Below are 53,953 nucleotides of genomic sequence, written 5' to 3' on the forward strand. Positions count from 1 at the left end.
TATGGCGGCGTGACTCACAACCAATGGCCTCCGGCAAACCCGGGGCGGTTCAATGCAGGTCATCGCGAACAACGAGGGGCGCCGCTATCTGGCGGCGTCGCCTCTCGCCACGGTAAACGGGTCAGCTCAGCAGGCGGCATGGGCTACTGCGATATACGCGGCGCAAAACTATTCGAACATCCTCTCATCCCGGTACGATATGTCGAATCCGATCGCACAGGCGAACGTTTTCATTATGCGAGATAATTATAGCACCGTGCCATAGAACGGACTTTCCCCTCTCGAGATTTATGGTCCGTTCAACGCCCCCGGAAGTCCTAACCATTATATCAGGCCTTTTAAGGATCCTCCGTATGCCCATTGACCATTGGTATGTCATCGTGTGGTTTCAGCCGCTCCATCGGGATATGTTCAAGAAGGCCTTGTGCCGCTTTGCTTTGCACGCCCCGAAAACAGCGGAAGTGCAAACGGCGCGCCGTTCAGAATCTCTTTGGAAGGCGAGTATACCGATGCCACGATCACCGGTGGTTTCGGGGCGTGTCTTTGGACGCTTCCCGGCCGCCACCGGGTCAAGGTCACTTGGCTCGGCGGCGGCGTACTTGTCGATACGGTGGTGTTCGTCCCCAAACCACGCGGGCTAAAGCTGAACATCTGCATCGCCCTTCCAAAAAAACCGGGGCGAGGGCCGGTGCCGGTGGGGTGGGCGCTCCGCCGTGACGGGGAGAAATGCCTCGGCACATACATGGAGTGATCGCGACGTGGATGCAACGGTATCGCCGTCTGGCCTTGCCCGCGTTGCCGGTCGATCCCCTATCCTCGCTGCCGGCAACGGCGGCGAGGATCAGGGGGACCGCGCAGGCATTTGGCTCGCCACTCGCCTGCGTCGGGCTCGAACAGACCGTACAGGCACTGATCGAGGAACGCTGTCCGACCGGATCACGCGCAAGCCCTTCTATCGCCCGGCCCTGGAGCCTGCCTTGCTCGGGTGCTGGGATGCGATCGGCACGGCATCTTTCCTGGACGAAAACCTGCTGGATTTCGTGTCGGTGATCCGCGGCGCGGATGCCGAGATCAGGCAGAGCGAGGGTTGCGCCGGCGGGGACGGCGACAACGGCGTGCTGTTCGAAAAACCCGATGGGTGGACGGGATGAAGCGTCTGTATGCCGCTGGCCTGCCGCCGGTGACCGAGGCCGTTGCGGTCTACGCGCACACCGTTTTCGCGCACCCCTTTCGCGACGGCAACGGACGGCTGGCACGCGCGCTCATCTACGGGCCGCTTCGGCGGGGCGGATTGGTTTCAAGTCCGTGTCTCGGCCTTGGCCCGACGTTCGACCTTTGCCGCCGCCCGCTTGCCTTCGCGACGCTTGCGCTGTCGGAACGAGCCGATTGGCCGCGCTACGTGGCGGACGCTGGAGAAGATCCTGAGCCTGTGCGCCGCGCATGCTGATCAGGCCGTCGCAATTCGATCCTGCAACGAGGCGAGATTGCCGGGTTAGCAGCCTGAAGCGAGCCGGGCAGAGAAGCGCGGCAACCAGCTATGCCGCCACCTTCGCCCGGCTCGCCTTCTTCCGCTCGTGCGGATCCAGATACCGCTTGCGCAGCCGGATCGACTTGGGCGTCACCTCGACCATTTCGTCGTCGTCGACATAGGCGATCGCCTGTTCCAGCGTCATCCTCCGGGGCGGGGTCAGGCGGATGGCGTCGTCCTTGCCGCCCGACGCGCGGAAGTTGGTCAACTGCTTGGCCTTCATCGGATTGACCTCCAGGTCGTCCGGCTTGGCGTTCTCGCCCACGATCATGCCCTCGTACAGCGCTTCGCCATGCCCGACGAACAGGACGCCGCGCTCCTCGAGCGGACCGAGCGCATAGCTGTTCGCCTCGCCCGATCCGTTGGAAATCAGCACGCCGTTCTTGCGGCCCTCGATCCTGCCCTTGTGCGGGCCGTATTTCTCGAACAGCCGGTTCATGATGCCGGTGCCGCGCGTATCGGACAGGAATTCGCCGTGATAGCCGATCATCCCGCGGCTCGGCGCCGAGAAGGTGATGCGCGTCTTGCCGCCGCCCGAGGGGCGAAGGTCGGTCAGCTCGGCCTTGCGGATCGCCATCTTCTCGACGACCGTGCCCGAATGTTCGTCGTCGACGTCGATGATGACGGTCTCGTACGGCTCGGTCCTGTTGCCCTGATCGTCCTCGCCGAACAGCACGCGCGGGCGGCTGATGCCCAGTTCGAAGCCCTCGCGGCGCATCGTCTCGATCAAGACGCCGAGCTGGAGTTCGCCGCGCCCCGCGACCTCGTAGGAATCGCGGTCGGCGGCTTCGGTCACCTTGATCGCGACGTTCGATTCGGCCTCGCGGAACAGGCGGTCGCGGATCATCCGCGACGTCACCTTGCTGCCCTCGCGGCCCGCCATCGGCGAATCGTTGACGGCAAAGCGCATCGAGAGCGTCGGCGGGTCGATCGGCTGGGCGTGGAGCGGATCGGTGACGCTGGGATCGCAGATGGTGTTGGAGACGGTGGTGGTGGTCAGCCCCGCAATCGAGATGATGTCGCCGGCATTGGCTTCGTCGACGGCCACGCGCTCGAGCCCGCGGAAGGTCATGATCTTCGACGCGCGGCCGGTTTCGACCACCTTGCCGTCATTGTCGAGGCTGTGGATCGGCATGTTGGTCTTGACGCTGCCCGAAAACACCAGCCCGGTCAGGATCCGGCCGAGGAAATTGTCGCGGTCGAGCAGCGTCACCAGGAACTTGAACGGCCCGTCGGGGTCGGCCGAGGGCGGCGGCACATGCTCGACGATCTTCTCGAACAGCGGCGCCAGCGTGCCTTCGCGCACATTATGGTCGGCATTGGCATAGCCGTTGCGGCCCGAGGCGTAGAGCACGGGGAAATCGAGCTGCTCGTCGGTCGCCTCCAGGGTGACGAACAGGTCGAACACTTCGTCCAGCACGTCCTGGATGCGTTCGTCCGGACGGTCGATCTTGTTGACGACGACGATCGGGCGCAGGCCCAAAGCGAGCGCCTTGCCGGTGACGAACTTGGTCTGCGGCATTGCGCCTTCCGACGCATCGACCAGCAGGATCACGCCGTCGACCATCGACAGGATGCGCTCCACCTCGCCGCCGAAATCGGCGTGGCCGGGCGTGTCGACGATGTTGATCCGGATATGCTCGTTGCCGCCCGGGGGCGCCCACTCGACCGACGTGCATTTGGCCAGGATCGTGATTCCGCGCTCCTTTTCCAGGTCGTTGGAATCCATCGCGCGCTCTTCCACGCGCTGGTTGTCGCGAAACGTGCCCGACTGGCGGAACAGCTGGTCGACAAGGGTCGTCTTGCCGTGATCGACGTGGGCGATGATTGCCACGTTGCGGAGGCTCATGGAAATTCCCGGTATGCGTGAGTAAGGAGGGTCGGGCGCGCCAATAGCCGAAATGACGCAGTGCGGAAAGGGGTGGCTCGGTCGGCGGCCGCCGCTACGTGCGTGGGCGCGGGACGGCGGCAACAGCGCAGCGGCGCAATCCCTATGGCAGCCATGGTGTGTTATCTATATATGACGGTTGAAGATCGGCCGCGGGCACGGCACAAAGCGTTGCCCGCGACGGGATGCTGTTGGAGGACATGATGGCGACGACCGCCCCTGATACCGTTACCGTCCAGCCGCCGCTGGTACTTACGCCGCCCGATCCCGTGCCCGCGGTGATGCCGGCGGCGTCGGTCGGGCTGGTGCCGGTCGACGACGCCAAGAAGAGCGAATTGGTCAAGCGCGTCGACGGCTTCATCGACGACCTCGTGGCCCAGGACGTCGACAGCCCTGAATTCGGCAAGCGTGTCGATGCGATCACGGCGATGGGCCAGAAGGAGATACGCGAGGCCGCCGGCCAGTCGAATCGCTTCCTCGACCGCCCGGTGCGCGCGATGGACAAGGAAAGCGGCGTCGGCGCCGACCTGGTCGCATTGCGCCTGACGATCGAGAAGCTCGATCCCGGCAACAACGGCAAGTTCTTCACCTCGCGCGGACTGCTCGACAAGGTCTTCGGCACCAGGCTGACCGGCTATTTCGACCAGTATAAATCCTCGCAGAACCACATTTCGGCGATCCTGAAGAGCCTTGCCTCGGGCAAGGACGAACTCCTCATGGACAATGCGTCGATCGATACCGAACGCGCCAATCTGTGGACCGCGATGGGGCGGCTGGAACAGATGATCTTCCTCGCCAAGACGATGGACCAGCGGCTGGAGGACAAGGCGCACGACCTCGACGCGACCGATCCCGCCAAGGCCAAGGCGATCCGGGAGAGCGCGCTGTTCTACACCCGCCAGCGCGTCCAGGATCTGCTGACGCAGATGGCGGTGTCGGTACAGGGCTATCTGGCGCTCGATCTGGTCAAGAAGAACAACGTCGAGCTGGTAAAGGGGGTGGATCGCGCGTCGACCACCACCGTCTCGGCGCTGCGCACCGCGGTCACCGTGGCGCAGGCGCTGACCAACCAGAAGCTGGTGCTCGACCAGATCACCACGCTCAACACCACCACCGCCAACATCATCGATTCTACGGGCAAGCTCCTGAAGTCGCAGACCGCGCGGATCCACGAACAGGCGGCCGCTTCGACCATCCCGGTCGACATATTGCAGCGCGCTTTCCAGAACATCTACGATACGATGGATTCGATCGACGCGTTCAAGCTCAAGGCGCTCGATTCGATGAAGGTCACGGTGACCGCGCTGACCAGCGAAGTCGAGAAGTCGCGCGGCTATATCGCGCGCGCCGAGGGCCAGGCGCAGGCGCAGCTGGCGGGACCGGCGGCGACGTTCAACCTGGAATCGGTCGATGGCTAGTTCCGACGACACGCTGTCGCGCGCCGGGGACGTGTTGAACCGGATGTCCGACACGTATCGCGCCGGGCCGGGTCGCCGTGCGCGCGAACGTGACATCGGCCGCCGACTGACCCGCGCGGCGATCGCCGACGCGGCGATCGTGGCGATCGCGATCATCGTCGGGCTGGCGGTGGGGCCAATCGGCATATTCGGGTTCCTGGCGATGATCGTGACGATGATCGTCGCCACGATCGTCCTGCTGGCGATGCCGGCCACGCGCGCGCCGACGCCTGAACGGCTGCGCTCGGTCGAGCTGAAGGCGCTGCCCGCGCAGACCGGACGGTGGCTTGACGCGCAACGGCCGGCGCTGCCGGCACCGGCGATCACGCTGGTCGATCAGATCGGGCTGAAGCTCGACGCGCTGATACCGCAACTGGCGACGTTGCCCGAAAACACGCCGGCCGCCGACGAGATCCGCAAGCTGGTCGGCGAACAGCTGCCCGATTTCGTCAAGGGCTATGCGGCTGTCCCTGCCGCCCTGCGCGGGGTGCCCCGCAACGGCCGGACGCCCGATGCGCAACTGGTCGAGGGCCTGACCACGATCAGCCGCGAGATCGGCGAGATGTCGGCGCAATTGGCGACCGGCCAGCTTGACGCGCTGGAAACGAGGGGACGGTATCTGGAGATCAAATATCAGGGCGATGGGGTGTCCTGAAGTCTGTTTGAAAACGTACGGAGGGCACGTTTTGGCGGCACCGCACGAAACTCGCTCTTCCGCGAGTTTTCAAACGGACCCCGATCAGTCGCCGCGCGCCAGGATCAACACCCTTCAGCGCGGCTTGCCCAGCCCGGAAACCGCGCGATCGCGCAGTCGCTCGACCGCGGCGTGGTGGATGCCGGGCGCGCTCGCCAGCACGCCGAACGCTTCGGCGCGGGGGGTGTTGAACCGCAATTTCCTGCCCAGCGCGTCGGTCACGCGCGCACCGGCTTCCTCGGCGATCAGGACCGCGGCGGCGACATCCCATTCCTTGCCCCAGCGCAAGGTCGCGAGCAGGTCGGCCTGGCCGGCGGCGACCATGGCGATGCGCAGCGCGATCGAATTCGGCTTGGCGACCGCGACCAGATCGCGGTCGGCCTTTGGCAAGGCATCAACTGGGGTGCGTGCGCCGGCCAGCATCATACGGTCAACAACCGTAATGGCACGGCCGTTCAGCGTGGCACCCAGGCCGCGCGCCGCCACCCAGCTTTCGCCCCGCGCCGGCGCCTCCAGCACGCCGATAATCGGCCGGTCGTCCTCTACCAGCGCCACCGAGATCGCCCATCCGGGGCGGTCGCGCAGATAGTCCCGGGTGCCGTCGATCGGATCGACCACCCAGGTCCGGCGACAGGCGAGCCGGTCGGTAGTGTCGGCGGTTTCTTCCGATAGCCAGCCGGCGTCCGGATCGAGCGCGTACAACCGGTCGCGCAGCACCATGTCGACTTCCAGGTCGATTGCGCTGACCGGGTGTCCGGGAACCTTTTCCCAGCGCTCGAAGGGCTCGGACCACCGCCGCATCGCCAGCGCGCCCGCCTCGGCCGCAATCGCGGCGACGGCGGTGATCAGGTCAGCCGCCGGCAATGGTCATGCCGTCGACGCGGAGGGTCGGGACGTTGGTGGCATAACGGAATTCCAGATCGTTGGCGGCGGTGAGGCTGCGGAACATGTCCTTCAGGTTGCCGGCGATGGTGAATTCGGCGACCGGCCCGGCGATCTCGCCATTCTCGATCACGAAACCCGCCGCGCCGCGGCTATAGTCGCCGGTAAGGCCGTTGACCCCCTGGCCGATCAATTCGGTCACGAACACGCCGTGCGCGATGTCGGCGATCAACGCCGCCGGGCTGGCAGCGCCCGGAACCATATAGGCGTTGCTGGTTCCGACACCCGGCGCGCCGGGGCCGCCGCGCGTGGCGTGGCCGGTCGGTTCCAGCCCGAGCTGACGGGCCGAGGCGGAATCGAGCAGCCATGTCTCCAGCATGCCGTCGTCGACCAGCAGCACCGGCGACACCGCCCCGCCCTCGCCGTCGAACGGCCGCGAGCGCAATCCGTGGGGGCGATGCGGATCGTCCCGGATCGCGATGCCCGGGGCGAACACCCGCGTGCCCAGGCAATCCCGCAGGAAGCTGGTGCCGCGGGTGATCGCGGGTCCTGCGATCGCGCCGATCAGATGGCCGATCAGCGACGCGCCGACCCGGGGATCGAATACCACCGGCATCGGTCCCGACGCCAGTCGGCCGGGATCCAGCCGGGCGACCGCGCGCTCGCCGGCGCGACGGCCGATCGACTCCGCGCTTTCAAGGTGCGCGCGGTGACGCGCCGAATGGTGGGCGTAATCGCGCTCCATGCCGCCGCCGGTGCCCGCCAGCACGCTGGCCGACAAACCGTGGCTGGTCGTGGCATAAGCGCCGGCAAAGCCGTGGCTGGTGGCGAGCGCGATCACGCCGCGGGCGGCCGAGGCGCCGCCGCCTTCGCTGTTGGTGACGCCGGGGACCGCGCGCGCGGCATCCTCGACGGCGAGCGCCGCCTCCTTCAGCATTGCCGGCGACGGATCGGTGCGATCGGCCAGATCGAGATCGGGCGGGGCGCCGTGCATCAGCCGCGCTTCGGGAGCAAGGCCGGCCCAGGGATCCTCGGGCGCCTCGCGCGCCATCGCGACGGCGCGTTCGACCAGTTGATCCATCGCCGCCGACGACAGGTCGGACGTCGAGACCGACGCCGAGCGGTGTCCGACGAACACGCGCAGGCCGAGCTCCTCTTCTTCGGATCGGCCGACATCCTCCAGCGCGCCGAGCCGCACCGATACCTCGATGCTCGCCGCGGCATGAACGATGGCGTCGGCCGCGTCGGCCCCGGCAGCGCGGGCGCGGGAAACGATGTCGGCGGCGCGGTCGCGTGCGGTATCGGTTGTCAGCATCCGCGCGACTTAGGGCGCAGTTCCATAAAAGGGAAGGAACGGGTCACCCGCTCGTCTGCCCGACCACGAACCATGCCGCGAACACCAGCAATCCGGCGAGGCGGTTCGACCGGAAGCGGGCGAGCGCGCCGGCACCGTCGCCGGGGTCGAGCGTCGCCACTTGCCAGCCAAGATGCGCCGCGGCCGGCAGCAAGGATGCCAGCGCCAGCGGGTCGGGGCGGACCAGCCACAGGGAGGCGCTCCACAGCAGCACGGCGACGCCATAGAAGACGGCGACGCCCTGCCGCACCCGGGCGCCCAGCGCCAGCGCCGACGAACGCACGCCGACCAGCGCGTCGTCCTCGCGATCCTGCAGCGCATAGATCGTGTCATAGCCGATCACCCAGGCGATGGCGCCGGCATAGAGCAGCAGCCCGGGCGCGGTCAGCGCACCCGCCATCTCGCTCCACCCGACCAGCGCCCCCCAGGAAAAGACGATGCCCAGCCAGGCCTGCGGCCACCAGGTGATACGCTTCATGAACGGATAGGCGGCAACCGGGGCAATGCTCGCCACCGCGACGATCGCGGCATGGGCATGGAGCTGGATCAGCACCACGACGCCGACCAGGCACAGCACGCCCAGCCAGATCCAGGCGGCCCGCACCGACACCATGCCGCTGGCGATCGGACGGTGGCGGGTGCGTTCGACGCGCGCATCGATGTCGCGATCGACGATGTCGTTATACACGCAGCCGGCGCCGCGCATCGCCACGCTGCCCAGCGCGAACCAGGCGATCAGGTCCCAGCGATCGATGGCGCCACCCGCCAGCGCGATCGCCCAGGCGCCCGGCCAGAACAGCAATTGCCAGCCGATCGGCCGATCGAACCGCGCGAGCAGGGCGTATCCGCGAACACCGGGCGGCAGCGCGCCGGCCAGCCCGCGATGCTGGCTGTCGGGCACGATGTCGGGCGGTGGCGTCATCGCCAAGCCCTATCGCGCGACCGACTGCCGCGCCAGCGCCGCGCTTTGCCCCAACAAAGTCATGTTCTACAGGCACCCCGAACACGGGGGATTGTGGCTGGAGTTGGCATGAAGACGTTCCTGATCCCCCTGTCGTCGGTCGCGGCCCTGTGCCTTGCCGCCGGCGCATCGCTGCCGCCGACGACGGCGATGCGGGCCGTACCGGCGGCGGATCCCGCGACCGCGCCGGCGCCCTCGGCACCCGGTGGCTGGACGGGCGTGTGGCGCAACATGAAGAACACCATCCACATCCGCGCCACGCGGTGTGGCGTCGGGATGTGCGGCGTCGTCATCTGGGCCAGCGACAAGGTGAAGGCCGACGTCGCGGCGAGCGGGCGCACGATGATCGGCATGGAGCTGTTCCGCGACTTTCGCCGCGCGGACGGCAGCCGCTGGAAGGGCAAGGTGTTCGTCCCCGATATCGGCCGCACGCTGTCGGGCACGATCGAGGTTACCGACCCCGACAGCATCACCGCCTCGGGCTGCCTGATCCTCGGACTGGGCTGCAAGACGCAGCATTGGAAGCGCGTGTCCTGAATACCGTGATCGCGCGTTGACGGCGGATGGTCCATCTGTCGGTCGCCATCGCCCGCTTTGCCGAGGCGCTGTTCTGGAGCATTGCCCAGGCGGCGGGGCTCGCGCTGGTCGGCGGCCTCCTGGGGCTGGCGGCGTTGGTGATGGCGTGGCGATCGATCTGCCGCGTGCGATCGGGCGCTAGGCACCACGACTGACCGCGGCTAGGACAGCCGCGATGCCCGCCACTCCCGCCTGGCCGCCACGTTCGACACCGCGGCTGTTTGTCGATATCGAACTCGCGCCGGGGTCGATTACGATCAGCGGCGCCGCGGCAAAGTATCTAATCGCAGTAATGCGAACCAAACCCGCCGACCCGGTCAAGCTGTTCGACGATCGCACCGGCGAATGGCTGGGGGTCGCCGGCCCGGTCGGCCGGCGCGACCTGATCCTGGATATCACCGAGCGGTTGCGCCCGCGCGAGCCTGTGCCCGATCTGTGGCTGTGTGCTGCCCCGCTAAAGAAGGGGCGAATCGACTGGCTGGTCGAAAAGGCCTGCGAGCTAGGCGTCGCGCGGCTGGTGCCGGTGATGACGCGGCGCGCTGTGGTCGACCGCCTCAATCTCGGCAGGCTGCGCGCCCACATGATCGAGGCGGCTGAGCAATGCAATCGCACAGCGTTGACCGAGATCGCCGCGCCGGTGAAGCTTGACGCGATGCTCGGCGGCTGGCCCGCCCAGCGGGCGCTGTTCTTCGCCGACGAGGCGGGCGGCGCACCGGCGGGTGAGGCGATGAACACGCGGCACGGGCCGGCGGCGATCCTCATCGGGCCGGAAGGCGGTTTCGATGATGCCGAGCGCGCGGCGATCCGCGCCTTGCCTCAGGCGGTCGCCATCAATCTGGGCCCGCGCATCTTGCGCGCCGATACCGCGGCGGCGGCGGCGGTCGCGCTGTGGATGGCGGCGGCGGGCGACTGGGCCTAGCCTCCACAAATGCTGAACCGGGTGCTCAACTACTTGAAATGCAACCATCGCCTATGGTTAACCGTACCTGCTACCGATCCGAAAGAGGTTGGAGGACGTGGCGGTCAAGGAGCAGGATTGGAGCAGCTTGGGGCGAACCCAGGCACTGATCGAGCAGATCGTCGGCACCGGCTGGGGGCCGCCGGCGGCACTCAAGTCTCGCCCGAGCACCACCAGGAAAACAGCGGGCAGCGTACCCGCGCTGGTTGGATGTGCGTTGATGGCGGCCGGCCTGGTGGTCGGGGCCTTGCTGCGGCACGATGCGGTCCCGTCATCGGCTTCTGTTTCGCCGGTCGATAATCCGTTGATCGTGGCCCCGCCAATAGTTACGCCGCCGACCGCTAGACTGCCGGCGCCGGTTGCCGAGGCTATCCCATCGCCGGCGATCGTCCCCGACGTCGAGCCTGTCGTGCTCCCGCCAAGACCGCTGCCGGCCAAGCGGCGGACTCGCAACGGTGTCCGGCTGGCCGAAACCAGGCCGAGGATACAACCGGGCGCCGCGCCCGTTACGCGTCACCGCAGCGGCGGATCGTCGAGCTGGATCCTGGAGCCGCTGAGCGGTGCGGCGTTGCGTGCGGCACTGGTTGAGGACAAGCGTACCACCGAACGGCTCAACCGCGATGAGCTGGGCCGGCTGGACAAGAAACGGTGACGGCGTAAGCAGCTCCGGCAGGTAAGCCTGAAAACAAGCCTAGCGCGCCAAGCGGGGGGCGCCTAAGTCGCTCGTCATGACTACCAGGACCGTCTCCGACAGCAACGCGCGGGTGGTGGGGGGGCGTGACCAGCTGATTAGATATTTCGCGGGCGGGGAAAAACCGATTGAGCGGTGGCGGATCGGTACCGAGCACGAAAAGTTCGTTTATTCGGTCGGCGATCGCCACGCGCCGTCATGGGATGAGCCCGGCGGCATCCGCGATCTGCTGCTGGGGCTGACCGCTTATGGCTGGCAGCCGGTCGAGGAGAACGGCAAGGTGATCGCGCTGACCGGGCTGGACGGATCGGTCAGCCTGGAGCCCGCGGGTCAGTTCGAACTGTCGGGCGCCCCCCTCGAGAACCTGCACCTGACGTGCGCCGAGACCGGCCGGCATCTGGAGCAGGCCAAGGCGATCGGCGATCGCCTCGGCCTCGGCTTCCTGGGGCTGGGAATGTGGCCGGACAAGGCGCGCGACCAGCTGCCGGTCATGCCCAAGGGGCGCTATGCGATCATGCGGCGGCACATGCCGCGGGTCGGCGGCCTGGGGCTCGACATGATGCTCCGGACCTGCACCATCCAGGTCAACCTCGATTACAGTTCCGAGGCCGACATGGTGAAGAAGTTCCGCGTCGGGCTGGCGTTGCAGCCGCTGGCGACCGCCTTGTTCGCCAATTCGCCGTTTACCGAGGGCAAGCCCAACGGCATGCTGTCGTTCCGCAGCCATATCTGGTCGGACACCGATCCCCACCGCACCGGCATGCTGCCGTTCGTGTTCGAGGACGGCTTCGGGTATGACCGCTATGTCGATTATGCGCTCGATGTGCCGATGTACTTCGTCTACCGCGACGGTCGCTACATCGACGCCGCCGGCCTGAGCTTTCGCGATTTCCTGAAGGGCGACCTGTCCGTGCTGCCCGGTGAACTGCCGACGATGGAGGATTGGGCGGACCATCTGTCGACCGCCTTTCCGGAGGTGCGGTTGAAGACCTTCCTGGAGATGCGCGGTGCCGATGGCGGGCCGTGGAACCGGATTTGCGCGCTGCCGGCCTTGTGGGTCGGGCTGCTCTATGACCAGGGTGCGCTCGATGCGGCATGGGACCTGGTCAAGCGCTGGTCGATGGACGATCGCGAGGCGCTGCGCGACGCGGTGCCCCGGCTGGCGCTCGACGCGCCGCTGCCGGGCGGCGGCAAGTTGCGCGACATTGCGGGGGCGGTGCTCGACATCGCCCATGCCGGGCTGGCGGCGCGCGACCGCACGGATGCCGGCGGCGCCAACGAGACCGGCTATCTGGAGCCGCTGCGCGCGGTGGTGCGGACCGGCAAGGTGCCCGCCGAACTGCTGCTCGACCGCTATCATGGCGCCTGGGACGGCGACGTCGCCCCGGTCTATGACGAAATGAGCTTTTAGAGTCTGATCCACGTTCGTGGAAGCGGTACCGGCCCGCTCCCCCACCCGACCGCCCACAATGTATCCTGATTGGGCGGTCGGGTGGGGGAGCGGGCCGGCACCGACCCGATTCAGCTTTGCTGAATCACACGCTATACGGCGGTACGCTGGCCGCCCAGCCACCCGAAGAAGCGTGGAATCATGCCGTTGCGTGTCATCCAGTCGCTATAGGCGCGATAATCGGGATCGAGACCCAGATGGCGTTCCTCGGTGCGGGCGCGCCAATAATAGATGCCCGCGACCGCCGCCATCAGCACACAGGTGCGCAACGCGTCGACCAGGCTGCCGGTGGTCAGGAACGGGATGGTCTCCAGCAGCCAGAACAGGTTCTTCGACAGATAGGCCGGGTGCCGCGAGAAGCGGTACGGCCCATGGGTCAGGATGCCGCGATGCGTCAGGTTGGAAAAGCGCAGCCCGAACGCGATCGTGGCCCAGGCATAGATCGCGGTCAGCGCGACCAGCATCGCTCCCCAGGTCGCCAGCACCACATCGTGACCGGCAAACCAATGCGTCCAGTCGGCGGTGCCGGGATGATAGTCGAGCGGCCCGTTATTGCCCATCAGGACGAATGGCGGATAGCAGATCAGCGCCGCCATCCAGGCCGCCGCGAACGGATTGGCGGTGCGGATATGCGTGTCGAGCGGGCGCAGCGCGACGATGTAACCGGCAGTCGCGAAGGCGACGTCGATCATGAACATGAAGGTGATCAGCCAGTTGGCCAGCGCCACCGGATGGTACAATACCTGCGCCAGGTCGCCGCGGATGAAGTCGCGGAATCCGGGCGGCACGATCGACAGCATGAAGGCGGTGAAGAACATCTTCACCGCCCAGCTGCGCAGATGGTTCCAGATTGCCTCACGGTCGATGGTCTCGTCGAGCCCCATCAGCCAGGCGCCGAGCGACCAGCAGCCGTCGCGCGGCTCGACCAGCCGGCGATCGAGCCAGATCGTGTACGGGATGGAAGCGACGAACAGGAAAGGCGCAGCCCATTTGAAGCACCACATGGCGAACGGAAAGCCGCCATAATTCCAGTCCCAATAGAAGCGGCCGGTGGCATAGATGGCGGCGATCCCCGCCCAGGTCAGCCACAGGCCGGCAAGCTTGGTCAGGCTGAGGTCGATCGTTTCGCGCCAGGGCCGCGGATTGTCCCAGTCTATGCCGGTCGAGCGGTGACGGTGGACCTTGTCGACGAACACCGACCACAGCACCATCGGCAAGGCGCAGGCAACGACGTTGACCAGCGCGGCATAGGGTCCGTCCATGCCGAGCCACCGCGCCACCCCGACCCACGCCAGCAGTCCGGCCAGCCCCGCGACGCCGACGCCCATGGACACCGCCGATCGCGGTCGCGGCTCGGCCTTCGCGGCATTCCCCAGCGCAGCGTCGTGGAACATGGCGACGACTGCTAAGGGTTAATGGTAATCGTCGGGTTAAGCATCACGCGGGTTCCGACCTCCCCAGAGGCGCGCCCGTCTTGCGCCCGACTGACCAAGCCGCTACCCCGCGCGGCGGCCACGCGGGTATAGCACAATGGTAGTGCAGCAGCCTTCCAAGCTGAATATGCGGGTTCGATTCCCGCTACCCGCTCCACCCGCCACCGCGGTTTGGCAAAGCTGAATCGCGGCCGAGGCGGCTCGGCCGCACATTTAGGCTCGGCCGCACACTTATTCGTGGCTGCGGCCGAAATCGGGGGCGGGATCGTCCTGACCCTGTTCGACGATCGAGCGGCGGATCGCGCGGGTGCGGGTGAACAGGTCGTGCAGCTCGTCGCCCTTGCCCCAGCGGATCGCCCGCTGCAACGCGGACAGATCCTCAGAGAAACGTTGCAGCATATCCAGCACGGCGTCCTTGTTCGACAGGAACACGTCGCGCCACATCGTCGGGTCGCTGGCGGCGATGCGCGTGAAGTCGCGGAAACCGCCGGCCGAATATTTGATCACTTCCGACCGGGTGATCTCCTCCATGTCGGATGCGGTGCCGACGATCGTATAGGCGATCAGGTGGGGCAGGTGGCTGGTAATCGCCAGCACGCGATCGTGATGGTCGGGGGCCATCGTCTCGATCTGGGCGCCCAGCCGCCGCCAGAATTCGGCGACGCGCTGGACGGCCGCGCCGTCGGCGCCGTCGGGCGGGGTCAGGATGCACCAGCGTCCGCGGAACAGGCTGGCAAAGCCGGCTTCGGGCCCGCTGCGCTCGGTGCCGGCGACCGGATGCGCGGGAACGATCGTCGCGCCGGGCAATGCGGCCTGAAGCGCGGCGAGCACGCCGGCCTTTGAGGATCCGACGTCGCTGACCACCGCTTCTGCCGGCAAATCTTCGGCGATCGCGCGCGCCACCTGGTCCATCGCGCCGACCGGCACGCACAGGATCACCAGATCGGCATGGGTCACCGCCGCGCCCGGCGTGTCGCTGACGTCGTCGCACAGCCCGAGCGCCGTCGCCGTCGCGCGCACCTCGGCATCGGCATCATGCCCGGTCAGCCGTACCGTCGGCATCTGCCGCCGCGCCGCGCGCGCGATCGACGAGCCGATCAGTCCGAGACCGATGATGGTGACGCGCGAGAAAGGGAGCATCAGCCGGCCCGTTCGACCATCGCGCGCAACGCCGTCACGACGCCCCGCATCTCCTTTTCGGTGCCGATCGTGATGCGCAGGGCGTGGGGCAGGCCCTGGCCGGGCAGCCAGCGGACGATATAGCCTGCCTCCATCAGCCCCTTATACGCCGCCTCGGCGGTCAGCCTGCCGGCTCGGCCGGCTGCCTGTGGCCGCCGCTCGGGACCGGCCTCGAACAGCACCAGCACGAAATTGGCCTGGCTCGGCACCGCGCGCAGCCCGGCATTGCCCAGACTGGCGATCTCGCCGGCGAACCAGCGGCGCCACTCGGCATTGTGCGCGCGCATATGGTCGACGAAGCCGGTGTCCCCCAAGGCGGCGATCGACGCCGCCGTACCCGCTATGGTGATCGAAAAGGGCAGCCGGATACGGTGCATCGCCTCGATGATCGGCGCGGCGGCATAGCCCCAGCCGATCCGCTCCGCGGCCAGGCCATACATCTTTGAAAAGGTGCGGGTGACCAGCACATTGTCGGCGCGTTCGGCCAGCGCCATCCCGCCGTCATCGGCATCGCCAACGATATATTCGGCATAGGCATGGTCGAGCACCAGCAGGATGTCGGGGCGCAGCTCGGCATGCAGCCGTGCGATCTCTTCCCTGGTCGAATAGGTGCCGGTGGGGTTGTTGGGATTGGCGACATAGACGATCCGCGTGCGGTCGGTGACGCACGCCAGGATCGCGTCGACATCGGTCGCATAATCGGTATCGCGTGCGATCACCGGCACCGCGCCGACGCGCCGCGCGGCGATGTCGTACACCGAGAAACCGTAGCGGACATAGATCACCTCGTCGCCCGGCCCGGCGAACGCGCCCGCGGCGAGGTGGAGCACCTCGTCCGATCCGTTGCCATAGATGATCCGGGCGGGATCGAGGCCGTGCTTCGCCGCCAGTGCCTCGCGCAATTCGGCGGCGCCGGCGTCGGGATAGCGTTCCAGCCTTCCCGCCGCCTCGGCAAAGGCGGCTCGGGCGGCCGGGCTGGTGCCAAGCGGGTTCTCGTTGGACGACAGCTTTGCCACCGTGCGGCCGTCGTCGGTGGTCGACCGGCCGGGCACGTAGGGCGCGATGCCCATGATCCAAGGCTTGGGGAGCGGACGGGACATGGGCTGGGCCTATGCGCGGTTGGCTGTCGCCTTGGCAAGCGCGGCGCTATCGCGTTATTGATTGCATTGGACGGCGAGGGGGGAACATGAGGGGATCGACGGGCCTGTGGCATGCGCTGGAAACCGCGCGCGAGATCAACCTGGCCGAAGCCGGCGAGGCGTGCCCGGTCGCTGGCCGTGACGGCGAGACGCGGCGCGGCGTGCTCAAGGCGCTGGCCGCCGCCAGCGTGATCGCGGCGTTGCCGAGGCCGGCACGCGCCGCGCCGATCCGCGGACCGGTGGCGATCATCGGCGGGGGCATCGCCGGTCTGTCCGCGCTGTGGCAGCTGGCCCAAGCGGGGATCGACGCGCATCTCTATGAGGCGCGTCCGCGCACCGGCGGGCGGATGTTCACGCTGCACGACGGCGCCACGGCGGTCGAGATCGGCGGGCAGCTGGTCAATACCGACCATGCCGACATGCATGCCTTGACCAAGGCATTCGACGTCGCGCTGATCGACCGCAAGGCGGGCGACCATCGAACCGCCGTGCTGGGCGGCGGCGCGGAGATCCCCGAGGCGCGCCTGGTCGAGGGGCTGCGCGGGATCGCCGGGCAGATCGGCAGGGATGCCGACCGCCTCGACCAGGATTATGCCGGCGTGGCGCCGCTGCTCGACCGCCTGTCGTTCACCGGCTATCTCGATCGGCACGCCGGGCTGATGCCCGATCCGTGGGTGCGGCGCCTGATGGAGGCGACCGCGCGGACCGAATATGGCGTCGAGCCCGGCGAGGCATCGGCAATCGAGCTGATCTTCAACATGCCGACGGTGGACGGCACGCGGATCGACGTGCTGAGCAACAGCGACGAACGGTTCCTGATGGCCGGCGGCAGCAGTTCGCTGATCGCGGCAATGACCGCGCGGCTGCAACCGCATATCTCCACCGCCAAGGTCTGCACGCGGATCGATCCGCGCGGCGGCGGGGTGCGAATCGGGTTCGCCGACGGCAGCCATGTCGATGCCGGTGCGGTGATCGTCACCACGCCCGCGGCGGTGACCCGGCGGATCGCATTCGGCGGGCCGCTGCCCGCTTTGTGGCGGCGGTTCATCGCCGAGGTCACCCTCGGCAAGGTCGGCAAGATCAATGCCGAGATGACCGCGCGTCCCTGGGAGGCGACGTTCGGGCGGGGCGGTGAATTGTGGCAGACCGATGCCGCGCGGGGCACCGCCCTTGGCTGGGACAGCGGCATCCGGCCGTCGACGGGGGCGGGCAGCGTCTGGACCTGGTTCCTCGGCGGCGACGAGGTGGCGCGCGCCGATGCCGCCGACGCCCACGCGCTGGCGCTGAAGTTCGCGCGGGATGCGGAAGCCGCGGCGCCCGGCATGGCCGCGGCGACGGGCGCGCGGACCTGGCGCACGGCCTGGCATCGCGAGCGCCATACCGGGGGCGGCTATGTCAATTTCAGCCCCGGCCAGCTGACGCGTTTCGCGCCGCTGATCTGGACGCAGAACAAGGACGGCATGCTCGCCGAGCAGCCCGTATCGGCGGCGCCGATCTGGTTTGCCGGCGAGCATCTGTCCGATGCCTATCCGGGGTACATGAACGGTGGTGCACAGACCGGGCGCTGGGCGGCCGAGGCAGTGATTGCGGCGAGCAGCCTGAAGCGCGCGGCTTGAGTCCGGCAGCGGCCGCGCCTACTGGCCGCTCCATGTCCGACGACCAACGCTTCGGCCTGTCGCGCCATGCGACGTTGCCGGGGCCGCTCGCGCTCGACGGCGGCGTCACCCTGTCGCCGGTCGAGATCGCGTACGAGACCTACGGCACGCTGGCGGCGGATGGCGGCAATGCCGTGCTGGTATGCCACGCACTGACCGGCGACCAGCATGTCGCGAGCACCCATCCGCGCACCGGCAAGCCCGGCTGGTGGACGCGGATGGTCGGCGCGGGGCGGCCGATCGATCCCGCCCGCCATTTCATCGTTTGCGCCAATGTCCTGGGCAGCTGTCTCGGCTCGTCGGGGCCGGCAACGGTCAACCCGGCGACCGGGGCGCCCTGGTCGATGGCGTTCCCGGTCATCACCATCCGCGACATGGTGCGCGCTCAGGCGATGCTGCTCGACCATCTCGGCGTCGACCGGATCGTCGTGGTCGGCGGGTCGATGGGGGGGATGCAGGCGTTGAGCTGGCCCGCGACTTTCCCGGCGCGCGTGACCAAGGCGGTCGTGATCGCCGCGACCGCGCGCCACACCGCGCAGAACATCGCCTTCCATGAGGTCGGGCGCCAGGCGATCATGGCCGACCCCAAATGGCGCGGCGGAGACTATTACAGCTCGGGCGACCCACCGGCCGCCGGCCTGGCGGTGGCGCGGATGGCGGCGCACATCACGTACCTTTCCGAAGCCGGGCTGACCGACAAATTCGGCCGGCGCCTGCAGGCGCGCGAGGCCAAGTCGTTCGGCTTCGACGCCGACTTCCAGGTGGAGAGCTACCTGCGCCACCAGGGGCTGAGCTTCACCGACCGCTTCGACGCCAATTCCTATCTCTACATCACCCGCGCAATGGACTATTTCGACCTGGCCGAGGAGCATGGCGGACTGCTCGCCAATGCCTTCCGGGGCACGCCCACGCGATTTGCGCTGGTCAGCTTCGATACCGATTGGCTCTATCCCACCGCCGAATCGCGGATCATCGTCCACGCGCTCAACGCGGCCGGCGCCGCGGTCAGCTTCGTCGAGCTGTCGAGCCCGTATGGCCATGATGCCTTCCTGCTCGACGCCCCCCACCTTGACCGCGTCGTCGACGGCTTCCTGAGGGCGGCATGATCGACCTCGACGACGACAGGGCGCGGCTCGACGTGGCGCGGGTGCATTGCTGGCTCGCATCGAGCTATTGGTCTCCGGGGATCGAACGGACGACGGTGGAAAAGGCGATCGCCGGGTCGCATTGCCTTGGTGCCTATGACAGCTGCGAGCAGGTCGGGTTCGCGCGGATGATCACCGATCGTGCGACCTTTGCCTGGCTGGCCGACGTCTGGGTCGAGGACGGCATGCGCGGGCAGGGGCTGGGGCGGCGGATGGTCGGCTGGTTCGTCGAGCGGCCCGATTATCGCGACATTCGCCGGATGGCGCTGGTTACCGCCGATGCGCACGGCGTCTATGCCGCGCTCGGCTTCCACCCTTTGCTCCGCCCCGCCCGCTTCATGGAGCGGCTGGGACCGGGCATCGCCGAGATGCTGCGGGCAGCGCCCCGATGAGCCTGCGCGCCGACCTGGCAGTGATTGCGGCCAATGTCGCGACGGGCACGCGCGTCCTCGACATCGGCTGCGGCGACGGCGCGCTGATGGCGGCGCTGCGTGACGGGCGCGGGGTCGACGCGCGCGGGCTGGAGCTTGATGCCGACGGCGTTGCGCGGGCCGTCGCCCGCGGGCTGTCGGTGGTACAGGGCGACGCCGACACCGACCTTGCCGAATATCCCGACAAATCGTTCGACTATGCGATCCTCAGCCAGACGCTCCAGACCACGCGCGCGCCAGACATGGTGCTCGACCATCTGCTCCGGATCGGGCGGCGTGCCTTCGTTTCCTTCCCCAATTTCGCGCATTGGCGGGTGCGCATGTCACTGCTGTGGGGCGGGCGGATGCCGGTGACGCGGACCCTGCCGGTTGCATGGTATGCAACGCCCAACATCCACCATGTCACGATCGACGATTTCCGTGCCTTCGTCCGCGACCGCGGCATCACAGCGGAATGGGCATGGTTCCTGTCGGGCGACCAGCGCACCGGAGCGACGATGGCGAACCTGTTCGCCGAGCATGCGATATTCCTGTTGCGACGATAGACACCGCCGGAAATCCCGCCTGCGCAAAGCATGACGCGGCGCTTGCGGCCACGCAATGCCCCGCTTCGTCAGAACGGCACGTCGTCGTCCAGCTCGTCGGCGAATCCGCCGCCGCCAAAGCCGCCACCACCTTTGCCGCCGCCGCCCGAGCCACCGCCACTGCTGCGCGCGGCGCCGTGCGACCCGCCGCCGGCATCATCGCCGCCCGCATTCCAGTCGTCGCGCCCGCTCGACACGCCACCGCCGCCCGCGCCGCCCTGGGGGCCATCGAGCATCGTCAGCACGCTGTTGAACCCCTGCAGCACGATTTCCGTCGAATAACGCTCCTGGCCCTGCTGGTCCTGCCATTTCCGGGTCTGGAGCGCGCCCTCGATATAGACCTTGGACCCCTTGCGCAGATAGCGTTCGGCGACGCTGGCGAGGCCCTCGTTGAAGATCGCCACCGAATGCCATTCGGTGCGTTCCTTGCGCTCGCCGCTGTTCTTGTCCTTCCATGTATCGGACGTGGCGATGCGCAGGTTCACCACCTTGCCGCCATTCTGGAAACTGCGGCTTTCGGGATCGCGCCCCAGATTGCCGACGATGATGACCTTGTTGACGCTGCCCGCCATGACTTCCTCTAAAGACCCAATGCCCTTGCCAGCCAGTATGTAGCTCCGGCCGCGCCATATGCCAGCGCGAACAGATAGCCGACCATAAACGCGGGCCATTTCCAGCCGTTGGTCTCGCGCCGGGTGACGGCGATCGTCGAGATGCATTGCGGGGCGAACACGAACCACATCAGGAAGGCGAGCGCGGTCGGCAGACTCCAATTGCCGCGCAGCCGCTCGGTGATCGCCCGGCCGCCGGTCTCAGTGCCCGGATTGTCGACCGCATAGGTGGTCGCGATCGCCGCCACGGCCACCTCGCGTGCGGCCATCGCCGGGATGAGCGCGAGCGCGATGTCCCGGTTGAAGCCGATCGGGCGAAAGATCGGCTCGAGCACATTGTTGGCGATGCGGCCGGCAATCGAGTAATTGACCGGGGAGACCCCCGATCCGGCAGGCGGTTGCGGGAAGCTGAGCAGCGCCCACAACACGATCGTCGTCGTCGCGATGATCGTGCCGGCGCGCTTCAGGAAGATCTCGACCCGCGTCCACAGCCCGATCGCGATGTCGCGCCCATTGGGCATCTGGTATTTGGGCATTTCCATCAGGAAGCCGGAAGACGCGCCCTTGGTCACCGTCCGCCGCAGCACCAGCGCAACGACGAACGCGCCGACCACGCCCATCACGTACAGGCCGAGCATCACCAGCCCCTGCAGCCCGACCAGCGGCAGCACCCTGCGGTCTGGGATGAACGCGCCGATGATCAGCGTATAGACCGGCAGCCGCGCCGAACACGTCATCAGCGGCGCGATCAGGATCGTCGTCAGCCGGTCCTTCTCGTCGTCGATCGTCCGCGTCGCCATGATCCCGGGCACCGCGCAAGCGAAACTGGACAGCAACGGGATGAACGCGCGCCCCGACAGGCCGACCGACGCCATGATCCGGTCCATCAGGAACGCCGCGCGGACCATATAGCCCGACGCCTCTAGCAGCAGGATGAAGAAGAACAGGATCAGGATCTGCGGCAGGAACACGATCACCGCGCCGACCCCGGCAATGACCCCGTCGGTGATCAGCGAGCGCAGGACCGACGGCGGCATCACCCCGCGCACTACATCCTCGATCGCCGAAAAACCCGCATCGATCGCGTCGGCAGGAACGGTCGCCCAGCTGAACACCGCCTGGAACATCAGGAACAGGATGGTCAGCAGCAGCAGCAGGCCCCACAAAGGATGCAGCGCGATGGCATCCAGGGTATGCGTCCAGCGCCGCACCGGCGCCTCGGAAAGGGTGGCGGCGACGGCGATCTGGCGCGCGCGGCGTTGCAGGGCGATAATGTCGGCGGGGGGCACGGGGTCGCCCGGCCTGAGCTTCACCGTGCCCGCGCCGACCAGTTCGGCGATGCGGTCGCGCAACTCGTCGATGCCGCGGCGGCGGACCGCGACGGTCGGCACCACCGGCACACCCAGCTCGCGCGCCAGGATAGCAGGATCGAGCGTCAGCCCGTCGCGTTCGGCAAGGTCGATCATGTTGAGCGCGACCACGATCGGGAGTCCCAGCGCGATCAACTGGAGCGTGAAGCGCAGGTGATTGTCGAGGTTCGACGCGTCGACCACGACGATGATCGCGTCGGGCAGCTGCTCGCCCGCCTGCGTGCCGGTGACCACGTCGCGGGTGACGCGCTCGTCGGGGCTCGACGGTTCGAGGCTGTACGTGCCGGGCAGGTCGAGCAATTCCACCGGCCGGCCATCGTTCAGCGTCATTCGGCCGGCATGCCGCTCGACGGTGACGCCGGGGTAATTGCCGACTTTTTGCCGGGCACCGGTCAGCGCGTTGAACAGCGCACTCTTGCCGGCATTGGGATTGCCGACCAGCGCAACCAGCGGCGTGGCGTTCATCTATCCCGGGAGGGGGCAACATGGATCGCGCCGGCGACGCGGCGGCGCAGGGCCACCGTCATCCGACCGATCCGGCAGGCGATCGGCCCGCCGCCGATCCGCGCGCGGTGCAGCACCTCGACCCCGACACCCTCGTCGAAGCCGAGTTCGCGCAACCGCCTGGCCTCGGGCACCGCCAGCGCTTCCCAGGCGATGTCGCTGACGGTGGCGCGGACTTGCCGGGGCAGTTGTTCGAGGCTTAGCGGATATGCCATCCTCCTGTCTTAGGATGGCTGCGAGTGAGTATCAATAACGATCTGTCAAACAGGGTGCGAAACTTGGCGCCGTCACGCGCGAAGGCCCGGCAACAATCAGTCGATCGGGATGGTCGCAGGGCGCAACGAGTCGCGCAGGTCATTCGGGACCGGGGCGGTGGGATCGGGGCGGAAGGCGTCGGGAGCGCGATCCCCCGGCACGGGGCAGGTATCGCGCAACAGATCGTCGGGGACGTGCTCGGCCGGGTTCCGGCGGCCGCGCAGGAGGGTGCGCGCGATCAGCCCGCCGCCCAGCGCCAGCGCCACCGCGGCAAGGCCGGCCAGTCCGCGCTTTGCCGTTACCGTCGGCTTTGCCGGCTCGGTGCGACCGCGACGCGCGGCGGGTGAGGAAGACTTGGCGCGGCGGCGGGCGGTAGTGCGGGGCCTGGAATTGCGGCCGGGGGGCGTCGCCATGTGATTCTCCTATGTCGAATTGCGGCGATCAACGGCGGGCAGGCGGCGCGGTTCCGTCAGCCGACGACCAGCGATCCGGTAGTGGTGGCGATGGTCTGGACCGTGCCGACCCCGGCTTCGCGTTCGGCGCGTTGCACCGCGACCTTTTCGCTGCGTTCGGCCATCGCCCCCCATGCGGCGGCGGCGCGGAGCGCGCGCTGGCGCACATTGTCGAGCGTCGCGGCATCGGCGTCCGCCTGCGCCTCGGCGGCGCGGGTGCGATAGAAAGCTGGGGTATCGGCCATGCGTCGGACGTCCGGTTGCTGGAGGAAATTGCAGCGGGGAAGGACGTGATCCCGCCCCGCCGCAACACGCTGGGCGCTTAGTCGGCGAGCGCCAGGTTCACCGCGCTGGTCTTGCCGCCCTTGCCCGATTCGAGCTCGTAGGACAGGCGGTCATTCTGATTAAGCGTCTGCATGCCGGCGCGCTCGACCGCCGAAATATGGACGAACGCGTCATTGCCGCCGCCGTCGGGCGAAATGAAGCCATAGCCCTTGTCGGCGTTGAAAAACTTTACGGTGCCGATGGTCATGATCGGTTACTCCTTCTTAGCTGGGGGGCGGGCCGAAAGCCGGAACGCCTGGTGCCTCGGCAGCAGGGAAAGAAGGAGGAGGGAGCCGCAAAGCGCCGAAAACCGTCGATTTGCGACTGTAGCCAACAAGATATGGGGGCAAGCGGGGCCAAAGACAAGCGCGACATAGGCGAGCGGTGGCGCCAAAGTTCACAGAAGTTCACGCCCCTGGCGCCAGCGCGATCAGTCCTGGCGCCGGCGCGATCAGTCGGCAAACAGCAAGACCGGAGTTTCTATAAAACGCTTAAGTGATTGAACATAGCTTGCCGCATCCCATCCGTCAACCACGCGATGGTCGCAACTGATCGACAGGTTCATTAACTTGGCGCGGCGGATGTCGTCGCCATCAAATACCGGGCGCTCGACGATCTTGTTGGGGCCGATGATCGCGACCTCGGGCCGGTTGATGACAGGGGTTGTCGCGATGCCGCCGAGCGGACCGAGCGACGTCAGCGTGATCGTCCCGCCGCCCATCTCCCCCGGCGCCAGCTTGCTCGTGCGCGCCGCCTCGGCCAGGCGGGCGATCTCGGTGGCCAATTGCCAGACGTTGCGATCCTGCGCATCGCGAATGACCGGGACGGTCAGCCCCGCCGCAGTCTGCGTCGCCATGCCGAGATGGACCCGGCCAGACCGCGTCACCACGTTCGCCTCGTCGTCATAACGCGCGTTGAGCATGGGAAAATCGGGCAGCGAGCGGCAGATCGCGACGATCATGAGCGGCAGCATCGTCAGCTTGGGGCGCCCGTCCGTCCTGCTGGCGCCGCGATTGGCGTTGAGGTCGGCGCGCATCGCCTCCAGCGCGGTCACGTCGATTTCGTCGACATAGGTGAAATGCGGGATGTTGCGCTTCGACGCCGCCATGTTCTCGGCGATGCGGCGGCGCATGCCGATGACCTTGATCGTCTCGTCATCGCGGGCGCGGCTGGCATGGGGGGCGTGATAGCCCTGGCCCGCGCCATAGCGCAGGAATGCGTCGAGATCGGCATGGCGGATGCGGTCGCCGTCGCTTTTCACTTGGCCAAGATCGACACCGAGTTCCTTCGCGCGCTGTCGCACCGCGGGAGAGGCGAGGGCTTTCAACTCCTCCCCGGCAGGGGGAGGGGAGCCATCCGATGGACGGTGGGGGGGGCTTTCCACGGGCGAACCGGCTTGCGGCGAGCGGCCTCCACCGGCTTTGCCGGTCCCCCTCGCCGTGCCGGGGAGGATTTCCACGCCGGGATTTTCCGCCTCATATTGCTCGGCGGTCTCTTCCTGCGCCCCGGACAGCGGCGCCGCCTTGACCTCGGTCGCCTCGACGCCGGCGGGCAGGTCGGCGGGAGCGATGTCCATCATCGATTCTTCCGGCGCTTCCTCTTCCGCAACCTCGATGACCACCAGCGCCGCGCCGATCGCAACCTGGTCGCCAACCTCGCCGGCCAGCGCGGCCACGGTCCCGGTGACCGGCGATTCCATTTCCACCGTGGCCTTGTCGGTCATCATGTCGGCGATCCGCTGGTCCTCGACCACCGGGTCGCCGACCTTGACGTGCCACGCGACGATCTCGGCCTCGGCAATGCCCTCGCCGATATCGGGAAGCTTGAACGTGAAACGGCTCATGGTGGTCAGTCCCTCATGATCTTCTTGAGCGCCTCGCCGATCCGCACCGGACCCGGGAAATACGCCCATTCCAGGCTGTGCGGATAGGGCGTGTCGAACCCGGTGACGCGCTCGATCGGCGCTTCGAGGTGGTAGAAACAGCGTTCCTGGACCAATGCCGACAATTCCGCGCCGAAGCCGCTGGTGCGCGTCGCTTCATGGACGATCATGCAGCGGCCGGTTTTTCTGACCGACGCCTCGATCGCGTCGATGTCTAGCGGGACCAGCGTGCGCAGATCGATGATCTCGGCGTCCACGCCGGCCTCTTCGACCACGCCCAGGCAGACATGGACCATCGTGCCATAAGCCAGGATCGTCAGCGCGTCGCCGGCGCGGACTATGTTCGCCGTGCCGAGCTCGATCTTGTAGTAACCGGTCGGCACCTCGCCTGCCGGATGCGCCGACCAATTCTTGGCCGGGCGGTCCCAATAGCCGTCGAACGGGCCGTTATAGATGCGCTTGGGCTCAAAGAAGATCGTCGGATCATTGTCCTCGATCGCCGCGATCAACAGGCCCTTGGCATCGTACGGCGTCGAGGGAATCACCGTCTTGACCCCCGATACATGGGTGAAGATACCCTCGGGCGACTGGCTGTGCGTCTGGCCGCCGAAGATGCCGCCGCCGAACGGCGATCGTACCGTCAGCGGCGCGGTAAACTCACCGGCCGAGCGATAGCGCAGCCGCGCCGCCTCGCTGACCAATTGGTCGAGCGCGGGATAGATATAGTCGGCGAACTGGATTTCGGGAACGGGACGCAGGCCATAGGCGCCCATCCCCACCGCCACGCCGATGATGCCGCATTCGGTGATCGGCGTGTCGAATACGCGCGTCTTGCCGTATTTCTGCTGGAGGCCCGCGGTGGCGCGGAACACGCCGCCGAAATAGCCGACATCCTCGCCCATCACGATGACGTCGGGATCGCGCGCCATCGCCACGTCGAGCGCGGAGTTGATCGCCTGGATCATGTTCATCCGGGTTGAATCGGTCATCGCCCCCCTCCCGTCGCCCCGGCGCAGGCCGGGGCCGCCGGGTTGCTTGGCGCGCGGGCCGCCCGACACGCAACGGCCCCGACCTGCGCCGGGGCGACGGGGTATGTTCGGTTCACTTCCGTGCCCATGGCCGGCCGCTTGCCTGCTCTTCCGCGATCATCTGCTCCTGCTGTTCGCGCAAGTGCCACGGCATTTCCTCGAACACGCCGTCGAACAACGTGTCGAGCGGCTGGTGCAGGCCGTGGCCGAGGATGCCGTTCTTCTCGGCTTCCTTCTGCGCGGCCCTGACCTGTTCGGCGACGGCCAGGTCCTGCGCGGCATGGCGATCCTCGTCCCATTCGCCAAGTGAAATGAGGTGCGCCTTCAGCCGCCCGATCGGATCGCCCAGCGGCCAGGCGTTGGGCTCGCCGGCGGAACGATATTGGGTCGGATCGTCCGAGGTCGAATGTCCTTCCGCGCGATAGGTGAAATGCTCGATCAGCGTCGGGCCCCGGTTGGTCCTGGCGCGCTCGGCCGCCCATTCGGTCGCGGCATAGACCGCCAGCGCATCGTTGCCGTCGACGCGCAGGCCGGCAATGCCGTAACCGATCGCGCGCGCCGCAAAGGTCGTCGCCTCGGCGCCGGCAAAGCCCGAAAAACTCGATATCGCCCATTGGTTGTTGACGACGTTGAAGATCACCGGCGCGCGATAGACCGTGGCGAAGGTCAGCGCCGAATGGAAGTCGCCCTCGGCGGTCGATCCTTCGCCGCACCAGGTCGCCGCGATCCGCGTGTCGCCCTTCGCCGCCGATGCCATCGCCCAGCCGACCGCCTGCGGATATTGCGTGGTGAGGTTGCCCGAGATCGAGAAGAATGCGGCGTCACGCACCGAATACATGATCGGCAATTGCTTGCCCGACAGCCGATCGGCGCGGTTCGAATAGATCTGGTTCATCATGTCGACCAGCGACCAGTCGCGCGCGATCAGCAGGCCCTGCTGGCGGTAGCTGGGGAAGCACATGTCGTCGCGTTGCAGCGCGAAGGCGGCGGCAACCGCAACCGCCTCCTCACCGGTAGATTTCATGTAGAAGCTGGTCTTGCCCTGGCGCTGGGCGCGGAACATCCGCTCGTCAAATGCACGAACCAGCGTCATGCTGCGCAGCATGCGCCGCAGCAAATCCGATTTGAGCCGGGGGTTCCAGGCACCGACCGCCCCGCCCTCGTCGTCGAGGACGCGGATCAGGCCGTAAGCGAGATCGCCGCATTCCCGCGCCGGTGCCGTGGTGTCGGGGCGGCGCGCGGCGTCGGCGACGGGGATCTCCACCTCCGCGAAATCGACCGCGTCCCCAGGACGAAAACGTGGTTCGGGAACGTGCAGCGCCAGCGGTGGCAGATTGCTTGCGGGTGTCGCCGATGGTGGATCGCTGGACATGGATTCTTTCGACAGGCTGCCAAGTCCCGACAAACGCCGGGATTGGCCGATGGGTGCCTGAGTAGGAAATTTGAGCCGGGTTGACCAGCATGCGGGCACTTACCGTCGGTTAACCTTTTGGGGAGACACCAGAGCACGAAGGAAATGTATCATGTTCATGGCACCGCCCGTTCGCGCCAGGCCCGCCCGTCCGCGGGCGTTGCACCGAGTCGTCGGCGCGCCCGCCCTGCTGATTGCGGCGGTGTTCATGCTGCCGTGGCTGGTGCTTTACGCCGCTTATGGCCTGATCGCACTGGCGCTGCGCAACGTCGTGAAAGGCCCGCGCACGTTGGTGGCGATGGTCGATTATGCCGGCGAGGTACTGATCGGACGCTGAGCTTTCGCGGATTTGCCGCCATTCCCCGGGCGCCCATGGCAATTCGCCGCTCAGCCCCCCACAATCTGCTCGATCACCCCGAACACCGGATGGTGGCGGTCGTCCTCCACCCAGATCCGGACGGTGTCGCCGCGCTTCAGGAACGGTGTGGTCGCGGCACCCCCGGCGATCGTCTCGACCGTACGCAGCTCGGCCAGGCACGAATAGCCGACGCCGCCTGCGGCAACCGGCTTGCCCGGACCGCCCCCGGCATCGCGGTTGCTCACCGTCCCAGAGCCGATGATCGTGCCCGCGCCAAGCGTCCGCGTTTTGGCGGCATGCGCGACCAGTGTGCCGAAATCGAAGGTCATGTCCTCGCCCGCCTCGGCGCGGCCGAACGGCTGTCCATTCAGGTCGACCATCAGCGTGCGGTGCAGCTTGCCGCCCCGCCACCAGCCGCCGAGCGCGTCGGGCGTGACGAACACCGGCGAGAAGGCGCTGGCGGGCTTCGACTGGAAGAAGCCGAACCCCTTGGCCAGTTCGCCCGGGATCAGGTTGCGCAACGACACGTCATTGGTCAGGCCGACCAGCCGGATCGCGGCCAGCGCGTCGTCGCGGCCGGCGCCCTGCGCCACGTCGCCGGTTACCACGACGATCTCTGCCTCCAGGTCGCAGCCCCAGGCCTCGTCGGCCAACGGGATCGGATCGCGCGGCCCCAGGAACGCATCGCTACCGCCCTGGTACATCAGCGGATCGTGCCAGAAACTGTCGGGCATCTCCGCGCCGCGCGCCTGCCGCACCAGCGCGACATGGTTCACATAGGCCGAGCCGTCCGCCCATTGATAGGCGCGCGGCAGCGGCGCGGCGGCGTCATGTTCGTGAAAGCGATCGCGCGGAATCACCGCATGGTCGAGATCGGTGGCCAGGTTCTCCAGCGCGGGGGCCAGCCGGTCCCAGTCGTCCAGGGCGCCTTGCAACGTGGGCACGATATGCCCCGCATCGGCGTACCAGGCGAGATCGCTCGACACCACGACGAGCCTGCCGTCGCGTCCGTGCTTCAGGCTGGCCAGTTTCATGCGCGCTCCTTCACTTCGCGCGACCATAGCGATGCCGACGCCAGTGGCAAACCGGAAGCGATGCTCGGTTCTGGTCAGGATTTTGCACTATGACGGCGGAAAACCGTTTTCAAAGCGGCAATCGATATTATTTTATTTGTAGGCAATGCATCGGATATTTTGTCGTTGCACCGCAATATAATCGAAATCATTGTGCCATGCAGCATAATTTAATAAGTCAGGTCAATTGCTCCGTGCTTGCTTGTATTGATTGTCCTATCGCCTGATTGTTATTATCGGTATCGGGTCGCGGCCGGCAGAGAACTCAAGGCAATTGGGTCCGCAGGAGAGTGATGCTCCGGAACAACCGGGCGCGCGCTGGCCGCGACACGGTATCGGCTCACCCGGCCGGCTGCCGCGACCTTGCCTGGATCGCTATTTCGTGATTTGCTCGCCTGCCGCCATGGAGCCGATCATGACCGCAGTGAAACTGACCCTCGCCGCCATCGCCGGCTTGGCGCTTGCCGTCCCCGCCACGGCGCAGGACAGCAAGATACCGTCGGACGACATCGTCGTGCGCGGGCGCCGCGACAAGGATGTCGAGACCTTCGTCCGTTCGCTCGCATCCGACAAGGACGGCCGCCAGCTCGCGCGCTGGAACGGGCGCCTTTGCGTGCGGATCGTCGGCCTTTGGCCCGAACGCGAGCGGACGGTCGGCGATCGCATCGCCGCGCTCGCCGGCAGGCTGGGCGTATCGTATCAGACGCCTCCCAAATGTACGCCCAACACGGTGATCGCCTTTACTGGCCAGGCCGACAAGTTCACCGCCGAGATCGTCGATGCGGTCCCCGCGCTCATCAGCGACGTCGATTCCTATGGTCTGCCGCCGCGCAAGCAGATCGCGCGTTACCTTGCCCCGCGCCCGATCCGATGGTTCGCGATCAATGCGACAACAAACGCCGACGGGCAGCGAGCCGGTGCCGTCGACCGTAACGGCGCCGGCTTGGCGACGGATGCCTCGCCAAGCAGCATCCCAGCCTCGCGCATCATGGCGCGCACGCGCGAGAACACGGTCGCGGCGCTGATCGTTGTGGACGAAAGCAAGCTGGGCGGGATCAAGTGGACGCAACTCGCCGATTATCTGGCGATGGTGACGTTCGCCCAGCCACGGATCGACGCCAACTTCGCCGACAGCGACAGCATCATGGCAATGTTTGCCGCGCGCGATGCGGGTCGTGCCGGTCCCGCCGGTCTGACGCCGGCCGACCAGGCATTTCTGACGGCGCTCTATCGCACCGACGCCAACCTTTCTTCCGACCAGCAGCGAGGGGCGATCGGCGATGCCGTACGCAAGCAGGCACGCCGATGATGACGATGCGTATCGGCCGCGTCCGGCCGCCGGCCCGTTCATAATGTCATGGCGTTCGATGCAAGGGAAAGTCGCTTATGATGCTGGTCAAAGCCATCCTGACCGCCGTCGTCGCCACAGTCGCGCTGTCGCTGTCCGCGCCAGCCTCCGCCAAGGTCGCGCGGTGCGTGATCCGAACGGCCGATGCCAGCTACAAGGGACCGTGCAGCTATTCGGCCGGAAAGGGCGGCACCTTCACACTGAAGCCGATGCGCGGCAGGTTCCTGATTTCCGGCATCATGATGATCACCGTCTATGTCGATCCCGACGGCGAGGGGCAGGTCAGTGGCCTGACCGGGGCGGGCGCCAATTCACGCTGGGGTGACGCCAAGCGCTCGCGCAGGGACGGGGCCTGCTGGGTCGGTGCGGACTTCTCCGTCTGCGCCTATTGAGGAACGTCCTTGACTTTTTGCAACGCAGCGAGCATCTGGTCGCGCATCGAGGCGTATGCAGCGTGATCGGACCCGCAAGGTCCAGGCTCCGTCTCGGTCGTTAGCGACAGGCTTCCCAAGTCACGCGGGGTGTCATTCCATCCCCGCCGCCCGTGTGGCCATATCGGCTGTACGCGAGGCATTTTGAAAAGAGTTTCATGACCAAATTCGCTCATCTCGGCCTGGCCGAGCCGCTCGTCCGCGCGCTCGAGGCCAAGGGCTATGTCACGCCCACCCCGATCCAGGAACAGGCGATCCCGACCGTCCTCGAAGGCACCGACCTGCTCGGCATCGCCCAGACCGGTACCGGCAAGACCGCCGCCTTCGTCCTGCCCTCGATCCAGCGGCTGGTCGAGGCAGGCAAGCGCGTGCTTCCGACGCATTGCCGGATGCTCGTCCTCGCCCCCACTCGCGAGCTCGCCAGCCAGATCGCCGACAGCGCGCGCGAGTACGGCAAGTTCAGCCGTATCTCGGTAGCGACCGTGTTCGGCGGCACCAGCATCAACAAGAACCGCCAGGACATGAGCCGCGGCGTCGACATCCTGGTGGCGACGCCCGGCCGCCTGCTCGACCTGGTCGAGCAGCGTTTCGTCACCCTCAGCCTGATCGAGACGCTGGTTCTCGACGAGGCCGACCAGATGCTCGACCTGGGCTTCATCCACGCGCTCAAGAAGATCGTGCGAATGGTGCCGCGCGATCGTCAGACGTTGTTCTTCTCGGCGACGATGCCGGCGTCGATCCGCGAGCTGGCGGACCAGTTCCTGCGTAACCCCTCGACCGTCTCGATCAGGCCGGCGGCGACCACCGCCGAGCGTGTCGATCAATATGCGACCTTCGTCAACCAGTCGGAAAAGCAGGCGCTGCTGACGATGACGCTGAGCGATCCAGCGATTGAGCGTGCGCTGGTCTTCACCCGCACCAAGCACGGTGCCGACCGTGTCGTCCGGCTGCTCGGCGGGAACGGCATCGCCGCCGCCGCGATCCACGGCAACAAGAGCCAGGCCAATCGCGAGAAGGCGCTGGCCGCGTTCAAGTCGGGCGAGGTGCGCATCCTGGTCGCCACCGACATCGCCGCGCGCGGCATCGATGTGTCGGGGGTCAGCCATGTCGTCAATTTCGAGATCCCCAACGTGCCCGAGCAATATGTCCATCGCATCGGTCGCACCGCGCGCGCCGGCGCGGCGGGTATCGCGATCAGCTTCGTGGCCGATGACGAGCGGCCCTATCTGCGCGACATCGAGAAGGTGACGCGCCAGAAGGTGCCGTTGCGCGCCCTGCCCGAGGGTTTCCTGGCCGAGGCCGCGCGGCTGACGTCGGCGCGCGCCAAGGCGATCGGCAACGATCCCGCGCCGCGCGAGGAGCGTCCGCGTGGCCCCCGCGGCGTGCGCCCGCCGCGCGCGACGCATGCCGCGGCGCCCACCGCCGGCGGTCATCGCGGCCGCAGCGGACCCGGCGGCGGCGGGCGTCGCCGCGGCGGTCGCGGCGGCCAGGGTGGTGCCCGGACCTCCGCGGCCGGCTGATGCCTTTCGATCGACCGCGCTTTTCCGGCGACTTGATGTCCGCGCCGCTTGTCCATTTCGTCACCGGCTCGACGGGCGCGGGCAAGACTATCTACGCCGTTGCATTGGCCGACCGGATCGGCGCCGTTCGCTTCTCGATCGACGAGTGGATGTCGGCGCTGTTCTGGATGGATTCGCCGCAACCGGCCGACCCGGTCTGGGCGATCGAGCGGATCGAGCGCTGTTCGATGGCGATCTGGAGCACGGCGACTGCGATCGCTCGGCGCGGCGTGCCGGTGATCCTGGAACTCGGCCTGACGACGGCCGCGTTACGCTCCCGGTTTGCCGACCTCGCCCGCGCGGCCGGCCTGGCGGCGCGGCTGCATTTCATCGATGTCGGCGCGGATGAGCGGTGGCGTCGTACCGAGGCGCGCAACCGCGATGCCTCTGCCGCGCAGCTCGATTTCGCCGTCACCCGCGAGATGTTCGATTTCGTCGAAACGATGTGGGAGCCGCCGACCGCCGCCGAAATGGCGGCGATGGACGGAGTCCGCGTTACTTCTTAGGCGTCAGCCGGAGCAGCTTGCCGCCCGCTCCCCGCTCGTCATCCTCGAGCAGCCAGATTGCGCCGTCAGGCGCCTGCGCCACGTCGCGGATGCGTGTCCCCATCGGCCACACCGCGCCCGCCGTCGCGGCATCGCCTGCCGGCTTGACCTGGACCAGCGCCTCGCCGGACAGCGCCGCGATCAGCAGGCTGCCCTTCAGATCGGGGAACATCGCCCCTGAGTAATAGATCATGCCGCCTGGCGAGATTACCGGGTTCCACCACAATTTGGGCGCTTCCAGATCGGGGCGGCTGGGATGATCGGGGATCGGCTGGCCCGAATAATTGTCGCCGTTGGAGACGATCGGCCAGCCATAGTTGCGGCCCGGCAGGATCAGGTTGACCTCGTCGCCGCCGCGCGGGCCCATCTCCTCTTCCCACAGCCGCCCGTCGGGGGTGAACACCAGGCCATAGGGATTGCGGTGGCCGGTGCTCCAGGTCATCGCCTCCACCCCGCCCTTGGCGTACATCGGGTTGCCAGGCGCCGCCTTGCCGTCGAGCATCAGGTGCAGAATCTTGCCCAGTGCCTGCTTGGGGTCCTGCGCCGGCGTGAAGCGCTGGCGTTCGCCCGACGTCAGGAACAGCGACTTGCCGTCCGGCGCGAAGGTAACGATCGCGCCGAACTGCCCGCCGGGCCCGTTCGACCCCGATCGCCAGATCACCTGCAGGTTTTCCAGATGCGCCCGCGCCGGGCAGGGCGCGCGCACGCACACGACATGATCGAGCTTCAGCATGGCCTTTGCCAATGCCAGTGCGCTGCCGCCATTGCCCGGCTCGGCATAGGTCCAATAGATCGTCCGGCTCGCCGCAAAGTCCGGCGCGACCGCGATGTCGAGCAGCCCGCCCTGGCCGCCCACCGCGACGGCGGGGATGCCGGCAACCTCGACGACGTTGCCGGCCGTGTCGCGCAGCTTGAGGTGCCCGGCTTTCTCCGTCACCATCAGTCCGCCGTCGGGCAGGAACGCCATCGCGAACGGCTCGACGAAGCTCCCGATCGTCGCCACCGCGAAGGGCGAGGTCGTCGGCGCAACGTTGGCGCGGCCGGTGGTCGCGGGGACGTTCCTGATGTCGGGTTCGAGCGGGGAGTTGCGCGGCACGCCCGATTTGCCTTGCGCCGCGGCGCTGCCGGTATCGCCCGGCGCGGAACACGCGCTGCCGACGACCGCGACGAGCAGGAGAAAGGAGCGCCATGTCATCGTCGGTATCCTTGCATTTTGTTGCATACCCAACGCGCCGCAATGCGCCAAGTTGCCCGCTTGCCAGCGCGCCGCGAGCCGGCTATATCTGCGGCCATTCTCTACATCCTGAGGTGAAGAGGTCGGAGCCTTCGGTTCCGGCGCCGATCCTGCCTGTCCATTTGAAAGGGTCCCGTGGCCGACATCGCCCGACTGACCGCCTTGATCGAGCCCGAGGCGCAGGCCCTGGGCTTTGACCTCGTGCGCGTGCGGCTGTTCGGCAAGGGCGACGATCGGACGCTCCAGGTGATGGCGGAGCGGCCCGACACGCGCCAGTTGACGATCGACGATTGCGCCGCCTTGTCGCGGCGTATCTCGGACCGGTTCGACGCGGTCGATCCGATCGATGAGGCGTATCGACTGGAAGTTTCCTCGCCCGGCATCGACCGGCCGCTGACACGACGGAAGGACTTCGCCGACTGGGCAGGGCACGAGGCGCGCATCGTGCTGGCCGAGCCGGTCGGGGGGCAGAGGCAGTTCAAGGGCGATCTGGCCGGCCTCGACGCGCAGGGCGATGTGCTGATCACGGCGCGCGACGGCATTGTCGCGGCCCTGCCGCTGGCCCGCATCGTCGACGCCAAGCTGGTGCTGACCGACAAGCTGATCAGGGCAACCGTCCCGCTTTCGGCCGAGGGCGCGGATGAGGAATTTGAGGAAGAGGAAACGAACTGATGGCCACCCCGGGAACCTCTGGCGTCACCGCCAACCGCGCCGAGCTGATCGCGATCGCCAATTCGGTCGCGACCGAGAAGATGATCGATAAGGGCATCGTCATCGAGGCGATGGAGGATGCGATACAGCGCGCCGCCCGTGCGCGCTATGGTGCCGAGAACGACATTCGCGCCAAGCTCGATCCGACCACCGGCGACCTGCGGCTGTGGCGCGTGGTCGAGGTGGTCGAGGCGGTCGACGATTATTTCAAGCAGGTGAACCTGAAGGAAGCGCAGAAGCTCCAGAAGGACGCCGTCATCGGCGACTATATCGTCGATCCGCTGCCGCCGATCGAATTCGGCCGCATCGCCGCGCAGGCCGCCAAGCAGGTGATCTTCCAGAAGGTCCGCGATGCCGAGCGCGAGCGCCAGTATGAGGAATTCAAGGACCGCATGGGCGAGATCATCACCGGCGTGGTGAAGCGCGTCGAGTTCGGCCACATCGTCGTCGATCTGGGCCGTGCCGAGGGCGTCATCCGCCGCGACGCGCAGATCCCGCGCGAGGTGGTGCGCGTCAACGACCGCATCCGCTCGCTGATCCTCAACGTCCGCCGCGAAAATCGCGGGCCGCAGATCTTCCTCAGCCGCGCGCACCCCGATTTCATGAAGAAGCTGTTCGCGCAGGAAGTGCCCGAGATCTACGACGGCATCATCGAGATCAAGGCGGCCGCGCGCGATCCGGGTTCGCGCGCGAAGATCGGCGTCATCAGCCACGACAGCAGCATCGATCCCGTCGGCGCGTGCGTCGGCATGAAGGGCAGCCGTGTGCAGGCCGTCGTGCAGGAAATGCAGGGCGAGAAGATCGACATCATCCCCTGGTCGCCCGACACCGCGACGTTCGTCGTCAACGCGCTCCAGCCCGCCAGCGTGTCGCGCGTCGTGATCGACGAGGAGGAGGACCGCATCGAGGTGGTGGTGCCCGACGACCAGCTGAGCCTCGCGATCGGCCGGCGCGGGCAGAACGTCCGCCTCGCCTCGCAGCTGACCGCCAAGGCGATCGACATCCTGACCGAGCAGGACGCGAGCGAGAAGCGCCAGCGCGAATTCGTCGAGCGGACCGAGATGTTCCAGAACGAACTCGACGTCGACGAGACGCTCGCCCAATTGCTCGTCGCCGAGGGCTTTGGCGCGCTGGAGGAGGTCGCTTATGTCGAGCTTGACGAGATTGCCGGGATCGAGGGTTTCGACGAGGATCTCGGCCAGGAATTGCAGAGCCGCGCGGTCGAGGCGCTGGAGCGGCGCGATGCCGCCAACCGCGAATTGCGCAAGGGGCTCGGCGTGTCCGACGATCTCGCCGCGATCCCCTATCTGACCGAGGCGATGCTGGTCACCCTCGGCAAGGCCGGGATCAAGACGCTAGACGACCTCGCCGACCTGGCGACCGACGAACTGGTGCAGAAAAAGCGCCAGGAACCGCGCCGCCGCAACGAGGATGCGCCCAAGCGGCCCGAGGACAAGGGCGGGGTGCTCGCCGAATACAGCCTGTCGGAAGAACAGGGCAACGAGATCATCATGGCCGCGCGCGCGCATTGGTTTGCCGACGAAGACGAAACCGCGCCGGCGGGCGACGACGCCTGATGCCGTTCGTCTCCATCCGCATTTCGGGCACCGCCACGAAGGACCAGAAGTCGGCGATCGTGGCCGACGTGACCAGGTCGCTTGTCGAGCGGCTGGGGAAGAACCCGGTCGCGGTGCAGATCGTGATCGAGGAAGTGCGCACCGAGAATTACGGCGCCGGCGGCGTCCTGATCGTCGACCGCGACGCGCCCTCGACCGAAGTGTCCTCGACCGGACGGGGAGACGCAGATGCGGCCTCTTCCCGATGAGAGCGATGGTGTAACCACCGGGACGGGGCCGGGCGGGAACGTCCCGGTCCGCAAGTGCATCCTGTCGGGTGATCGCGAGCCGCGGGGATCGCTGATCCGCCTCGCGCTGTCGCCGGACGGTGAGGTGCTGCCCGACGTGCGCGCCAAGGCGCCAGGGCGCGGCGCGTGGATCGGGGTCGGGCGGATCGCGCTTGATGTCGCGGTCGCCAAGGGCAAGCTAAAGGGCGCGCTGGCGCGGTCGTTCAGGTCGGGCGCGATCGTCGTCCCGGCCGATCTCGGCCAGCGGGTCGCCGACCAGTTGCAGCGCGCGGCGCTCGACCGGCTGGGGCTGGAGGCGCGCGCCGGGCGGCTGGTCACGGGGGCCGAGCGGATCGAGGCGGCGGCGCGGTCCGGCAAGGCGCATCTGCTGCTGCATGCGGCCGATGCCGGCGCCGACGGCACGCGCAAGCTGGACCAGGCGCTCCGCGTCGGTCGCGCGCGCGAGGGATCGGGCGACAGGGGCTTGGCGCTGCCGGTCGGACGTACCATATTGGGCTTGGCGCTGGGCCGCGAAAATGTGGTACACGTCGCCATGACCGATCCCGATGCGGCTCGGCGGGTGCGCGATGCGCTCGACCGCTGGCTGCAGTTTATCGGCCCCGAACCTGACCTGAAGCCTTGCGAAACGGCCCCGCAAGGCGCATCGGCGCTTCCCGGCGCGGTCGGCATGGCCGAAGACGACGCGACTGAAGGATATTGAGTGAGCGAGACCGACAACGACAAGCCGAAACTCGGGATGCGCCAGCCGCTGGGGCTGAAACGTACGGTCGAGACGGGCAAGGTGAAGCAGAGCTTCAGCCACGGCCGGTCGAACACCGTCGTGGTCGAGGTCAAGCGTCGCCGCGTGCTCGGTCCCGCCGCCGGCCCGGCCGACGCGCCCGTGGTCGAGGACAGCGCTCCGGCACCGGCGGCTCCGCAGCCGCGCCAGCCCGATCCGGCCGCGCCTGCGCCGGTACGCGCGCCCGTCAGCAATTTGTCGCCGCAGGAACGCCAGACCAAGCTGCTGCGCGAGGCGGAGGAACAGCGCATGGGCGCGCTGGAGGATGCGCGCCGTCGTGAGGATGCCGGACGTGCCGCCGCCGTCGAGGAAGAGCGCCGCCGGATCGAGGAACGCGCGCGTCAGAACGGCCAGCCTGCGACAGCCGAGCCGACCGCTCCCGCGCCGGTCGAAACGGCGAGCCCGGAGCCTGCGCCGGCGCCCGCCGAGCCGGCGGGACTCGTGCTCGATCCGTCGATACCGGCCCCGCGACGCTTCACGCCCGTTGTCCGCCAGGCGCCGGCCAGGCCGGCCGAGCCGGTAACGCCTGCCCCGCCGCCCGCCCCCGCGGCGGAAGCCACGCCGTCGGCGCGCGCGGTGCCGACCGGCACGGGTGCCGCAACGCCGCGCCGTCCCGATGCGGCATCCGCCAGTCGTCCCGGCCAGCGCGACCGCAAGGGCGACGAGCGGCGCGGCGGCAAGCTGACCGTCAATCGCGCGCTGGGCGACAATGACGGCGCCCGCGCCCGCAGCCTCGCCGCCTTGAAGCGTGCCCGCGAAAAGGAACACCGCCGAATGGGCGGCCCGCGCGAGGCGCAGGCCAAGCAGGTGCGCGACGTCCAGGTGCCCGAGGCGATCACCGTGCAGGAGCTCGCCAACCGCATGGCGGAAAAAGGCGCGGATCTGGTCAAGACGCTGTTCAAGATGGGGATGCCCGTCACCATGACGCAGACGATCGACCAGGACACCGCCGAATTGCTGGTGACCGAATTCGGCCACAACATCGTGCGCGTGGCCGACAGCGACATCGATCTGGCGGTCGAGCATGACGTCGACGACGATGCGACGCTCCAGCCGCGCCCGCCGGTGGTCACGATCATGGGCCATGTCGATCACGGCAAGACCAGCCTGCTCGACGCGCTGCGCGGCACCGACGTGGTGCGGGGAGAGGCCGGGGGCATCACCCAGCATATCGGCGCCTATCAGGTGACGCTGAAGGACAAGTCGAAGGTCACCTTCCTCGACACGCCGGGCCACGAGGCGTTCACCGAGATGCGCGCGCGCGGCGCCAACGTCACCGACATCGTCGTGCTGGTGGTGGCGGCGGACGATGGGCTGATGCCGCAGACGATCGAGGCGATCAACCATACCAAGGCGGCGGGCGTGCCGATGATCGTCGCGATCAACAAGGTCGACAAGCCCGAGGCCAACCCGCAGCGGGTCCGCGAGCGCTTGCTCGAACATGACGTGCAGGTCGAGGAGATGGGCGGCGAGACCCAGGATGTAGAGGTGTCGGCGCTCAAGAAGACCGGGCTCGACGATCTGATCGAGAAGATCCAGATCCAGGCCGACCTGCTCGAATTGCGCGCCAATCCCGATCGCGGCGCCGACGGCACGGTGATCGAGGCCAAGCTCGACAAGGGCCGCGGCCCGGTCGCCACCGTCTTGGTCACGCGCGGCCTGTTGAAGGTCGGCGACGTGTTCGTCATCGGCGCCGAAAGCGGCAAGGTCCGCGCGCTGATCGACGACAAGGGCCGCCAGATCAAGGAAGCCGGGCCGTCGATGCCGGTTGAGGTGCTCGGCATGTCGGGCGTGCCGTCGGCCGGCGATCCGCTGCAGGTGGTCGACAGCGAGGCGCGCGCGCGCGAGGTCGCCGAATACCGCCAGAGCGTGCTGCTGGAAAAGCGAACCACCTCGGCGCCGGCGACGCTCGATTCGATGTTCTCCGCCCTGAAGGAGAAGCAGGCGATCGAATACCCGCTGGTGGTCAAGGCGGATACGCAAGGGACGGTCGAGGCGATCGTCGGCGCGATCAACAAGATCTCGACCGATTTGATCAAGGCGCGCGTGCTCCATGCGGGCGTCGGCGGCGTCACCGAGAGCGACGTGACGCTGGCGGGTGCGTCGGGTGCGCCGATCATCGGCTTCAACGTCCGCGCCAACGCCAAGGCGCGCGAGATCGCCGACCGCCAGAAGGTCGCGCTCAAATATTACGACGTGATCTATGAACTTACCGACGAAATCCGCGCCGGCATGGCGGGTGAACTCGGACCCGAGGCATTCGAGACGGTCGTCGGCCGCGCCGAAATCCGCGAGGTGTTCTCGGCCGGCAAGCACGGCAAGGCGGCGGGCCTGCTGGTCACCGACGGGGTCATCAGAAAGGCGCTCAAGGCGCGTATCACGCGGGAGGACGTCATCATCTACCAGGGCGAGATCGCATCGCTCCGCCGCTTCAAGGACGACGTGGCGGAGGTGCGCGCGGGCTTGGAATGCGGTGTGACCTTCACGCAGAACTTCACCGACATCAAGGCGGGCGACTTCCTCGAGACCTACGAAGTCGAGATGCGCGAAAGGACGCTGTGATCCATCATCGCTGTGTAGATGCATTGCCATCGACACAGCGACCGATAGTGTTTGCCGGTGGAAATCCGTTTTTCTTCCTCGGCCGCAAAGGCTCTCGCTCGTTCGCACAAGGGAGCCTTGATCCGATCCAAGATCGACGATCTTGAGGCCGAGCCGCTTTCGCAAAACAGAAATGTGAGGCGATTGCAGGGGAGATCGGAGTATAGGTTGCGCGTCCAGGACTGGCGCGTCATCTTCCGGATCGAAAATGGCGTACTCTGGATCGATGAGATCGCGCCGCGCGGATCGGTATATTAGGTGATGCCATGACCGTTCAGATTGTTGAAATTTCCGGGCAGAAGATGGCGATCCTGCCCGTCGCCGACTATGATCGCCTGATCGACATCGCCGAAGAAAAGGCAGATGCGATGGCGGCGCTTGCAGCAGAGCAGCGGCGGCAGGACGGCGAAGAATATCTTCCGTCGGAAATGGTGGATCGTCTTTTGGCTGGCGAAAATGCGCTCAAGGTTTGGCGCGAATATCGCGGCCTCAGCCAGACCGAACTCGGCACCGCAGCCGGGACGGGCAAGATGACGATTTCAAGCATCGAGCGTGGCAGGAGCGCAGGTTCGGCGCACGTGTGGCGCGCGATCGCTAACGAATTGCGCGTCTCCATCGACGATATCATGCAGGGCAGCTGATCGCTTTGCGCCTAGAAGCCCCCGAGACCCGTTCCGTCCGCCTGCTGCGCGTCGGCGAGCAGGTGCGGCATGTCCTGTCCGAGATCCTCCAGCGCGGCGACGTGCATGACGAGACGCTCGCGCGGCACATGGTCTCGGTGACCGAGGTGCGCATGTCGCCCGATCTGCGCCATGCGACGGCGTTCGTGAAGCCGCTGCTGGGCAAGGACGAGGAAGCGGTGCTGAAGGCGCTGCGCACCAACACCGCCTATATCCAGCGCGAGGTCGCGCATCGCGTGAAGATGAAATACGCCGCGAAGCTGAAGTTCCTGGCCGACGAAAGCTTCGACGAGGGCAGCCATATCGACGCCCTGCTCCGCCAGCCCGACGTCGCGCGGGATCTGGAAGAGTAAGCCAGCGTCGAACGCGCCCGTGCCGGCGAGAATATTATTGACCCAAGCCCTGCTTGATCAGCGAAGCAAGTGCCTCATCCGGCGTCGAACCTACGCTCATCCATTGCGGCGGGTCGCACCAGAAATCGCTTGCTTCTGTGTCGCACCCGGATGGTCCATTGTCGCCAATTGCCCAATCGACCCGCGACTGACCAGTGGGCCCGATCGGCCCGTCGGCGTTTCCTATTGCGATCCATGGCCCGCCACTATACGTGCCGCGATACCGATCCTGGATCAAAGCGACCGGGTACAGGTGAGCCGGTGTTTAATCCATTGCCTAATTTCCTGCCTTTCAGATCTCTGTCTCTAGTGATGAGCTAGGGAAGCTACGCAGGCCCAGCCCGATTTCCATAAGCGAGGTCAGGTGAATGACTTGCGCCGCTTTGCCCATCATTAGCGCGCCTGCCGCACCAGCCCGATGACGCTCAGCCAAAGCACGATGCTCGCGCCTAGCCCCGTCGCCAGCGGCAGGTGCCAGGCCGGCGCCACCAGCGCGATCGTGCCGATCGCGATCATCGCCGCGCCGGTCGCGTAGTAGAGCCGCACCGGGATGCCCCGGGCGAGCGGCAGGAAGTGCAGCCCGACGATGATCACGCACGCTGGGATCACCGCCCAGAACCGATCCATGTTGACCAGCACGTTCGCCGTCACGAACATCGCCACGCCCTGGATCGCGCTCCAGATGCCGACGAGACGACCGACGTTGCGCGCCGAACCGCCTTCATCCGGATAGGATTGCCGGCTGGCCCAGACCAGCAGGCCGACCGACACAGCTACCGGCAATACAGCCCATGCCGGAGACAGCCCTTCGACCAGGATGCCGGCAATGCTCCACAAGGCCGCGAAGAAGCCGAGGACCCAGATGCCGCCGCGCATTGCCGCTGCCTTCGGTTTACAGCGTCGGGCCTGACACCGACCGCTTCACCTTGACCGGCGTCTCGGCGAACAGCTTGGCGATCGGGCCGGCGCGCGGGTCTTCCTTGGCATAAGCGCGCGCCGACTTGCCGGCGATGATGTCGGCCTGGTCGGGATCGGCCCCGGCGGCGATCAGGTCGCGGACCATGCCCAGGTCGCGGCGCTGGACGGCACGGATCAGCGGCGTCTCGCCCGATCCGTTGGCGATGTTGGGATTGGCCTTGGCATCCGTCAGCACGCCGATCAACCCGTCCCAGCCGCCGTCGACCGCGGCGAGCAGCGGGGTGTCGCCCTTGCGGTCGCGGATATTCGGATTCGCGCCTTCGCTCAACAGAAAGCCGGCCCAGCGGGCGTCGCCGCGCCTGACGACGATGTGCAATGCGGTCTCGCCGGTATCCTGGTCGGTGGTGTCGATCAGGCGGGATCCGGGCTCCTTCAGCATCTGGGTCACGTCATTGCCCTTGGCGTCACGGACCGCCTTCAGGAAACGATAGCTTGGCGATCCGACACCGCCCAGTTGAGCCGCCAGCGGAGTCGAGGCAAGCGCCAGCGCGCCGATCAGCGCGAGGCGAACAGAACGAGCGGCCATGTGACTTTCCCGAAACCTAGGCGTGGGCCAGACTTGCGCATTGCGGGGGGAAAGATCAAGGCGCAGTCATGTTTCGTGTGGTCGTCCTGCCGCTGATGATCCTGGCGGTCCCTGCGTGCACGCCGCAGCAGGTGGCGCGCCCCCCGCTGGAGGGGGCGAAGATCGGCGGCCCGTTCGCGCTGATCGACCAGGACGGGCGGCCGGTCACGGATGCGGCGTTCGCCGGCAAGTACCGGATCATGTATTTCGGCTATACCTATTGTCCCGACATTTGCCCCACCGACGTCCAGGCGATCGGTGCGGCGATGCGCACGCTGGAAAAGGACCGGCCCGCCGTCGCCGCGCGAATCGTGCCGGTGTTCGTCTCGGTTGATCCCGACCGCGACACGCCGGTGGTGGTCAAGACCTTCGTCCGCGCTTTTTATCCGCGGTTCGTCGGGCTGACCGGCACGCCGGCGGCGATCAAGCAGGCGGCAGACGCCTACGGCGTCTATTATGCCAAGGGCGACAAGACCCCCGGTGGCGGGTATATGGTAAGCCATAGCCGCGCCGCCTATCTGATGGGGCCGGATGGCAAGCCGATCGCGCTACTGCCGGTCGACGGCACGGCCGACGGCGTGGTGGCGGAACTCGAGCGCTGGGTGCAATGACCGACCGTTTCTGGGAGACCAAGACCCTGGCGCAGCTTGATCGCGGCCAGTGGGAGGCACTGTGCGACGGGTGCGGCAAATGCTGTATCCACAAGCTGGAGGATGACGAGACCGGCCAGGTCTATCCGACCAACATCGCCTGCAAGCTGCTCGACCGCCGCACTGCCCAGTGCCGGGATTACCGCAACCGCCGCGCGTTCGTTCCCGATTGCGTGCGGCTGACCGCGCGCACCGTGGACACGATCGAATGGTTGCCGTCGACCTGTGCCTATCGCCTCCGCGCCGAAGGGCGTCCGCTGCCCGACTGGCATTACCTGGTGAGTGGAGACCGTGAGGCGGTCCATGAAGCGGGCCAGTCGACGCGCGGCTGGACGGTCAGCGAGAACGATGTCGGCGACGATTTCGAGCACCATATCGTCGATCGCCAGCTGTGACCTCCGCCGGGGTCCAGGTCGTCCGCAACGCGCGCGCGCGGCGCCTGCGGTTGCGGGTCGATGCTGCCAGCGGGTGCGTGCGGCTGACGCTGCCGCCGCGCGCTTCGCTGAAACGAGCGCTGGCCTGGGTCGAGGAACAACGCGGCTGGATCGAACGCCAGCAGGCCGCGATGCCGGCGGCGCGGCCGTTCGTGCCTGGCGCGGTGCTGCCGATCGGGGGCGTCGACACGATCGTCGACTGGTCGGCGGAGCGGCCGCGGATCGTCAGCCTGAACGGGCATGACGGACTGCTGGTCTGTGGGGGCCCGCGCGATGGCGTGGCCCGCCGCATCGAATCGTGGCTCAAACGTCATGCCCTGGCGACGCTATCGCGCGAAACGGCGGAATATGCGGCGCGCGGCGCGGGGGTGACTGTCGCCCGCGTCGCCATCGGCGATCCCAAGGGGCGCTGGGGCAGCTGTGCGGCGAACGGCGTCATCCGCTATAGCTGGCGGTTGATCCTCGCCCCCGTCTTCGTCCGCCGCGCGACCGTCGCGCATGAGGTCGCGCATCGGGTACATATGGACCATTCGCCCGCCTTCCACGCCCAGGTGCGCGCGCTGCTGGGGGAAGACCCGGCCGTGTCGCGCGCCTGGCTGCGTCGCCACGGTGCCGCGCTTCACTGGTTCGGGCGCGATTCCTGAACCGGCGTACGGGGAGGGCGGTCGACTGGATCCGGGCGGCCCCGATCGGCCTCGGCAGGCGGCGTTCCCGATCCGCCGGTGACGGACGGACGCCGCTCATTGCCCAATATGCGGTCCAGCCAGCGGCGGTCGAGCTTCTCGTCGGTGCGGCCATTGGTGTCGCCGTCGCCGGGCGCGGGCTGTGCTTCCCGATCGTCTCCCGGCGGGGCCGGATCGTCGCGCGGCGCCTCCATCTGGTCAGGGGTCACCGGATTGCCGTCGGGATCGACGAACACGCCGTTGTCGGGCTCGCCAAAGCCTTCCGAATTGTCGAGCTGCCAATCTGGGAGGGTGACCTGCGTATCGAACTGTTCGACGGGCCGGCCGGACACGGCAACCTTCATGAAGGCGGCAAATGCCCTGGCCGGGGCGGTGCCGCCCTGCAGCCCGGGGATCGCGCGCGCATCGTCGCGGCCCATCCATATGCCCGTCGTCAGTCCCGACGAGAAACCGAGGAACCAGCCGTCCTTGTTCGAGCTGGTCGTGCCGGTCTTGCCGGCGACCGGGCGCCCGATCTGCGCCGCCCGGCCGGTGCCGGTACTGACCGCCGTCTGCAGCAGGTCGGTCATCTCGGCGGCGACATAGGGCGCGACCAGCACGCGGCTGCGATCGACCTCGTGGCTGTAGATGGTCTCGCCCATCGCGGTCACCTTGGTGATGCCATAGGGCGTGACCGCGATCCCCTTGCTGGCGACCGAGGCGAAGGCGCGCGTCATGTCGATCAGGCGGACGTCGCTCGACCCCAGCACCATCGACGGCACGACCGAGATCGGCGTGCTGATGCCGAATCGTCGCGCCATGTCAGCGACCGTCGAAAAGCCCACTTCCTGGCCCAGCTTGGCGGCGATGGTGTTGACTGAATAGGCAAAGGCGGTGCGGATATCCATTTCGCCGCGATTGGCCCCCGATGAGTTGCGCGGGCTCCAGCCGTTGATCGTCACCGGCTCGTCGACGACGCGATCCGCGGGTTTATGCCCCGCTTCCAGCGCGGCGAGGTAGACGAATAATTTAAATGACGACCCCGGCTGCCGCACCGCCGTCACCGACCGGTTGTAGATCGACGAGACATAGTCCTTGCCGCCGACCATCGCGCGCATCGCGCCGTCGCGGTCGAGGCTGATCAATGCGCCTTGCGCACCCTTGGGGGCATTCGCGCCGATCGCGGCATCGGCGGCTTCCTGCATGCCGAGGTCGAGCGTCGTATAGACCTCCAGCGGGCGGGACGGTTCGTCGATCAGCGTGTCCAGCTGAGGCAACACCCAGTCCGTGAAGTAGCGCACGCTGTTCTGCTTGGGTTCCTCGGCCAACTTAACGCTTTTAGGGTCGGCGGCGGCGGCTTGCGCGGACGTGATCTTGCCCGTGTCCTTCATCAGCTTGATGACGACGCCGGCGCGCCCGACCGCGGCTTCGGCGTCCGCAGTGGGCGAGTAATGCGAGGGGGCCTTCACCAATCCGGCGATTATTGCAGCCTCGGATAGCGTAAGCTGGTCGGCGCCATGACCAAAGAACTTTCGCGCAGCTGCATCAATTCCATAGGCGCCGCCGCCGAAATATACCTTGTTTAGATAAAGCTCGAGGATCTGTTCCTTGCTAAACGCCCGTTCCATCGCCAACGCCAGGATCATTTCGCGGAATTTTCGGCCGAATTTTTTGGTCGACGACAGGAAGATGTTGCGCGCCAGCTGCTGGGTGATGGTCGATCCGCCCTGCGTCCAATGGCCGTTGGTCACGCGGACCTCCAGCGACCGGGCGATGCCGATCGGGTCGACCCCGGGATGCTGGCGAAACCGGCGATCCTCGACCGCGACCATCGCGTCGCGCATCACGGCGGGGATCTGATCATAGGTCAGCCACTCGCCATAGCTGGGCCCGAGCGAGACGATCACCCGCCCGTCGGCGGCATGGACGCGGATCATCTGGCCGTTGGGCGATGCCTTCAGTTCGTCGTAGCTCGGCAGCTGCGCACGCGCGACATAGACCGCGACGACCAGCGCGATGATGCCAAGCAAGGCCGCGACCACGCCCAGCCGCAGGAAGAGAACCAGCCAGCGGCGCCATTTCGGCACGGTTTTGGGTGCAGCGACGGCCATCGGGATGGCCTGATCGATAGAGGGTTAACCCACGGTGGACAAGACTCTCAGGCCCTTTCGCGCGGGCGGAAGTCCAGGCTGACCGAATTCATGCAGTAACGCAGCCCGGTGGGCGGCGGTCCGTCGGGAAAGACATGGCCGAGATGGCTGTCGCATCGCGCGCAACGGCTTTCGGTACGGACCATGCCGTGGCTGGTGTCCGAATGGTTGACGACGTGATCCTCGGCGACCGGCTGGGTGAAGCTGGGCCAGCCCGATCCCGAATCATATTTGTCGACGCTGTCGAACAGGTCGAGCTTGCACGCCGCGCAGGCATAGATGCCGTCGGCCTTGTTGTCGTTATACCGTCCGGTAAAGGCGCGTTCGGTCCCCGCCTCCCGCAATACGTGGAACTGATCGGGGGTCAGGCGCTTGCGCCATTCGGTTTCGGATAGGGACAGGTGTTCCATGGCGGCTGAAATCGTGGGGCCGGGCTCCACCGTCAAGTCACGAATGCCTGATCCTGGTCATCATTGCCCCAATTCCGGCCAGCACGGGCGCCAGCCGGACCGCGAGGGTCAGCGCGGCGGCAAGCGCCGGCCGTTCGGCGGCGCCGCGTATCGCCCCGGCCAGGGCAAAGGGCGCCGCCAGGTCGTGCGCCAGCCGCCGCTGGAAATCGCGAGAGCCCGCCGGGCCGTCGCGCAGATACGCGGCGGCGGCGCGGCGGCCGCTTTCGACGGCGATGCCCATCCCCTCACCGGCCAGGCTGGGGATCACCGCGCCCTGGTCGCCGAGCCGATAGAGACCCGCCGGGCCCCGGTCGGCGCGCCAGCCATAGGGCACATTGGCGACGGCATCGATCGTCGCGCGCCCCGCGCGATGGGCCAGCCGCTCGCCGAGCCGTGGCAAGTCGCGGCCCAGCGCCCTGACCAGGGCGTCAGGCGATCCGGCCTCGTTCAGGCGGGAGCGATGCACCGCCAGGCACAGATTGACCGTGCCGTCCTCCTGCTGTGCCAGCCCGGCATAGCCGCGATCGAACAGGTGCAGTTCGATCGTCCCGCCGACCAGGCGGTCCAGCGTCGGCGACGGACCGAGCCGCACGCGCAGCCCCAGCGTGGGATCCGCGCCGCGCGCTTCGGCCGGGCGCGCGAGCCCGCGCAGGTCGTGCTTGCCGGTCGCCAGGAACAACGCATCGCCGGCAATCGCATCGCCGTCGACCTGCGCGGTCAGCCCGGCGACCGATCGCGCCGCGACGCCGCGCTCGACCGCCGCGCCGGCGGTGATCGCATGCTCCATCAGGAGCGCATCAAGCCGCCGGCGCGACACCGCCAGCGCCGGGCGCGGCAGCCACGCCTCGGCCCGCAACCGGCCCGCGAACAGCCGCACGCGGCGGATGTCGTCGCGGTTGAGCGCGCCACGCGGGATGCCGATCGCCTCCAGCGCGTCGAGCGTCCGCCAGCTGAGGAACCCGCCGCATAGCGCATCCCCGGTCACGGCGCTCCGCTCGACCAGCACGTGCGGCGCGCGTGCGCGCGCCAGCAGCAATGCGGTCGTCGCCCCGGCCGGGCCGCCGCCGACGATCAGCGCAGGCGTTCGACGCACAGCCGGAACGGAAAGGCGCGATAGATGCGCGCGTCGGCGATGCCGGCCTCCGCCAGGAGCGGCGGCCATTCCGCCGGACGGTAGGCGCGCGCGATCGACAGCGTGCCGTCGAGCCGGACGATGCGGTGCCAGCCCGCCAGCCGCGCCAGCAATGGAAAGCCGGCATGCGCGAACCAATGGCGGTGGAGGTCGTTGACCAGCCAGCCGATCGCGCTTTCCGCCTGCATGAAGCGCAGGAAGGCGATCAGCTGGTCATGGGTCATGTGATGCGCGACCAGGCTGGACAGCACGATGTCCCAATCCTGGCCGGCCAGATCGGCATAGTCGCCAATGGTCCAGCGGATCGGCAACGCCGCATCGCCATGCGCGCGCGCGGCCTGCTCGCTCCGGGGATTGAGGTCGACACCGGTCAGATCGGCGACGACACCGCGCCGCCTTGCCCAGCGCGCGATCGTCCGCAGCATGTCGCCGTCGCCGAACCCGACATCGAGCAGGCGCATCCGCCGCCGACCGGCCAGCGCGCGGCTGAGGAATGCCAGCGTCGGCCGCGCCGCCATCGTCAGCGCATTCACCCGCGCGAGATCGCCGACGACGGCGGCATAGGTCGCCTGGTCGAGGTCATCGGCATCCATCAATTCCTCGGCGGTTGCCCGCTGCGCCAGGTTCATGCCGCGCTCGAAAAGCCGAATCCCTCCGCCGCCAGCCCCGGCCCGAAGGCCAATGCCACGCCGTGCCGGACGGGGGCGCCGCGCAGCATCCGTTCCAGCGTGAACATCAGCGTCGCCGACGACATGTTGCCGTTTTCCGCCAGCACGGTGCGCGAGGCGGCGAGCGCATCGGGCTGGAGGTGGAAGGCGGTCTCCACCGCGTCGAGGATCGATCGGCCGCCGGCATGCACCGCCCAGCCGTCGATCGCCTGGGTCGCGCGTCCGCCGCGCGCCGCCGAGGCGAACAGCGGGTCGGCCAGCCCCGCCGCGATCCGTTGCGGCACCGCGCCCGACAGGTGCATTGCAAAGCCGTGGTCGGTGATGTCCCAGCGGATCAGGTCGGCCGAATCGGGCAGGGTGGTGGCGAACGGCGCCTCGATCTCGAACCCTTTCGGATCGGCGGTGACCAGCGCCGCGGCGGCGCCGTCGCCGAATTGCAGCATCGCCAGCAGCTTCTCGATTTCGCCGGTATCCTGGAGATGGAGCGAGCACAGCTCGACGCACACCAACAGCACGCGTGCGCGGGGTTCCGACCGCACGATGTGGCGCGCGCTGCGCATCGCCGCGGCGGCCGCGTAACAGCCCATGAAGCCGATCAGCAGTCGCTCGACCGATGGCGCCAGCCCCATGCGCCGGGCAATGATCTGGTCAATTCCCGGCGCCACGAACCCGGTGCAGCTGGCGACGACGATATGGGTGATGCCGTCGAGGTCGACCTGCGCGCGCAGCCGCCCGATCGCCTGGAGGCAGAGCAAGGGTGCGGCCTCGGCATAGACCGCCATCCGCGCCGCGGTGCCCGGCATGCGGCCGCCTTCGTAGAAACCGCCGGGCTCGATCGGCGATCCGCCATCATCGGCGCGCGGCAGCACGGTCCAGCGGCGATCGATCCCCGACCGTGCGACCATCCGGTCGAACAGCTTGACCAGGCGCGGATCGTCGACCCTGTTCCGCGCCCAGCCGATGAACGCGCCATGCCCTTCATGATCGGGAACGGCGGTGCCGATGGCATTGATATAGGCGGATTGTGCGGGCAAGGGCGGCCTTCCGTTGCGAGGCGCGATGCCCCGCGCCATCAACCCCCGGAACATCGTCGCCGTTCCCGCTTGTACGCCCGATGAATGCGCCCGTGCTTTCGCTTGCTTCCTGATTGGGGCAAGGCCCGGCGCATGAACCCTGTCTATGCCCGAATGGGCACCACCATCTTCGAAACGATGTCGGCACGGGCGCGGGCATCGGACGCGATCAACCTGGGCCAGGGCTTTCCCGAGGCCCAGGGACCCGCCGACATCATCGACGCGGCGGCGCGCGCCCTGGCCGAACGGTCCAACCAATATCCGCCGATGCTGGGCCTGCCCGAGTTGCGCCAGGCGGTCGCCGATCATTATGCGCGCGATCAGGGGCTCGATCTGTCGGCCGACGAGGTGATCGTCACCTCTGGCGCGACCGAGGCGCTGGCGGCGGCGCTCCTGGCCTTGGTGTCGCCGGGCGACGAGGTGATCCTGTTCCAGCCGCTCTACGACGCCTATCTGCCGCTGGTCGAGCGCGCCGGCGGGGTCGCGCGGCTGGTGCGGCTGAGTCCGCCTGACTGGCGGATCACGCGTGCGATGCTCGATGCCGCCTGGACCCCGCGCACGCGGCTGATCGTGCTCAACAGCCCGCTCAATCCGTCGGGGTCGATGGTCGAGGAAGCCGAGCTGGCGGCGATCGCCGGCTTCTGCGTCGAGCGGGACCTGATCGCGATCTGCGACGAGGTGTGGGAGGAAGTGACGTTCGACGGCGCCCGCCACCGGTCGATGATCGCCGAGGCCGGGATGCGCGAGCGCACCATCAAGATCGGGTCGGCGGGCAAGATGTTCGCGCTGACCGGGTGGAAGGTCGGCTGGATGTGCGCCGCGCCCGAACTGGCGCATGGCCTCGCCAGGGCGCACCAGTTCCTGACCTTCACCACCCCGCCCAATTTGCAATGGGCGGTCGCTTACGGGCTGGGCAGGGAGCGCGCGTGGTTCGACGGTGAACGCGCGGCGTTGCAGGCGTCGCGCGACCGGCTGGCGGCGGGACTCGTCGCTGCCGGCTATGCGGTGCTGCCCGCGCCAGCCACCTATTTCCTGTCGATCGACCTGACGGGATCGGGCATCGATCTCGATGATGTGGCATTCTGCGATCGGCTGCTTGACGAGGCGGGGGTGGCGGCGATCCCGATCTCGGCTTTCTATGCCGGGGATGCGGTGACCGACATCGTGCGGCTATGCTTTGCGAAGTCCGATGCGACGCTCGACCGCGCGATCGATCGATTCGCCGCCTTCCGCCGGGCGCGCGCATGACCGTCACCCGCTTCGCGCCCAGCCCGACCGGGCGGCTCCATGTCGGCAATCTGCGCACGGCGATCCTCAACTGGCTGTTTGCGCGCGCGCGTGGCGGGCGGTTCGTGCTCAGGATCGACGATACCGATGCCGAGCGCGGCGACGAGGCGTTCGTCGCCGCGATCCGCGGCGATCTGGCGTGGCTGGACATGGCGCCCGATGCCGAGGTCCGCCAGTCGGCGCGGTTCGACCGGTACGAGGCGCGCCTGGCCGAACTGGCGGATGCGGGCCGTGTCTATCGCGCCTATGAGACGCCGCAGGAGCTCGATCTAAAGCGCAAGGTCCAGCTCGGGCGGGGGCTCCCGCCGGTCTATGACCGCGCCGCGCTGGCGCTGACCGATGCCGACCATGCCCGGCTGACAGCCGAGGGCATGCGGCCGCACTGGCGCTTCCGCCTCGATCACGACGCGCCGATCGAATGGGACGATCTGATCCGCGGGGGCCAGCGGTTCGATCCGGGGACGATGAGCGACCCCGTGGTGCGCCGCGCCGACGGATCGTGGCTTTATATGCTGCCCTCGGCGATCGACGACGTCGAGCTGGCGGTGACCGACGTGGTACGGGGCGAGGATCATGTCTCGAACACCGCGCTCCAGTTGCAGATGTTCGCCGCAATGGGTGCGGCGCCGCCGCGCTTCGCGCATGCCGCACTGCTGACGGGGGCGGAGGGCAAGCTGTCCAAGCGGCTGGGGTCGCTCGGCGTCGATCATTTCCGCGCGGCAGGGATCGAGCCCGCGGCGATCGTCGCGCTGCTGGCGCGGATCGGCACCAGCCAGCCCGTCGAACCCTTTGTCGATCGCGCGCCGCTGATCGCGCAGTTCGCCTTCGGTCATTTCGGCCGCGCGCCGGCGCGGTTCGACGATGCCGAACTGGCCCAGCTCAACGCGCGGATCGTTCACCAGCTCGATTATTTGGCGGTCGCCGATCGCCTGCCGGCCGGGATGGACGCAGCGGCCTGGGACGCGATCCGCCCCAATCTGGCGACCGTTGCGGAGGCGGCGGACTGGTGGGCGGTGGTGACGGGCCCGGTGGCGGCGCCCGCATTCGACGATGGAGACCGCGCCTATCTGGTGATCGCCGCGCAGGTGGCGGCGACGATCGACTGGTCGGGCGACCCCTGGCATGCGCTGACCGCCGCGCTGATGGCGGCGACCGGCCGCAAGGGCAGGGCGCTGTTCCTGCCGCTGCGCCGCGCGCTGACCGGCCGCGACCAGGGCCCCGACATGGCGGCGCTGCTGCCGCTGATCGGGCGCGACGCGGCAATCGGGCGAATCGCCGCCGTCTGAAGCGTCGCGGCGCCAATCTGCGGGAACCGCTTTCGCAGTCGCGCGAAATTCCCTATATCGGCTGAGTCCAACCTCAAGGAGCAGCACCTATCCGTCCCCCCATGATGCGCCGACCCCTGCAGGCGCCGCCGATGAACGGCCCCCGATTCAACGAATTCATCCAGTCGCCCAAGGTCCGCGTGATCGATCAGGACGGCGAGAACCTGGGCGTGATGTACACGCGCGAGGCGATGGAGCAGGCCAATGCGCTCGGGCTGGACCTGGTCGAGGTGTCGCCCAATGCCGACCCGCCCGTGGCCAAGTTCCTCGATGTCGGCAAGTTCAAATACGAGGCGCAGAAAAAGGCCAACCAGGCGCGCAAGAGCCAGAAGACGCAGGAGATCAAGGAGATCAAGATGCGTCCCAATATCGACGATCATGATTATGATACGAAGATGAAGGCGGTGCACAAGTTCATCGGCGAGGGCGACAAGGTCAAGATCACGCTGCGCTTCCGCGGTCGCGAGCTGAGCCACGGCCAGCTCGGCATGAACCTGCTCAAGCGCGTCCAGGAGGATTGCGCCGAGGATGCCAAGATCGAAAGCTATCCGCGCATGGAAGGCCGCCAGATGCTGATGGTGCTGTCGCCCAAGTAACGTCCGTCGGCGTTGATCGTCACCCCCGGCGCAGGCCGGGGCGAATCGAGTTCACGCATCCGGCATTTCCCACAATTCGATCGGATTGCCTTCCGGATCGTGCACGCGGGCGAAGCGTCCGATCTGCGGATCGTTCCATTCCGGCTTGGTGATGACCGCAATGCCGGCCGCGTTCAGCTGTTCAAGCAGCATGTCGATGTTCGACACGCGCAGATTGAGCATGACCTGCTTGTCCGCGTCCCAATAATCGGTGTCCGCCTTGAACGGCGCGAACACGACGGGACCGCCTTGGGCTTGCCACGACCATTTGTCGGGCGTGCCGCCGGGGGTCGAGACGCAGCCCGCACCGACCCCGAGATGCTCGCGATACCAGGCCGACAGGGCGTCCGGATCGCGTGCCCGGAAGAAGAAGCCGCCAATTCCCACCACCGACATATGATGTCTCCCCTCAGGCCGCCTCGACATGCGCACGGCCGGCGGCGGCATCGACCAGGCGGCGTTCCAGCGCGCGCACCCGGGCGGGCGCGATGATCTTGTCGCCCGTCAGATCGGTGACGTAGAACGTGTC

Annotated in this window: 61 protein-coding genes and 1 tRNA gene (1 of these 62 cut by a window edge); 35 read left to right on the forward strand and 27 right to left on the reverse strand. The window is 67.5% G+C overall.

Features of this window, described 5'->3' with window-relative positions:
* From ACFE7K_RS06580 to ACFE7K_RS06595, 4 genes are all read left to right on the forward strand, one after another.
* Positions 1–246, forward strand: a 246-nt coding sequence (locus ACFE7K_RS06580; protein WP_375397381.1) for a hypothetical protein, incomplete at its 5' end; no start/stop codon positions are given.
* Positions 247–382: 136 nt separating this feature from the next.
* A complete protein-coding gene (locus ACFE7K_RS06585; protein ID WP_375397382.1) occupies positions 383–751 on the forward strand; it encodes a hypothetical protein in 369 nt (122 codons plus the stop codon).
* Between the two features lie 226 nt (positions 752–977).
* Entirely contained in the window at positions 978–1,151 is a 174-nt protein-coding gene (locus ACFE7K_RS06590; protein WP_375397383.1) for a hypothetical protein, read from the forward strand.
* On the forward strand, positions 1,148–1,447 hold the full coding sequence (locus tag ACFE7K_RS06595) for a Fic family protein (protein ID WP_375397384.1): 300 nt from the start codon (positions 1,148–1,150) through the stop codon (positions 1,445–1,447). The genes ACFE7K_RS06590 and ACFE7K_RS06595 overlap by 4 nt, the downstream gene beginning before the upstream one ends.
* Before the next feature lie 88 nt (positions 1,448–1,535).
* Here the strand turns inward: ACFE7K_RS06595 and typA are convergent, their stop codons facing one another.
* Complete coding sequence (gene typA / locus ACFE7K_RS06600; RefSeq protein WP_375397385.1) at positions 1,536–3,377, reverse strand: translational GTPase TypA; 1,842 nt, start codon at positions 3,375–3,377, stop codon at positions 1,536–1,538.
* Positions 3,378–3,619: 242 nt separating this feature from the next.
* On the opposite strand from typA, the gene ACFE7K_RS06605 reads away from it, so the two are divergent.
* Both ACFE7K_RS06605 and ACFE7K_RS06610 read left to right on the forward strand, forming a co-directional pair.
* A complete protein-coding gene (locus ACFE7K_RS06605) occupies positions 3,620–4,834 on the forward strand; it encodes a toxic anion resistance protein (protein WP_375397386.1) in 1,215 nt (404 codons plus the stop codon).
* A complete protein-coding gene (locus ACFE7K_RS06610; protein ID WP_375397387.1) occupies positions 4,827–5,528 on the forward strand; it encodes a hypothetical protein in 702 nt (233 codons plus the stop codon). The genes ACFE7K_RS06605 and ACFE7K_RS06610 overlap by 8 nt, the downstream gene beginning before the upstream one ends.
* Positions 5,529–5,642: 114 nt before the next feature.
* Here the strand turns inward: ACFE7K_RS06610 and ACFE7K_RS06615 are convergent, their stop codons facing one another.
* The 3 genes from ACFE7K_RS06615 to ubiA are packed head-to-tail and all read right to left on the reverse strand — an operon-like array spanning position 5,643 to position 8,725.
* Positions 5,643–6,431, reverse strand: a complete 789-nt coding sequence (locus tag ACFE7K_RS06615) for a 3'(2'),5'-bisphosphate nucleotidase CysQ (protein WP_375397388.1) — start codon at positions 6,429–6,431, stop codon at positions 5,643–5,645.
* Positions 6,418–7,764, reverse strand: coding sequence for a TldD/PmbA family protein (locus ACFE7K_RS06620; protein WP_375397389.1), 1,347 nt, complete (start codon positions 7,762–7,764; stop codon positions 6,418–6,420). Before ACFE7K_RS06620 ends, ACFE7K_RS06615 begins: the two co-directional genes overlap by 14 nt.
* 43 nt (positions 7,765–7,807) lie before the next feature.
* Positions 7,808–8,725 (reverse strand): 4-hydroxybenzoate octaprenyltransferase, encoded by a 918-nt coding sequence (gene ubiA, locus ACFE7K_RS06625; protein ID WP_375397390.1) that lies wholly within the window; start codon positions 8,723–8,725, stop codon positions 7,808–7,810.
* Positions 8,726–8,833: 108 nt separating this feature from the next.
* On the opposite strand from ubiA, the gene ACFE7K_RS06630 reads away from it, so the two are divergent.
* From ACFE7K_RS06630 to ACFE7K_RS06650, 5 genes are all read left to right on the forward strand, one after another.
* Complete coding sequence (locus ACFE7K_RS06630) at positions 8,834–9,301, forward strand: DUF2147 domain-containing protein (protein ID WP_375397391.1); 468 nt, start codon at positions 8,834–8,836, stop codon at positions 9,299–9,301.
* A gap of 26 nt (positions 9,302–9,327) precedes the next feature.
* The gene (locus ACFE7K_RS06635) at positions 9,328–9,495 is read left to right on the forward strand and encodes a hypothetical protein (protein WP_375397392.1); all 168 of its coding nucleotides are present in this window, start codon (positions 9,328–9,330) and stop codon (positions 9,493–9,495) included.
* A 20-nt stretch (positions 9,496–9,515) separates the two neighbouring features.
* Positions 9,516–10,259: a 16S rRNA (uracil(1498)-N(3))-methyltransferase gene (locus ACFE7K_RS06640; RefSeq protein ID WP_375397393.1), complete on the forward strand. Its 744-nt coding sequence runs from the start codon at positions 9,516–9,518 to the stop codon at positions 10,257–10,259.
* A gap of 97 nt (positions 10,260–10,356) precedes the next feature.
* Complete coding sequence (locus ACFE7K_RS06645; RefSeq protein ID WP_375397394.1) at positions 10,357–10,950, forward strand: hypothetical protein; 594 nt, start codon at positions 10,357–10,359, stop codon at positions 10,948–10,950.
* 76 nt (positions 10,951–11,026) lie between these two features.
* Positions 11,027–12,400 (forward strand): glutamate--cysteine ligase, encoded by a 1,374-nt coding sequence (locus ACFE7K_RS06650; protein WP_375397395.1) that lies wholly within the window; start codon positions 11,027–11,029, stop codon positions 12,398–12,400.
* A gap of 131 nt (positions 12,401–12,531) precedes the next feature.
* Here ACFE7K_RS06650 and ACFE7K_RS06655 read toward each other — a convergent pair whose 3' ends face one another.
* Complete coding sequence (locus ACFE7K_RS06655) at positions 12,532–13,767, reverse strand: methyltransferase family protein (RefSeq protein WP_375397469.1); 1,236 nt, start codon at positions 13,765–13,767, stop codon at positions 12,532–12,534.
* 188 nt (positions 13,768–13,955) lie between these two features.
* Here ACFE7K_RS06655 and ACFE7K_RS06660 point away from each other — a divergent pair.
* Positions 13,956–14,029: transfer RNA gene (locus tag ACFE7K_RS06660), tRNA-Gly, on the forward strand.
* A gap of 74 nt (positions 14,030–14,103) precedes the next feature.
* Here the strand turns inward: ACFE7K_RS06660 and ACFE7K_RS06665 are convergent.
* Positions 14,104–15,012, reverse strand: a complete 909-nt coding sequence (locus tag ACFE7K_RS06665; RefSeq protein WP_375397396.1) for a prephenate/arogenate dehydrogenase family protein — start codon at positions 15,010–15,012, stop codon at positions 14,104–14,106.
* On the reverse strand, positions 15,012–16,151 hold the full coding sequence (hisC, locus tag ACFE7K_RS06670; RefSeq protein WP_375397397.1) for a histidinol-phosphate transaminase: 1,140 nt from the start codon (positions 16,149–16,151) through the stop codon (positions 15,012–15,014). The genes ACFE7K_RS06665 and hisC overlap by 1 nt, the downstream gene beginning before the upstream one ends.
* Positions 16,152–16,237: 86 nt before the next feature.
* Here hisC and ACFE7K_RS06675 point away from each other — a divergent pair, with 86 nt between their 5' ends.
* The 4 genes from ACFE7K_RS06675 to metW are packed head-to-tail and all read left to right on the forward strand — an operon-like array spanning position 16,238 to position 19,966.
* Complete coding sequence (locus ACFE7K_RS06675; RefSeq protein ID WP_375397398.1) at positions 16,238–17,806, forward strand: flavin monoamine oxidase family protein; 1,569 nt, start codon at positions 16,238–16,240, stop codon at positions 17,804–17,806.
* A 32-nt stretch (positions 17,807–17,838) separates the two neighbouring features.
* The gene (locus ACFE7K_RS06680) at positions 17,839–18,951 is read left to right on the forward strand and encodes a homoserine O-acetyltransferase (RefSeq protein WP_375397399.1); all 1,113 of its coding nucleotides are present in this window, start codon (positions 17,839–17,841) and stop codon (positions 18,949–18,951) included.
* Complete coding sequence (locus ACFE7K_RS06685; RefSeq protein WP_375397400.1) at positions 18,948–19,382, forward strand: GNAT family N-acetyltransferase; 435 nt, start codon at positions 18,948–18,950, stop codon at positions 19,380–19,382. Before ACFE7K_RS06680 ends, ACFE7K_RS06685 begins: the two co-directional genes overlap by 4 nt.
* Positions 19,379–19,966 carry a methionine biosynthesis protein MetW gene (metW, locus tag ACFE7K_RS06690; RefSeq protein ID WP_375397401.1) on the forward strand — a complete coding sequence of 196 codons (588 nt, stop codon included), beginning with the start codon at positions 19,379–19,381 and terminating at the stop codon, positions 19,964–19,966. The genes ACFE7K_RS06685 and metW overlap by 4 nt, the downstream gene beginning before the upstream one ends.
* A 68-nt stretch (positions 19,967–20,034) precedes the next feature.
* Here metW and ssb read toward each other — a convergent pair whose 3' ends face one another.
* The 9 genes from ssb to ACFE7K_RS06735 all read right to left on the reverse strand — a co-directional run bounded on the left by ssb (position 20,035) and on the right by ACFE7K_RS06735 (position 27,803).
* Positions 20,035–20,577: a single-stranded DNA-binding protein gene (gene ssb / locus ACFE7K_RS06695; protein ID WP_375397402.1), complete on the reverse strand. Its 543-nt coding sequence runs from the start codon at positions 20,575–20,577 to the stop codon at positions 20,035–20,037.
* Positions 20,578–20,585: 8 nt separating this feature from the next.
* Positions 20,586–22,451 carry a ferrous iron transporter B gene (locus ACFE7K_RS06700; RefSeq protein ID WP_375397403.1) on the reverse strand — a complete coding sequence of 622 codons (1,866 nt, stop codon included), beginning with the start codon at positions 22,449–22,451 and terminating at the stop codon, positions 20,586–20,588.
* Positions 22,448–22,705 carry a ferrous iron transport protein A gene (locus ACFE7K_RS06705; RefSeq protein ID WP_375397404.1) on the reverse strand — a complete coding sequence of 86 codons (258 nt, stop codon included), beginning with the start codon at positions 22,703–22,705 and terminating at the stop codon, positions 22,448–22,450. The genes ACFE7K_RS06700 and ACFE7K_RS06705 overlap by 4 nt, the downstream gene beginning before the upstream one ends.
* A 96-nt stretch (positions 22,706–22,801) precedes the next feature.
* Positions 22,802–23,158 (reverse strand): hypothetical protein, encoded by a 357-nt coding sequence (locus ACFE7K_RS06710; RefSeq protein WP_375397405.1) that lies wholly within the window; start codon positions 23,156–23,158, stop codon positions 22,802–22,804.
* Between the two features lie 56 nt (positions 23,159–23,214).
* On the reverse strand, positions 23,215–23,442 hold the full coding sequence (locus tag ACFE7K_RS06715; RefSeq protein WP_375397406.1) for a hypothetical protein: 228 nt from the start codon (positions 23,440–23,442) through the stop codon (positions 23,215–23,217).
* A gap of 77 nt (positions 23,443–23,519) precedes the next feature.
* On the reverse strand, positions 23,520–23,729 hold the full coding sequence (locus ACFE7K_RS06720) for a cold-shock protein (protein WP_375397407.1): 210 nt from the start codon (positions 23,727–23,729) through the stop codon (positions 23,520–23,522).
* A gap of 243 nt (positions 23,730–23,972) precedes the next feature.
* Entirely contained in the window at positions 23,973–25,364 is a 1,392-nt protein-coding gene (locus ACFE7K_RS06725; protein WP_375397408.1) for a dihydrolipoamide acetyltransferase family protein, read from the reverse strand.
* A gap of 5 nt (positions 25,365–25,369) precedes the next feature.
* The gene (locus ACFE7K_RS06730) at positions 25,370–26,374 is read right to left on the reverse strand and encodes an alpha-ketoacid dehydrogenase subunit beta (RefSeq protein WP_375397470.1); all 1,005 of its coding nucleotides are present in this window, start codon (positions 26,372–26,374) and stop codon (positions 25,370–25,372) included.
* 130 nt (positions 26,375–26,504) lie between these two features.
* Positions 26,505–27,803 carry a 3-methyl-2-oxobutanoate dehydrogenase (2-methylpropanoyl-transferring) subunit alpha gene (locus tag ACFE7K_RS06735; RefSeq protein ID WP_375397409.1) on the reverse strand — a complete coding sequence of 433 codons (1,299 nt, stop codon included), beginning with the start codon at positions 27,801–27,803 and terminating at the stop codon, positions 26,505–26,507.
* A gap of 151 nt (positions 27,804–27,954) precedes the next feature.
* On the opposite strand from ACFE7K_RS06735, the gene ACFE7K_RS06740 reads away from it, so the two are divergent.
* Entirely contained in the window at positions 27,955–28,179 is a 225-nt protein-coding gene (locus ACFE7K_RS06740) for a hypothetical protein (protein ID WP_375397410.1), read from the forward strand.
* A gap of 50 nt (positions 28,180–28,229) precedes the next feature.
* Here ACFE7K_RS06740 and ACFE7K_RS06745 read toward each other — a convergent pair whose 3' ends face one another.
* Complete coding sequence (locus ACFE7K_RS06745) at positions 28,230–29,234, reverse strand: fumarylacetoacetate hydrolase family protein (RefSeq protein WP_375397411.1); 1,005 nt, start codon at positions 29,232–29,234, stop codon at positions 28,230–28,232.
* Positions 29,235–29,688: 454 nt separating this feature from the next.
* Between ACFE7K_RS06745 and ACFE7K_RS06750 the strand changes: the two genes are divergently transcribed.
* From ACFE7K_RS06750 to ACFE7K_RS06765, 4 genes are all read left to right on the forward strand, one after another.
* Complete coding sequence (locus ACFE7K_RS06750; RefSeq protein WP_375397412.1) at positions 29,689–30,582, forward strand: hypothetical protein; 894 nt, start codon at positions 29,689–29,691, stop codon at positions 30,580–30,582.
* A 77-nt stretch (positions 30,583–30,659) separates the two neighbouring features.
* Entirely contained in the window at positions 30,660–31,013 is a 354-nt protein-coding gene (locus ACFE7K_RS06755; RefSeq protein WP_375397413.1) for a hypothetical protein, read from the forward strand.
* 197 nt (positions 31,014–31,210) lie between these two features.
* Positions 31,211–32,572, forward strand: coding sequence for a DEAD/DEAH box helicase (locus ACFE7K_RS06760; RefSeq protein WP_375397414.1), 1,362 nt, complete (start codon positions 31,211–31,213; stop codon positions 32,570–32,572).
* A gap of 35 nt (positions 32,573–32,607) precedes the next feature.
* Entirely contained in the window at positions 32,608–33,117 is a 510-nt protein-coding gene (locus ACFE7K_RS06765; protein ID WP_375397415.1) for an AAA family ATPase, read from the forward strand.
* Here the strand turns inward: ACFE7K_RS06765 and ACFE7K_RS06770 are convergent.
* Entirely contained in the window at positions 33,107–34,351 is a 1,245-nt protein-coding gene (locus ACFE7K_RS06770; protein ID WP_375397416.1) for a PQQ-dependent sugar dehydrogenase, read from the reverse strand. The genes ACFE7K_RS06765 and ACFE7K_RS06770 overlap by 11 nt on opposite strands.
* 174 nt (positions 34,352–34,525) lie before the next feature.
* Here ACFE7K_RS06770 and rimP point away from each other — a divergent pair, with 174 nt between their 5' ends.
* Genes rimP through rbfA form a run of 8 tightly spaced genes read left to right on the forward strand, consistent with a single transcriptional unit; the run spans position 34,526 to position 41,377 of the window.
* Entirely contained in the window at positions 34,526–35,062 is a 537-nt protein-coding gene (gene rimP / locus ACFE7K_RS06775) for a ribosome maturation protein RimP (protein WP_375397417.1), read from the forward strand.
* Entirely contained in the window at positions 35,062–36,678 is a 1,617-nt protein-coding gene (nusA, locus tag ACFE7K_RS06780; RefSeq protein WP_375397418.1) for a transcription termination factor NusA, read from the forward strand. The genes rimP and nusA overlap by 1 nt, the downstream gene beginning before the upstream one ends.
* Entirely contained in the window at positions 36,678–36,926 is a 249-nt protein-coding gene (locus tag ACFE7K_RS06785) for a 4-oxalocrotonate tautomerase family protein (protein ID WP_375397419.1), read from the forward strand. Before nusA ends, ACFE7K_RS06785 begins: the two co-directional genes overlap by 1 nt.
* Positions 36,907–37,665, forward strand: coding sequence for a DUF448 domain-containing protein (locus ACFE7K_RS06790; RefSeq protein ID WP_375397420.1), 759 nt, complete (start codon positions 36,907–36,909; stop codon positions 37,663–37,665). Before ACFE7K_RS06785 ends, ACFE7K_RS06790 begins: the two co-directional genes overlap by 20 nt.
* Positions 37,666–40,305 carry a translation initiation factor IF-2 gene (gene infB / locus ACFE7K_RS06795; RefSeq protein WP_375397421.1) on the forward strand — a complete coding sequence of 880 codons (2,640 nt, stop codon included), beginning with the start codon at positions 37,666–37,668 and terminating at the stop codon, positions 40,303–40,305.
* A gap of 57 nt (positions 40,306–40,362) precedes the next feature.
* Positions 40,363–40,602, forward strand: coding sequence for a type II toxin-antitoxin system RelE/ParE family toxin (locus tag ACFE7K_RS06800; protein WP_375397422.1), 240 nt, complete (start codon positions 40,363–40,365; stop codon positions 40,600–40,602).
* An 8-nt stretch (positions 40,603–40,610) separates the two neighbouring features.
* Positions 40,611–40,985, forward strand: coding sequence for a helix-turn-helix transcriptional regulator (locus tag ACFE7K_RS06805; protein ID WP_375397423.1), 375 nt, complete (start codon positions 40,611–40,613; stop codon positions 40,983–40,985).
* Between the two features lie 5 nt (positions 40,986–40,990).
* Positions 40,991–41,377, forward strand: a complete 387-nt coding sequence (gene rbfA / locus ACFE7K_RS06810) for a 30S ribosome-binding factor RbfA (RefSeq protein ID WP_375397424.1) — start codon at positions 40,991–40,993, stop codon at positions 41,375–41,377.
* A 432-nt stretch (positions 41,378–41,809) separates the two neighbouring features.
* On the opposite strand, the gene ACFE7K_RS06815 is transcribed toward rbfA, so the two are convergent.
* On the reverse strand, positions 41,810–42,292 hold the full coding sequence (locus tag ACFE7K_RS06815) for a hypothetical protein (protein WP_375397425.1): 483 nt from the start codon (positions 42,290–42,292) through the stop codon (positions 41,810–41,812).
* 16 nt (positions 42,293–42,308) lie between these two features.
* Positions 42,309–42,920 (reverse strand): ankyrin repeat domain-containing protein, encoded by a 612-nt coding sequence (locus ACFE7K_RS06820; RefSeq protein WP_375397426.1) that lies wholly within the window; start codon positions 42,918–42,920, stop codon positions 42,309–42,311.
* A 68-nt stretch (positions 42,921–42,988) separates the two neighbouring features.
* On the opposite strand from ACFE7K_RS06820, the gene ACFE7K_RS06825 reads away from it, so the two are divergent.
* Genes ACFE7K_RS06825 through ACFE7K_RS06835 form a run of 3 tightly spaced genes read left to right on the forward strand, consistent with a single transcriptional unit; the run spans position 42,989 to position 44,687 of the window.
* Positions 42,989–43,570: an SCO family protein gene (locus ACFE7K_RS06825; protein WP_375397427.1), complete on the forward strand. Its 582-nt coding sequence runs from the start codon at positions 42,989–42,991 to the stop codon at positions 43,568–43,570.
* A complete protein-coding gene (locus tag ACFE7K_RS06830) occupies positions 43,567–44,004 on the forward strand; it encodes a YcgN family cysteine cluster protein (protein ID WP_375397428.1) in 438 nt (145 codons plus the stop codon). The genes ACFE7K_RS06825 and ACFE7K_RS06830 overlap by 4 nt, the downstream gene beginning before the upstream one ends.
* Positions 44,001–44,687, forward strand: coding sequence for a M48 family metallopeptidase (locus ACFE7K_RS06835; RefSeq protein WP_375397429.1), 687 nt, complete (start codon positions 44,001–44,003; stop codon positions 44,685–44,687). Before ACFE7K_RS06830 ends, ACFE7K_RS06835 begins: the two co-directional genes overlap by 4 nt.
* Here the strand turns inward: ACFE7K_RS06835 and ACFE7K_RS06840 are convergent.
* The 5 genes from ACFE7K_RS06840 to ACFE7K_RS06860 are packed head-to-tail and all read right to left on the reverse strand — an operon-like array spanning position 44,663 to position 50,177.
* Positions 44,663–46,816 carry a transglycosylase domain-containing protein gene (locus ACFE7K_RS06840; protein WP_375397430.1) on the reverse strand — a complete coding sequence of 718 codons (2,154 nt, stop codon included), beginning with the start codon at positions 46,814–46,816 and terminating at the stop codon, positions 44,663–44,665. The two genes, ACFE7K_RS06835 and ACFE7K_RS06840, sit on opposite strands and share 25 nt — an antisense overlap.
* A gap of 47 nt (positions 46,817–46,863) precedes the next feature.
* Positions 46,864–47,265 (reverse strand): peptide-methionine (R)-S-oxide reductase MsrB, encoded by a 402-nt coding sequence (gene msrB / locus ACFE7K_RS06845; RefSeq protein ID WP_375397431.1) that lies wholly within the window; start codon positions 47,263–47,265, stop codon positions 46,864–46,866.
* A gap of 37 nt (positions 47,266–47,302) precedes the next feature.
* Complete coding sequence (locus tag ACFE7K_RS06850; protein WP_375397432.1) at positions 47,303–48,397, reverse strand: NAD(P)/FAD-dependent oxidoreductase; 1,095 nt, start codon at positions 48,395–48,397, stop codon at positions 47,303–47,305.
* Positions 48,376–49,065 carry a methyltransferase domain-containing protein gene (locus tag ACFE7K_RS06855; protein WP_375397433.1) on the reverse strand — a complete coding sequence of 230 codons (690 nt, stop codon included), beginning with the start codon at positions 49,063–49,065 and terminating at the stop codon, positions 48,376–48,378. The genes ACFE7K_RS06850 and ACFE7K_RS06855 overlap by 22 nt, the downstream gene beginning before the upstream one ends.
* The gene (locus tag ACFE7K_RS06860) at positions 49,062–50,177 is read right to left on the reverse strand and encodes a type III polyketide synthase (protein ID WP_375397471.1); all 1,116 of its coding nucleotides are present in this window, start codon (positions 50,175–50,177) and stop codon (positions 49,062–49,064) included. Before ACFE7K_RS06860 ends, ACFE7K_RS06855 begins: the two co-directional genes overlap by 4 nt.
* Positions 50,178–50,270: 93 nt before the next feature.
* Between ACFE7K_RS06860 and ACFE7K_RS06865 the strand changes: the two genes are divergently transcribed.
* From ACFE7K_RS06865 to infC, 3 genes are all read left to right on the forward strand, one after another.
* A complete protein-coding gene (locus ACFE7K_RS06865; protein ID WP_375397434.1) occupies positions 50,271–51,425 on the forward strand; it encodes an aminotransferase in 1,155 nt (384 codons plus the stop codon).
* Complete coding sequence (locus ACFE7K_RS06870; protein ID WP_375397435.1) at positions 51,422–52,750, forward strand: glutamate--tRNA ligase; 1,329 nt, start codon at positions 51,422–51,424, stop codon at positions 52,748–52,750. Before ACFE7K_RS06865 ends, ACFE7K_RS06870 begins: the two co-directional genes overlap by 4 nt.
* 101 nt (positions 52,751–52,851) lie before the next feature.
* The gene (infC, locus tag ACFE7K_RS06875; protein ID WP_375397436.1) at positions 52,852–53,385 is read left to right on the forward strand and encodes a translation initiation factor IF-3; all 534 of its coding nucleotides are present in this window, start codon (positions 52,852–52,854) and stop codon (positions 53,383–53,385) included.
* A gap of 51 nt (positions 53,386–53,436) precedes the next feature.
* On the opposite strand, the gene ACFE7K_RS06880 is transcribed toward infC, so the two are convergent.
* Both ACFE7K_RS06880 and ACFE7K_RS06885 read right to left on the reverse strand, forming a co-directional pair.
* Positions 53,437–53,820: a VOC family protein gene (locus ACFE7K_RS06880; RefSeq protein WP_375397437.1), complete on the reverse strand. Its 384-nt coding sequence runs from the start codon at positions 53,818–53,820 to the stop codon at positions 53,437–53,439.
* Between the two features lie 13 nt (positions 53,821–53,833).
* Positions 53,834–53,953, reverse strand: the final stretch of a protein-coding gene (locus ACFE7K_RS06885; protein WP_375397438.1) for a [protein-PII] uridylyltransferase. Its footprint extends 2,628 nt past the window's final position; the window shows 120 of its 2,748 coding nt (coding positions 2,629–2,748); its start codon lies off the right edge, out of view — the gene reads right to left on this strand; its stop codon occupies positions 53,834–53,836.

The sequence above is a fragment of the uncultured Sphingomonas sp. genome (genome assembly GCF_964244265.1).
Lineage (GTDB): Bacteria > Pseudomonadota > Alphaproteobacteria > Sphingomonadales > Sphingomonadaceae > Sphingomonas.

Excerpts from the sequence above, each read along its gene's own strand:
- msrB (WP_375397431.1), bottom strand. The coding sequence starts at position 47,265 with ATGGAACACCTGTCCCTATCCGAAACCGAATGGCGCAAGCGCCTGACC.
- ACFE7K_RS06620 (WP_375397389.1), bottom strand. The coding sequence starts at position 7,764 with ATGCTGACAACCGATACCGCACGCGACCGCGCCGCCGACATCGTTTCC.
- ACFE7K_RS06650 (WP_375397395.1), top strand. The coding sequence starts at position 11,027 with ATGACTACCAGGACCGTCTCCGACAGCAACGCGCGGGTGGTGGGGGGG.
- ACFE7K_RS06740 (WP_375397410.1), top strand. The coding sequence starts at position 27,955 with ATGTTCATGGCACCGCCCGTTCGCGCCAGGCCCGCCCGTCCGCGGGCG.
- ACFE7K_RS06760 (WP_375397414.1), top strand. The coding sequence starts at position 31,211 with ATGACCAAATTCGCTCATCTCGGCCTGGCCGAGCCGCTCGTCCGCGCG.
- ACFE7K_RS06770 (WP_375397416.1), bottom strand. The coding sequence starts at position 34,351 with ATGACATGGCGCTCCTTTCTCCTGCTCGTCGCGGTCGTCGGCAGCGCG.
- metW (WP_375397401.1), top strand. The coding sequence starts at position 19,379 with ATGAGCCTGCGCGCCGACCTGGCAGTGATTGCGGCCAATGTCGCGACG.
- ACFE7K_RS06640 (WP_375397393.1), top strand. The coding sequence starts at position 9,516 with ATGCCCGCCACTCCCGCCTGGCCGCCACGTTCGACACCGCGGCTGTTT.
- ACFE7K_RS06655 (WP_375397469.1), bottom strand. The coding sequence starts at position 13,767 with ATGGGCGTCGGCGTCGCGGGGCTGGCCGGACTGCTGGCGTGGGTCGGG.
- ACFE7K_RS06675 (WP_375397398.1), top strand. The coding sequence starts at position 16,238 with ATGAGGGGATCGACGGGCCTGTGGCATGCGCTGGAAACCGCGCGCGAG.
- ACFE7K_RS06765 (WP_375397415.1), top strand. The coding sequence starts at position 32,608 with ATGTCCGCGCCGCTTGTCCATTTCGTCACCGGCTCGACGGGCGCGGGC.
- ACFE7K_RS06820 (WP_375397426.1), bottom strand. The coding sequence starts at position 42,920 with ATGGCCGCTCGTTCTGTTCGCCTCGCGCTGATCGGCGCGCTGGCGCTT.
- ACFE7K_RS06855 (WP_375397433.1), bottom strand. The coding sequence starts at position 49,065 with ATGAACCTGGCGCAGCGGGCAACCGCCGAGGAATTGATGGATGCCGAT.
- ACFE7K_RS06840 (WP_375397430.1), bottom strand. The coding sequence starts at position 46,816 with ATGGCCGTCGCTGCACCCAAAACCGTGCCGAAATGGCGCCGCTGGCTG.
- ACFE7K_RS06825 (WP_375397427.1), top strand. The coding sequence starts at position 42,989 with ATGTTTCGTGTGGTCGTCCTGCCGCTGATGATCCTGGCGGTCCCTGCG.
- ACFE7K_RS06605 (WP_375397386.1), top strand. The coding sequence starts at position 3,620 with ATGGCGACGACCGCCCCTGATACCGTTACCGTCCAGCCGCCGCTGGTA.
- ACFE7K_RS06680 (WP_375397399.1), top strand. The coding sequence starts at position 17,839 with ATGTCCGACGACCAACGCTTCGGCCTGTCGCGCCATGCGACGTTGCCG.
- ACFE7K_RS06700 (WP_375397403.1), bottom strand. The coding sequence starts at position 22,451 with ATGAACGCCACGCCGCTGGTTGCGCTGGTCGGCAATCCCAATGCCGGC.
- ACFE7K_RS06595 (WP_375397384.1), top strand. The coding sequence starts at position 1,148 with ATGAAGCGTCTGTATGCCGCTGGCCTGCCGCCGGTGACCGAGGCCGTT.
- ACFE7K_RS06815 (WP_375397425.1), bottom strand. The coding sequence starts at position 42,292 with ATGCGCGGCGGCATCTGGGTCCTCGGCTTCTTCGCGGCCTTGTGGAGC.
- ssb (WP_375397402.1), bottom strand. The coding sequence starts at position 20,577 with ATGGCGGGCAGCGTCAACAAGGTCATCATCGTCGGCAATCTGGGGCGC.
- ACFE7K_RS06705 (WP_375397404.1), bottom strand. The coding sequence starts at position 22,705 with ATGGCATATCCGCTAAGCCTCGAACAACTGCCCCGGCAAGTCCGCGCC.
- ACFE7K_RS06745 (WP_375397411.1), bottom strand. The coding sequence starts at position 29,234 with ATGAAACTGGCCAGCCTGAAGCACGGACGCGACGGCAGGCTCGTCGTG.
- ubiA (WP_375397390.1), bottom strand. The coding sequence starts at position 8,725 with ATGACGCCACCGCCCGACATCGTGCCCGACAGCCAGCATCGCGGGCTG.
- ACFE7K_RS06755 (WP_375397413.1), top strand. The coding sequence starts at position 30,660 with ATGATGCTGGTCAAAGCCATCCTGACCGCCGTCGTCGCCACAGTCGCG.
- ACFE7K_RS06830 (WP_375397428.1), top strand. The coding sequence starts at position 43,567 with ATGACCGACCGTTTCTGGGAGACCAAGACCCTGGCGCAGCTTGATCGC.
- ACFE7K_RS06610 (WP_375397387.1), top strand. The coding sequence starts at position 4,827 with ATGGCTAGTTCCGACGACACGCTGTCGCGCGCCGGGGACGTGTTGAAC.
- ACFE7K_RS06785 (WP_375397419.1), top strand. The coding sequence starts at position 36,678 with ATGCCGTTCGTCTCCATCCGCATTTCGGGCACCGCCACGAAGGACCAG.
- ACFE7K_RS06730 (WP_375397470.1), bottom strand. The coding sequence starts at position 26,374 with ATGAACATGATCCAGGCGATCAACTCCGCGCTCGACGTGGCGATGGCG.
- typA (WP_375397385.1), bottom strand. The coding sequence starts at position 3,377 with ATGAGCCTCCGCAACGTGGCAATCATCGCCCACGTCGATCACGGCAAG.
- ACFE7K_RS06685 (WP_375397400.1), top strand. The coding sequence starts at position 18,948 with ATGATCGACCTCGACGACGACAGGGCGCGGCTCGACGTGGCGCGGGTG.
- ACFE7K_RS06635 (WP_375397392.1), top strand. The coding sequence starts at position 9,328 with ATGGTCCATCTGTCGGTCGCCATCGCCCGCTTTGCCGAGGCGCTGTTC.
- ACFE7K_RS06735 (WP_375397409.1), bottom strand. The coding sequence starts at position 27,803 with ATGTCCAGCGATCCACCATCGGCGACACCCGCAAGCAATCTGCCACCG.
- hisC (WP_375397397.1), bottom strand. The coding sequence starts at position 16,151 with ATGTCCCGTCCGCTCCCCAAGCCTTGGATCATGGGCATCGCGCCCTAC.
- ACFE7K_RS06805 (WP_375397423.1), top strand. The coding sequence starts at position 40,611 with ATGACCGTTCAGATTGTTGAAATTTCCGGGCAGAAGATGGCGATCCTG.
- infC (WP_375397436.1), top strand. The coding sequence starts at position 52,852 with ATGATGCGCCGACCCCTGCAGGCGCCGCCGATGAACGGCCCCCGATTC.
- ACFE7K_RS06725 (WP_375397408.1), bottom strand. The coding sequence starts at position 25,364 with ATGAGCCGTTTCACGTTCAAGCTTCCCGATATCGGCGAGGGCATTGCC.
- nusA (WP_375397418.1), top strand. The coding sequence starts at position 35,062 with ATGGCCACCCCGGGAACCTCTGGCGTCACCGCCAACCGCGCCGAGCTG.
- ACFE7K_RS06790 (WP_375397420.1), top strand. The coding sequence starts at position 36,907 with ATGCGGCCTCTTCCCGATGAGAGCGATGGTGTAACCACCGGGACGGGG.
- ACFE7K_RS06720 (WP_375397407.1), bottom strand. The coding sequence starts at position 23,729 with ATGACCATCGGCACCGTAAAGTTTTTCAACGCCGACAAGGGCTATGGC.
- ACFE7K_RS06880 (WP_375397437.1), bottom strand. The coding sequence starts at position 53,820 with ATGTCGGTGGTGGGAATTGGCGGCTTCTTCTTCCGGGCACGCGATCCG.
- ACFE7K_RS06630 (WP_375397391.1), top strand. The coding sequence starts at position 8,834 with ATGAAGACGTTCCTGATCCCCCTGTCGTCGGTCGCGGCCCTGTGCCTT.
- ACFE7K_RS06860 (WP_375397471.1), bottom strand. The coding sequence starts at position 50,177 with ATGGCGCGGGGCATCGCGCCTCGCAACGGAAGGCCGCCCTTGCCCGCA.
- ACFE7K_RS06715 (WP_375397406.1), bottom strand. The coding sequence starts at position 23,442 with ATGGCCGATACCCCAGCTTTCTATCGCACCCGCGCCGCCGAGGCGCAG.
- ACFE7K_RS06710 (WP_375397405.1), bottom strand. The coding sequence starts at position 23,158 with ATGGCGACGCCCCCCGGCCGCAATTCCAGGCCCCGCACTACCGCCCGC.
- ACFE7K_RS06750 (WP_375397412.1), top strand. The coding sequence starts at position 29,689 with ATGACCGCAGTGAAACTGACCCTCGCCGCCATCGCCGGCTTGGCGCTT.
- ACFE7K_RS06865 (WP_375397434.1), top strand. The coding sequence starts at position 50,271 with ATGAACCCTGTCTATGCCCGAATGGGCACCACCATCTTCGAAACGATG.
- ACFE7K_RS06870 (WP_375397435.1), top strand. The coding sequence starts at position 51,422 with ATGACCGTCACCCGCTTCGCGCCCAGCCCGACCGGGCGGCTCCATGTC.
- ACFE7K_RS06665 (WP_375397396.1), bottom strand. The coding sequence starts at position 15,012 with ATGCTCCCTTTCTCGCGCGTCACCATCATCGGTCTCGGACTGATCGGC.